Raw genomic sequence first — 55684 nt, 5'->3', positions numbered from 1 at the left:
AGCCTGTCAAAGCGGGGGCTGGATATTCTGGGCGCCCTTGTGCTGCTGCCGGTGGTTTTGCCGCTGATCCTGCTGCTGGGGATGATGGTCATGCGCGATGGCGGCGGGCCGTTTTACGGCCATACCCGCATCGGTCAGGGAGGGCGGGCGTTCAAATGCTGGAAGCTGCGCAGCATGGTGCCGGAATCGCATTTGCATCTGCGCAGCCATCTGGCCGACGATCCGCAGGCGCTGGCCGAATGGACGGCGCATTTCAAGCTGCGCGAAGACCCGCGCATCACGCCTCTGGGCCAGATGTTGCGCCGCACCAGTCTGGATGAGCTGCCACAGATCTGGAACGTGCTGCGCGGCGACATGAGCTTTGTCGGGCCGCGCCCGGTGACGCGCTCGGAGCTGCGGATGTATGGCGGCGCCCTGGAGCATTACCTTGCGATGCGTCCCGGCATCACCGGCTTGTGGCAGGTCAGCGGGCGCAACCGGCTGAACTATGACCAGCGCGTCCTGCTGGATGTGGAATATGCCCGGACCTGCGGGCTGGCGCAGGATGCGCGCATTCTGCTGCGCACCTTGCCGGTGCTGCTGTCGCGGACCGGGCGTTAGCGGCCATGAGAACGGCGCCATGGCTGAACCCGGTTTTCATCGTGCTGTGCTGGGCCGGGGTGGTGCTGGCGGCCTGGCAAACCCCGGCGGCCAGCTATTATGACCTGATGCGCAGCGGCAAATATGTCGATGGCACCACGGTGCTGACCGCGCTGCTGCTATATGGGTTCTTCGGCCTTGGCAGTTTTCTGGCGAGCGCCTCGGCGGGGCGGCGGGCGGCCGGGGCCGAGGTGCAGGCGGGGCGGCTGGCCTTCCTGATCTGGCGCCCGGTGCGGCAGTTTGTCGGGCTGGCATGGCTGGGCTGTCTGGCGGCCTATCTGCTGGCTTTCGCGCCGACGCTGAAGGCCGAAACCCTGCTGCGCCTGCTGCGCGGCGACACCTTTCTGGAGAAGATGGGCAACAGCATTGCGGGCCTGACCACGGCCACGCAATTCGGGGTGTTTGTCGCGGTCTGGTGCGCCCTGGTGCTGTTTTCGGGGCTGGAGCTGTCGCGGCGCGGGCGGCGACGGGTCTGGCTCATGCTGGCCAGCGTGGCGCTGCTGTCGGTCTATCGCGGGGTGTTGTGGCACGAGCGTCTGGCCTTCATCGAGATCGCGGTGCCGGTGGCGGTGATCTGGTCGGCCTATCGGCTGCGCCATCCGCTCGTGCTGGCGCTGGCGCCGCTGGTCGCGGTTCTGGCGGCCATTCTGCTGTTCGGGCTGTTTGAATATTTCCGGACCTGGTCCCATTACCGCGAGGGGCAGGGCCATCTGCTGCTGTTCGCGACGCAGCGCTTGCTGAGCTATTACTATTCCTCGGTCAATAATTTCGGCATGGCCTTGCAGCATATCGAGCCGCTGTGGCAGCCGCTTTGGACGCTGGATTTCCTGTATAAATTCCCGGTGCCGGGCAACCCGCTGGCATCGGTGCGGGGCGAGGCTTACACGCTGTTGTTCCAGACCGCGCTGGAGCTGCACAGCCACCCGGAGTTCAACCTGTATAGCGGGCCGGGGCTGGCCTATCTGGATTTCGGCATCGCGGGCGGGGCGGGGGTGATGGCGGGGTTCGGCTTTCTCAGCGGGCGGCTGTTCAACGCGTTCCGGCGGCGGGCGCTGCATGGGATGCTGGCCTATCCGGTGTGGATGGTGGGGATGATCGACCTCGGGCGCATTCTCTATTGGCCGTCCAGCCGGGCCTTTCCGGTCTGGTTGTGCATTCTGGTGATGCTGGTTCTGTATCGCCGATTTCAGGCGGGGCCGCGCAACAGCGCCAGCAGGGTTTCGGCGCTGGTGGCCCAGCGATAGCGCGCGGCCTGTTCGTGGCCCTTGGCGGTCAGCGTGGCGCGCAAGCCGGGGTCGGTGGCGATGCGGGTCATCGCCTCGGTCCAGCCGGGGCGGTCGGTCGGGTCGATGAAAAGGGCCGCCTCGCCGCAGATTTTGGGCACCGCCCCGCCGGTGGTGGCCAGCACCGGGCAGCCGCAGGCCATGGCCTCGACCGGGGGCAGGCCGAAACCCTCGGTCAGCGAGGGGAAGACCAGCGCGAGGGCGCCTTCGTAGAGCGCGCGCAGCTCGCCATCGCTGACCCGGCCGATCAGCCTTGTGCCGGGCGGGGCGCGCAACCCGGCGTCAGAGAACACCCGCACATCCATGCCGCCCGCCACGATCAGTTCGGGCGCGCTTTGCGGGCGGGCGGCGGCGGCCTCCAGCAGAAGGGCGAGGTTCTTGTGCGGGGCCAGATTGCCGATGGCCAGCAGATAGCCCCCGGCGCGCAGGCCATGACGGGGCAGGGTCTGCGGGTCGGCCTCGATCTGCCGGATATGGTCGGCGCCATTGGGCACCACCCGCACGGCGCCTTTGGGGGCGATGCCCAGATCCTCCAGCCGCCGCTGCGCGAAACCCGAGACCGTCAGCACATGCCGCACCCGCCGCGTCAGCCGTGGCAACAGCAGGCGATAGAGCCAGCGGAAGGCGCGGGAATAGCTGTGCGGCGCATCCCAGACCTGCGCGTCATGGATCATCACCGCCTGATCGCAGTGCAGCAGCGGCCCGGTGGAGCAAAGCGACAGCAGCGTCTGGCCCCGCGCGGCACGGGGCAGCGCCAGTTGCTCCCACAGATGGCCGCGCAAGGGGCCGCCGCAGGGGCGCAGCACCAGCTTGGCCCGCGCGGCAGGGGGCAGGCTGTCCAGCCAGCCCGGATGCAGCGACCCGCGCGCGGGATGCAGCAGGATCAGCCGCGCCACATCGGGGCGGGCCGCCATGGCCTTCAGCAATTCGATCGCCACCCGGTCCACCCCGCTGGCAGGCCGGGTGAGGAAGCGGGCATTGACGGCCAAAGTGAGAGGCTTATCCGGCATCATGCGTCACCTCGGCATACAGCGCCTGCATCTCGCGGTGCAGCCGGTCGCTGTGGAAGCGCGCCTGATAGCGCGCCAGCGCGGCAGGGCGCAGGGCGGCCAGCGCGGGCTTGGTGCAGCGGGCGAGCGCCTCGGTCAGGGCGGGCAGGGTCAGATCGGTGGCGAAACCGCTGATCCCCTCCTCGATCAGGGTGGGCATATCCGAGCGAGTGCTGACCAGAACCGGGGTGCCATTGCGCAGGGCCTCCATCAGCACCAGCGGCATGCCTTCCCACCGCGAGGGCAGAAGAACCAGATCCGCGGCGCGGTAAAAGCTGTCGATCCGGTCGGCACCGATCCAGCCCAGACGGGTGACGCCCTCGGGCAGGGGCGCAGCCGCGCCGGGGCTGGCCTGCACCACCGCCTCGCCGATCACATGCAGATGCAGCGCCGGGTTCTGCCGCCGCGCGGCGACAAAGGCGGGCAACAGCAGGTCAAAGCCCTTTTGCGGGTCCAGCCGCCCGACGAACAGCAGATGCACCGCATCGGCAGGGCCGGGCAGCGGGGCAGGGGGTAAAGGTAGCGCCGGTCGCACGGCATTCTCGATCACCAGATGGTGCGCGCGATAGCCATGCTGGCGCGCAAAGGCCTGCTCGCCCGACGAGACATTCACCACCCGATGCGCCAGCCCGCAGAGCCGCCCCTCGATCCGGCGCAGCAGGGGGGCATGGCGGCTTTCGCGCGCGCCGCCCCAGCCATGGGCGCAATACAGAAACCGGCTGCGCGGCAGCAAGGGGCGCAGCAAGGCGAGCGCCAGCAGGGAAAAGCTGGAATGGCAGAACACGATGTCGGGCCGCTGCCGCAGCCCGCAGCGCAGGGCGTGAAAGCCAAAGCGCAGCAGCCCCGCGACCGAGCGGCGCGGGCGGCGGAAGGTGTCGCGCGCCACGGCTGCGGCCAGCATGGTTTGATCCTCGGCGGGCAACAGCACGCGATGCTCGCCCGCGCCCTGCGCCAGCAAATTGATATAGGTGCCAACCCCGCCGCGCGCGGTTTCGCAGATATGCAGGATTTTCAGGGGCTTGGGTGGCACTTCGAAAGCCCCTCCCATCGGCCAAGGGCGGTGTTCAGCGCCAGATTGGCCTCACCCGCCTGCCCGCGCGCCAGATTGAACGCGGCGCGCAGCAGCGGGCGCAGCAGGTATTTCGCCTGCACCGCGCGGCCAAAGCCATGCTGGCGCAGCACATGCCCCATGCCGCGCCCATAGGCCCGGCATTTGCGCGCGGTGGCGGCATCGGGGCGGTGCAGCACATCGGGATGCTGGCCTGTCAGGGCCGGGTCGTAATACTGCCGGAACCCGGCGGCGAGGGCGCGCAGGGTCAGATCCTGCCCCTCGCACGCGCCGTAACGGGCGCCCACGCCCAATGCGGGATCATAGCCGCCGGTCGCCTCCAGCACGGTGCGGCGCATCAGCACCATCCATTCGATCTGCGTCTGCCAGATATTCCCGCGCCCGACCCATCCGGCCTCGGCGGTGAAATTGCCATTGCTGTTCTGCCCCGCCGCATCGGCGCAGCGCCCCGAGACCAGATCGGCGCCGGTCTGCTGCATCACCGCCAGCATTCGCGCGATCAGGCCCGGCGGATAGGTGCAATCGTCATCGGGAAAGATCACCAGATCGGCCGCCACCGCCTGCCATCCCAGATTGCGCGCCGCAGAGGAGCCGAGGGGCTGCCCGACGTCCAGATGGCGGATGTTCAGGCGGCCCGCAAAGCGGGCGAGAAGGGGGGCGAGGATCGGCGCCGGGTTCTGATCGACCACGACCACCTCCGCCGGGCCGATGTTCTGATGCAGGAGCGATTCCAGCATCGCGGCCAGCGGTTCCGTGCGGCCCAGGGTCGGGATGACATAGGCGATGCGGGGGGCTGCGGTCATGGCTCGCGCTCCAGCGTGATCTTGCTGTTGCGCGCGCCCAGCAAGACCTGCTGCCACAGCATGTCAAAGCCACATTTCACCAAAGTGCGCGCCTTGGGTTGCTGCGGCAGGGCGCCAAAGACCGAAAGCGAGGCCAGCGCCAGCGGCAGGCGCCCGCGCACGGTGCGGCCATCCAGCCGCAGCCCCTCATAGGTCGCCATCCGGTGCCGGGGCACGCCATAGCGGGCCAGCGCGTCCAGAATATGCGCCTCATAGCCATGCACATCGGCAAAGCCGTTGGCCCGGGCCTTGCCGCCCACGGGCCGGGTGTGCAGCGCGGGAAAGGCGTCGATCACCGCAAAATCGCGCGGGCCTTCCGCCACCGCATTGCACCAGATCAGGTCGATGCCGCTTTCCAGACCACTGTGATAGAGCGGCGCGATGGTCGCCACCACATCCTGGCGGAAGATCGGGCAGCACATCTCGATGAAATTCACGAAGCGCAGGCGGAATTGCGGCTGGCGCAGGGTGGCGGCATAGGAGAAATGGCTGCCCCAGGCGAAGGCGGGCTGCGCGATCTTCAGCCGATGTTCGGCGGCAAGGGCAAAGCATCCGGCGATCTGGTCGGCGCTGATCCGCAGGTCTTCATCCATGAAACAGACGTAATCATAGCGCGCCAGCCGCGCCGCATGGTCGCGCAGGATGCCGGAATAGCCCGCCACCTTGGGGCCGGGGCGATGCTCGACCGTGACGCCGGGGGTATCGTGCAGATGGGGCAGGGGGGCAAAACTGCTGAGCAGCACATCATACCGGCCCTGCGCGGCACCGGCGATCCATTGCGGGTGCAGGCTGTCAGGCCCGATGCGGCTGACAATCAGATAACGGGGCTGGGTCTCGGGCTGATCCATCTTTTGCCGTCTGGCCTGCGGGTTGCCACGGCAATGCCAAGCGGGCCGGGGTTTTGCAAGCGCTTTGGCCGGGCGCATGGGCTGGGCCTGCTTGACAGGCTGCGCGCCGCCCGCCAGTGACCGCTCTATGAGCCCGCGCCCGCAGCCCCGCGATCTGTTCCTGTGCCACACCGCCTATGAGGTCGGCGGGGCCAAGGTGGTGACCGACCGCAATCTGGCCTTCTGGCAGCAGGCGGCGGCGCGGCGCGGGCGGGCGGTCACGGTGATCGTGCCGGAGCCGCCCAAGGGGGCGGGCTGGCGCGCGCGCGCCAGCCATCTGCTGTTCCGCCTGTCGCCGTCCGAGCTGGCCTCGGTGATCCGCCACGCCCGCGCGGGGGGCGATGTCTGGATCGACCATGGCGAGCTGGGCGCGGTGGCGGCCTTGCTGCGGCTGTTGCGGGTGCCGGGGCGCATGCATCTCTTTCACCACAATGACGAGGCGCGCTATGCGCGGGATGAACTGGCAGCCATGGGCCTGCGCGGCTGGCGCTTGCGGGCCAAAGCGGCGTTGGTCGCGATGCGGCAGGGACTGGGGCTGAGGGCGGCGCAGCGCCATGTCTTCATCTCGCCCGATGAGTGTGCGCGCCATCCGCAGCGCCGCGCCCTGGTGTTGCCGCCCAGCTGGCCGCCCCTTGTGCCCTCGACCGCGGCGCCAGAAGATTTCGTGCTGCTGGTGGGAAGCCATTTCTTTGCCAATCTGCATGGTTTTGGCTGGTATCTGGATCAGGTGGCCCCGGTGATCCCGGCGCCCACGATCCTTGCCGGGCGCGGGATGGAGCGCGCCTTCGCCAGCGCCGGGCCGGTCACGGTGCTGGGCTATGTGCCCGATCTGGCGGCGCTTTATGCGCGGGCGCGGCTGGTGGCAGTGCCGATCTTCAAGGGCGCGGGCACCAAGGTGAAGCTGGCCGAGGCGCTGCATCATGGCTGTCAGGTGATCGCCACGCCCGAGGCCTGCGCAGGCATCGCGGGGCTGGAGGCGCTGGTGGCAAGCGGTCAGGTGATCTGCGCGCGCGGGCCAGAGTTTGCGGCGGCCATCCGGGCCGAGCTGGCCGCCCATCCGCAGGGCCGCCGCTTTGCGCCCGATGGCTTTTGCCACGACCGTTTCCTGCCCGCCTTTCTGGCCTTTTGCGAGCAGCGCTAAGGTTTAGCCGATGCGGCTGAGAAACAGGCCCTGACAGAAACCGCTGAAGCCCTGATGGCTGTGCAGCCGCACCTCCAGCGCCTCGGCGGGGGTCTCCAGCGTGAACTCGATCACGGCCAGCCGCCCCTCGGTCAATCGGGTGATTTTCCGGCTGGCGATGGCGGGCAGGCCGGTGGCGCAGACATCCAGCAGCAGGGGCTTGCGCCGCGCGCCGGGGGCGAAGGCAAAGCTGGCGGCATAGTGCCCGGCGGGCAGGTCGAGATAGGGGCCGTAAACCATTATGCCACGATCCCGCCGCCGCAGGCCAAAGCCCTGCGCCTCGTGGTTCTGGCCTGCATAATGCAGCCGCCCGGCGCCGGGGTCGGAGATCAGGATGTCGGTGCCGAAGAACCGCTCTGTTTCGCCCGCCATCGGCGCAGGGCGCGGCAGATCGGGGATCACTTGCGCAAAGCGCCCGGTTTGCAGGGTGGCGCGATTGTGCAGCTTGTCGCGGAACACCCGCGCGATCACCTTGCGCGGCACCGGCAGCGCCATGGCCTGCGCCAGCAGCGCATCGGCGGCGGGGTGCTGCGCCTCGGGCAGGGGCTGGCCGTGGCTGTCACAGCTGAGCGCGGTGGTGGTCTGGTAATCGACGCACAGCCGCAGCCCGCCCTGCGCCAGCATCAGCGCCGCCTGTGGCCAGTTGCGCCATTCATTCACCGTCAGGGTGATGTGCAACCGTTCCTCCGGCACCTCCTCACGCGTGAGGTCATGGCCCGGATAGGGCGGCAGGTCGGGCGCCAGCCCTACCCCCAGCACCGAGGCCAGCGTGGGCGCCACGTCGATCAGCGAGACCAGCCGGTGCTGCATATTCGCCTCCAGACAGGCGCGGCGGGTGGGGTCCAGCCCGGCGGGCGGTTTGATCAGGAACAGGGGCCGCGTGACGGTGGCAGAGAGTTTCGTCAGCCGCGAGGATCGGCTGGTGCGGTCGCTGCCATCCACCCCGAAGGCCTCGCCATGATCGCCCAGGCTCAGGATCAGCGTGTCATCATAGCGCCCGGTCTGGCGCAGGGCGTCAAACACCATGCGATGCGCCTCGGTCACGGTATGGGCGGCGCGGCAGCGGCGGTCGGTGATGTGATCGGGGATCGGCCCGGCGCTGGCGTTCTGGAAGGGCAGGTGCAGGCCGTAAGTATACAGCACGATGAACAGCGGCCCCTCGGCCGTCAGGATACGGTCGCGCAGCCGCGCGGCCATCAGATAGTCATCGCAGCCCAGCTCATGCACGAAGGGCAGGCCGGTGCTGTGTGGCGTGGCGAGATCGTCGATGGCAGTGCCGAAAAACCCCTCCAGATTGCCCCATTTCAGGGTGGAGGCTGAATAAAACAGCGTGGTCATGCCGCGCGCTTTGGCCAGATCGAACAGCAGGGGCAGGCGGTGCAGGGTCTGCGCGCTGTCTTGCGGGGCGCAGCCGGTGAACAGGCAGGGCAAGGCGATGTCGGTGCAGGAACTGGGGGTGAGCGCATTGGTCGGGCGCAGCCACGCGGCAGCGTCACCACTGGCGGCGCGGATCGCCTCGGCCAGCGGCAGGCCGCCATGGCAGGTGACATCCTCGCCGGTGGATTCGTTCAGCACCAGCAGGATATGGCGCGCGGCACTGGGCGTGCCGGGCAGGGCGTGGCAGGCGGCGCTGCGGTCTGCGGCCTCCAGCCGCCCTTCGGGCAGGCTGTCATCCTGTGTCAGAAAGGCGCGCTCCGCCGGGCGCACTGGCAGCCCCGCCGCCACCCGCGCAGCCCAGATCCGCAAGCCAAGCGCCCCCAAGGGCAAGGCCAGCGCCAGCGCCAGCAGGGCACCCGGTTGGCTGAGCCGCAGCGGGCCTGCACATAGCGCCATCGCCGCCATCGCGCCGCCACTCAGCCGGGCAAGGCCCGCCAGTGGCACGAAAGTACGGATGGCGTTCACCAGATTGGGCATGGCATCGGAATCACCTGCCTTGACCGGCGCATGGCGCGCCACGCGAAACAGCGACAGGTTGAGGTATTTCCACGCCACCAGATCCAGCGTTTCATAGATCGCCCATAGCAACCCGCAAACCAGCGCCAGCAGCAGCGCCGCCATGGCGGGCAGCGCGGCCAAAGCCGCCGCCACCGCCAGCCACAACACCGCTAGCCGCAGCCAGAGCCCCGCCAGATGCAGCAGGCTTTCGCGCTGCGCCCCCGGCTCGGGGCCGTATGCGCGCCGCCATTCCCACCGCGCCAACAGGCACAGCGCGACTGTGGCGATCAGTGGCGCAATCAGGGCGTGAAACATGTTGGGCGTGGCCTCTTTATTCGGCATATCGGGCCGCTTGATCCTTAAAATATCCGGGGGGTCTTGACCAGAACCGGCCTGTTTGCCGCAGGGCCGCTTGATTGCCCCCGGCGATCATGCGACACGGCGACCTGTGTCGGCACGCCGCTTCGGGATGGCCGCTTTGGACATTGAGGCACGGCGATGCTGCATCTTTGGCACGAGGCCTATGGCATTCTGGCCCCCCGCGAACGGCGGCAGGCCTGGGCGATTCTGGCGCTGATGGTCGCCAGTTCCTTCCTTGAGGTGGTGGGCATCGTTTCGGTCGTGCCGTTTCTGTCGGTGCTTGAAAACCCCGGCTGGATCGACAGCAACGCGGTGCTTTCGGCGGCCTATCGGCTGGGCGGTTTTACCGACGCGCAGGATTTCATGGTGATGCTGGGGGTCCTGGCCTTCGTGCTGCTGGTGACGGCGGCGGGGGTCCGGGGGCTGACGGTGTTTTGCCTCAGCCGCTATATCCAGGCCTGCAGGCTGGAGATCAGCTGCCGCTTGCTGGAAGGCTATCTGCATCAGGCCTATGGGTTTTTCCTCGGGCGGCACAGTGGCGAGATGTCGAACCTTGTTCTCAGCGAGGTCGACATGTTCGTGGACAGCGCCCTGATGCCGATGGCGCAGACCATCAGCTACAGCCTTGTGCTGGCGGCGCTTGTGTCGCTGTTGATCTATGTCGATCCGCTGACGGCGATCAGCGCGGCGGCGGTGATCGGCGGGGCCTATGTGCTGATCTATCGCGTGATCCGCGAGCGGCTGACCCGCAGCGGGCAGGAACGGCTGGAGGCCAACCGCGCGCGCTTTGAGGCGGCGAGCGAGGGGTTCGCGGGCATCAAGTCGATCAAGATCATGGGGCTGGAGGGGCGCACCCTCACGCGGTTCCGGGTGCCCTCGGTGGTGGCGGCGCGAAGCATCGTGCTGAACAACACGTTGGGCCAGATGCCGCGCATGGTGATCGAGGCGACAGCCTTTGGTGGCATCATCGTGCTGGCCATGGGGCTGGCGCTGCGGCGCGAGGGCGACAGCGCGGCGGTGCTGCCGGTGCTGGGGCTTTACGCCTTTGCCGCCTATCGCATGCTGCCTGCGGTGCAAAGCATTTACCAGAACCTCAGCAACCTGCGCTTTGTCGCGCCGGTGGTGGAGCGGTTGGCCGAGGAGCTGGCCGAATGCCAGGCCCGCCCGCCTGTCACCGGGGCGGCGCAGATGCGCTTGACGCGGGATTTGCAGCTTGAGGGGCTGGGCTTTGATTATGGGGCCACATCAGCCCAACCCACCGCGCGCGGTGCCGGGATTGCAGAGATCAGCCTGACCCTGCCTGTCGGCCACAGCCTTGGCATCATCGGCACCACCGGCGCGGGCAAGACCACGCTGGTCGATGTGATGCTGGGCTTGCTGGAGCATCAGACCGGCGAGATGCGGGTGGATGGCACGCCGGTCACCGCCTCCAATCGCCGCGCCTGGCAGGACCGGCTGGGCTATGTGCCGCAAGACATTTACCTAACCGCCAGCAGCATTGCCGAAAACATCGCCTTCGGCCTGCCCGAGGCCGAGATCGACCGCGCGCGGGTGGCCGAGGTGGCGCGCATGGCGCGGATTGCCGATTTCATCGAAACCGAATTGCCCGAGGGCTATGCCACCCAGGTGGGCGAGCGCGGGGTGATGCTGTCGGGCGGGCAGCGCCAGCGCATCGGTATTGCCCGGGCGCTGTATCGTGACCCCGATGTGATCGTGTTCGACGAGGCGACCAGCGCGCTGGACACCGAGACCGAGACCGCCGTGATGGAGGCGTTGGCTGCGCTGGCCGGGCGCAAGACCCTGATCATCGTGGCGCATCGCCTGACCACCATCGCGCGCTGCGATCAGGTGATCCGGCTGGAGCAGGGCCGCATCGTGGCCCGGCTGCGCGGCGCGGATCTGGTCTCGTGATGCCCGTCCCCCCGATTGCCCGCCTGCGGAGAGCGCTATGACCATCTGGCTGCATGTCACCTCCTCTTACACCTGGACGCGGCCGGCGGTCGGGGTGATCCGGGTGGAGCAGGAGCTGTTCGCCGCGCTGGCGCGGCACCGGCTGGGGCAGCCGGATGCGGCGGAGCTGCGCTATTGCATCTTCATGGGGGGCGAGCTGTTCGAGGTGCCCGCCTCGGCCATGACGATCACGCCGCAAGACCCCGCAACGGCCCGGCGGCCCGGCCTTCTGCTGGCGCTGCCATGGGCGGCATGGCTGGCGGTGCGGGGGCTTTGGCTGCGTCTGGCGACGGTCAGCCCGCTGGCGGCGCGCGCCTTCCAGAAGGCCAAGGCGCTGCGCAACCGCTGGTCCGAGCGCCGCGCGGGTCACCAGCCCTGGCCGCGCGCAGCGATCCAGCCCGGCGATGCCTTCCTCTCGGTCGGGCATGATTGGGCGCTGGATTTTACCACTCTGTTCACCAAGGTGACCGAAGGCCATGGCGCAAGGCTGATCAGTTTTTGCCACGATCTGATCCCGGTGCGCTTTCCCGAATATTGTCTGGGCGCCGATCAGGACAAGATGGTGACCTATTTCGACACGCTTTTCGCGCGCTCGGCGCTGGTTCTGTGCAACTCGGCCTGCACCGAGCGCGACGTGGTGCAGCACCATGCCAGCCGGGGCCTGCCTGCGCCGCAAACGCTGGTCGTGCCGCTGGGCTGCGATGTGCCGCAATCGGACGTGCTGCCCGCGCCGGATGTGGCGCCGGAGGAGGAGTTCATCCTCTATGTCTCCACCATCGAGCGGCGCAAGAACCATCAGGTTCTGTATGACGTCTATGCCGAGCTGTCCTCTCATCCTGATTTCGCGCGCCTGCCGACGGTGTGTTTCGTGGGGATGCAGGGCTGGCGGGTGGAAAACCTGATGGAGGACATCGCGCTGAACCGGAAGGTGTCGCACAAGTTCAAGATCCTGCCCCATGTCACCGATGCGCAGCTGGGCCAGCTGTATCGGCGCGCGCTGTTCTGCGTCTACCCGTCCTATTACGAGGGCTGGGGCCTACCGGTGGCCGAGGCGCTGGCCCTGGGCAAGGTGGTGATCGCCTCGGATGCCGGGTCTTTGCCCGAGGCCAGCGGCGGCCATGCGTTGCATCTGGGGCCCTATGACACAAGGGCCTGGCGCGATGCGATCCTGCGCATGTCGACCGATGCCGACTGGCGCGAGGGGTGGGAGCGCCGGGTTCGGGCCGGGTTCCGGCCGCTGACCTGGGATGGCGCCGCCGCCCTGCTGTGGCCCGCCATGGCGCCTTCCGTCAAGAATAGTTGACCAAAACTATCAACCGCCTTATGAGGCCCGATCCCTGCGGCCTTGCATCGGCGACCGGCACCATGTTCCACAGTTTCGACGCGCTCACTGCCTTTGGACACCGGCCCGCCTTGCTGGCGGAGGGCCGGGTGGTCTCTTATGCCGATCTGGCCCGCCGCGCGCGCGATTTCGCGGCGCGGATGCCCGCCGGGCGCGGGCTGGTCGCCATCGAGATGGTGCCCGACCCCGATACGATCGCCGCCTATCTGGGCGCGCTTCAGGCCGGTCATGCGGTCATGCCGCTGGCGGCGGGCGAGGCGCGGAGCGGCGACGGGCTGGTGGCACGGTTTCGCCCGGTCGCCTGCTGGCGCCAGCAGGACGGCGCCTGCGCGCTGACCCATACCGCAGGTGGCGCACCGATCCATCCCGATCTTGCGCTGCTTCTGATGACCTCGGGCAGCACGGGGCAGGGCCGGGGGGTGCGGTTGTCGCACAGCGCCGTGGCCGCCAATGCCGCCGCAATTGCCGACTATCTGGAGATCCAGCCGACCGAGCGCGCGGCGCTGGTGCTGCCCTTGCACTATTCCTACGGGCTTTCGGTGCTGCATTCGCATCTGTTGCGCGGGGCAAGCCTGTGGCTTGGGGCGCCCTCGCTGCTGGCGCCGGGCTTCCTGCCCGGGCTGGAGGCGGCGGAGGCCACCAGCCTTGCCGGGGTTCCCCATCACTTTCGCCTGTTGCGGGCGGCGCTGGCGCAGCACCCGCTGCCGCCGCGGCTGACCACGCTGACCGTCGCGGGCGGGGCGATGCCCCCCGCCGAGGTCTCTGCCTGGGCGCGCGAGATGCAGAACCGCGAGCGCGCGGGCCGTCCGGGCCGGTTTGTGGTGATGTATGGCCAGACCGAGGCCACCGCCCGCATCGCCTATCTGCCGCCCGCGCGGGCGGCAGAGGCGCCCGAGGCCATCGGGCAGGCGATTCCGGGCGGGCAGCTGGCGCTGCGCTGCGCGGCGGGCCAGCGCATTCAGCGGCCCGGCGAGGAAGGCGAGCTGGTCTATCGCGGCCCCAATGTGATGATGGGCTATGCGCAAGAGGCCGCAGACCTGTTGCGCGGCCCCGAGCTGGAGGAGCTGGCCACCGGCGATATGGCGGTGCAGGGCAGCGACGGGCTGTTCCGCATCACCGGACGCCGGTCGCGCATGTCGAAGATCGCGGGGCTGCGGATCGGCCATGATGCGTTGGAACAGGCGCTGGCGGCAGCGGGTATCGCGGCGGCCATCTGGGGCGATGATGCGCAGATCTGGGTCGCCACGGAAGGTCCGGGCGCGACCCCGGATGAGGCCCCGGATGAGGCCCCGGATGAGGCATTGCGCGCCAGGGTGGCCGATCTGGCCGGGATCGGCGCGCAGCATGTGGAGCTGCTGGCCTGCGCCCCGCTGCCGCGCCACCCGAATGGCAAGATCGACTATCCGGCGCTGAAGGCGCGGGCGGCGCAGCCCGCCGGGCGCGACATTCTGGCGGCCTTTGCCCGCAGCTTTGCCCCGGCGCCCGTCGGGCGGGGCGACAGCTTTCGCAGTCTGGTCGGCGATTCGCTGCAACATGTGGAACTGTCGCTGGTGCTGGATCAGCAATTGGGCGGGCTGCCGACCGGATGGGAAAACCAGACCATCGCCGCGCTGGAGGCCGCGACTCCCGCCCGCAGCAGCGCCGTGCCGATGCCCCTTCTGGCGCGGGCGCTGGCTATCCTGGCGGTGGTGGTGGCGCATCAGACGCTCTGGCCGGTTTATGGTGGCGCGGCGGCCATGGTGATCTTGCTGGGCATGAGCGTGGCGGAACATCGGTCGCGCTTTCTGGCGGCGGGCGATGCGGCGGCCTTTCTGGCGCCGCTGCGGCGGGTCTTGCTGCCCTATTTCATCGTTCTGGCCGGTTACGCGCTGGTCTGGCAGCAGATCCCCTGGGCCTCGGTCATCCTGATCGGCAATTTTGCCGTCACCACGCCGGAAACCCGCCTGATGCTGCCCTATCTCTACTGGTTCGTGGAGGCCTATGTGCAGATCTGCCTGCTGCTGGTTCTGCTGTTCCAGCCAACCGCGCTGCGCCGCTGGCTCTCGGTCTCGTTGTTCGGGGTGGGGCTGGGCCTGCTGGGGCTGGCGGCGGCGCTGCGGCTGGTGCCGGAATTTTGGCCGCTGCCTGCCGGGCGATCGCAATTCACCCTGCCCTGGGTGCTGTATCTGTTCGCGCTTGGCTGGTGCATCGCGGCAGCGCGCAGCCTGCCGCAGCGCCTGCTGGTGCTGGGTCTGGCCGGGCTGGTGCTGCCGATGGCGGCGTGGCTGGGCGGCAACTGGTATGGGGCCTGGGCCAAATATCTCAGCCTGCTGGGGCTGACCGGGCTTTTGCTGTTCGTGCAGACGGTGCCGATGCCGCGGCTTTGGGTGCGGGGGGTCATTCACCTCGCGCAGGCGGCCTTTCCGGTCTATCTGCTGCACCGGCTGGTGCCCGAGGTGCTGATGCAGCCACTGGTGCCGCTAATCCCGGCCTGGCAGTTTCATGCGTTGGCGATTGTTGGCGGAATCGGGGCCGGAGTGCTGGGCGGCTATGCTCTCGGCCTGCTGCCGCGTGCGGGGCAGGCGCTGCGCGCGCAGGGGAGGGCGGCGGCCCCCCGGCGGGCATGGCAGCTTGCCCTGAGCGGCCGGGGCCAGTAGGGCGCTGACCGCCCCCCCCCGCGCGTCAGGAGGGGCGGCCAGAGCGGCGTGACGCCTCAGAACTTGCGTGAGAGGGTCAGGGTCATCTCGCGGCCCTCGCCCTTGATGCAGCCCACCGAGGAATCGCAAGTGGCGGCATAATCCTTGTCGAACAGGTTGGTCACGCCGAAGGCCAGCGAATTGGCCTCCCAGTCATAGCTGACTGTCATGTCCGCCAGCAGATAGGAATCGACCGAGCGGGTATTGGCGGTATCGCCCCAGGCCTGCCCGACATAGCGCAGGCCCGCGCCCAGATTGAGCCCCTTGGCCTGACCCGCAAAGGCATATTGCGCCCAGACCGAGGCTTGCTGGCGCGGCACCAGCGGCGTGCGGTTGCCCGCGTCGCCATCGTTCGATTTGGTGATCTTGGCATCCAGCACAGTATAGCCCGCAATCACCGAAAGCTGATCGGTGATCTGGCCGCGCGCCTCCAGCTCCAGCCCGCGATGGCGCACCTCGCCCGTCTGCACCGAGAAACCGGCATGCGCGGGATCGGAGGTCAGGACGTTCGATTTGGTGATGTCGAACAGTGCTGCGGCAAATTGCAGGCCGCTGCCTTCGGGGCTGTAGCGCAGCCCGGCTTCAAGCTGCTGGCCCTCGGTGGGGGCGAACTGGTCGCCGCCAAAGGTGGTGCCGATATTGGTGGTGAAACTTTCGGCATAGCTGGCATAGGGCACCAGACCATTGCCCAGATCCCATGTCGCGCCGATCATGCCGGTGGTGGCATCATCCTTCTGGCGGCTGCTGGCACCCGAGAGGTGATCGCGCACCCGGTTCTCCACCGCAGACCGCCGCAGGCCCGCCGTCACCGTCACGCCATTGGACAGGCGCAGGTGGTTTTGCACATAAAGGCCCTGCTCCTCCACCGTGGTGGCCTGATCCTGATAGGGCGCGGGCGTCGTCACATCGAAATCCCAATCGGCGCCGACAATCGGCACCTGATAGCTGTTCACCCAGCCCATCGTGCCATCCACCTTCTTGCGCGACAGATCGACGCCGAAGGTCAGGATATTCTCGGCCCCGCCGAAATCGGACGTGTATTCCAGCTGCGTGTCCAGCGCCGTGGTGGTGCCGGTTTCCTCCACCGCGAAGGCCGCGAAGTTCATGCTGTCGGCCGAGGGCGTGTAATCGGGCAGGATCATGCCGTTGAAATACAGGTGCCGGTAATCGGTGGTCTGGCGCGCATGGCGGAAGTTCTGCCGCAGGGTCAGCGCCTCGCTGAAGCTGTGTTCGGCCTGCCAGCCGATGCTGGTCTGTTCGGTGGCAAAGCGGTTCCACGGGTGCTGGCTATTGGCAAAGTTGTCGGGCAGCGCACCCAGGCCAAGCGCGTAATCCTCGCCCGCGACGGGCTGGAAGCTGTTGGCGGTCAGGTTGTCCTTTTGCCAATGCGCGAGGAAGGTCACCGTCGTGCGGTCAGTCGGGGCCCAGGTCAGGCCAAGCGCCAGCAGGTCGCGGTCATCCTGCGAGCCTTGCATCTCATTGGCCCCCTCGCGCGTCAGGCCGGTCAACCGCCAGGCCAGCGTGCCATCGGCATTGGCGCCGCCGGTATCCAGCGCCAGCTCGGCGGTGTTGTGGCTGCCGTAAGACAGGCGCGCCTCGGATTCAGGGGTAAAGCTCGGGCGTTTGGTGACGATATTCACCAGCCCCGCCGCGTCATTGGAGCCATACAGCACCGAGGCCGGGCCTTTCAGCACATCAATGCGCTGCACCATATAGGGGTCGATCTTGAAGCCGGTGAAGCTCATGGATTTGTTCACCAGCCCGTCGCGGAAAATGCCGCTGGTGCCCAGGTCAAAGCCCCGGATCACGAATTGGTCATAGCGGTCATCCACCCCCCAGGGCGAGGCGACGACACCCGGCACATAGGCCAGCGCATCCTCGATCTGCACCGGGTCGCGGTCGGCCAGCTCGGCCTCGGTGACGGTGGTGGTGGCCTGCGGCACCTCGGTCACCGGCACGCCCGCCTTGACGCCGGTGGCGCTGGTCTCGGCCAGATAGCCGGTGCCGCCCGCAATCGGGCTGGCCGCGCCGCCATCCAGCACGACGGTATCCAGCACGGTCTCGCCCTCTTGCGCCAGAAGGGCCGAGGGCACCAGCGCCGAGCCGCCAAGGGCAAGGGCCAGCATCGGGCGGCGGCACAGAGTCAGGAAGGCGGGGCGCAGGGGCGGCGAAGAAAGGCGCATGACAGGTCCATGGCAGAGCTGCGGCGCGGCGAGACGGAGGGGCCGGGGGCGCAGCTTGAAAATCCGTGGGACGCGCGCGATGGCACGCCCCGGTTCCTGCCGGGGTGGCACGGGAGAGCGCGTGCTGCCTGGGTGGCGCGGTTGTGCGAAGCGGCGGGGCGGGAGTCAAGCCGTGACGCCGCCTTATGGCCCGGATTCAGGGCTGTTTTGGCAGACTGTTGGCGCCTGTGGCCGGATCACCATCCGCCGCTGCAACCAGAAGGGGAAGCAGCCGGTCCAGCGCCCAGCTGATCGACAGCGGCGATTGAAAGCTCATGGCGCCCATCATCTCGGGGCTGGCCCAGATCGCGCGGCCCTCGCGCGCGACCCGCAGGGTGCGCCAGCTTGGCAGCGCCTCGATTCCGGGGCGTTTGGGCGCCTCGACCAGCCAGAGCAGCACATCGAGATCAAACAGATCCAGCCGCTCGGGGCTGACCGAGAACAGGCCGCCCTCATTCACCATCGTGTCAAACACAGGCGGCGTGGCGATGCCGATCTGCGCCAGCAGGCGGTTCACCCCGTCATGGCTGCGATAGCCGATGGCCTGGCCGTCGTTGAAATAGGCCGCCGTGCCCGACAGGCCGCGCAGCCCCGGATGCGCCGCCACCGCCGCGTCGATCTTGGCGGAAACCCCGGTGATGACCGCCTCGGCCTGCGCCGCGCGCCCGGTGGCTTGGGCGATCAGGCGCAGCTCGGCCTCCCAAGGCGCACCCCAGGCCGGATAGCCCTCGGGCGGGCCGACCACCGGGGCGATTTCCGACAGCAGCGCATAGGTTTGCGCATCCATCGGGGCAAAGCTGGCCACGATCAGATCCGGCTCCATCGACCAGACCCATTCCACGTCGATCTCGAAGCCCTTCTGCACCTCGGGCGTGGCGGCCACGGCCTGCCGGGCGGCCTCGGCCCAGGGGCCGGTGGCATAGGGGTGATCGCCAAACCAGTCATGCACGCCGACCGGCGCAAGGCCGAGGGCATAGAGGAAATCCTGCTCGTGATAGCCGACCGAGACGATGCGGGTGACCTGCGCCGGGTCCAGCGTGGTTTCGCCAAAGCCATGGCGCAGGGTGACCGGCTCGGCCAGCGCGGCGGGCGCAAGGCACAAAAGCAGCGGCAGGATCAGGCGAAACAGCATGGGCGCACCATGAATTGGGGGCGCTTGGCTGCCGCTGGGGGCGGTCTGGCTGGGCTGTTGCGGGCTATCCGGCGGGGGCGGCGGGGTCAAGCCGTCTTGACCGCGCCGCCCCGTCCCGGCAAGGAGGGGAAAAGGCAAGCCCGACGCCAGCCGCAATTCCCGAACCGAGTTTGCGCCTTGCCCGCTTCGCCCTTTCCCGTCGTGACAGGTCTTGCGCCCCGGCTGGCGCTGCTGTGGCTGCTGGTGGCCGGCGCGGGCTTTGCCGCGCTGGCGCTTGGCGCGCAGGATTATCCGGCGGGGGCGGTTTGGCAGGCACTGCGCGGCGGCCAAGACCCGACGCTGGCGATTCTGCGCGAGATGCGCGTGCCGCGGGCCGGGGCGGCGGTGCTGGTGGGGGCGGCGCTGGCGGTGGCCGGGCTGATGATGCAGGCGCTGACCCGCAATCCGCTGGCCGATCCGGGGCTGACAGGGGTGAATGCCGGGGCCGCGCTGGCAGTGGTGGCGGGGCTTTACTGCGCCGGGCCGCTGGCCCCGGCTGGGCTGGCGGGCCTTGCTCTGCTGGGCGCGGCCGGGGCGGCGGTGCTGGTGCGCGGGCTGGCCGGGGCGGGCGACACCACGCTGCGCCTGCCCTTGGCGGGGGCGGCCTTTTCCAGCCTGTGCATGGCGATCGTGGCGCTGGTCGTGCTGCTGAACCCCGAGGCGCGCGGGGTGTATCGCTTCTGGATGGTCGGTTCGCTGTCGATGGCCGATGTGGCGATGCTGGCGTGGATGGCGCCTTTGGCGGGGTTCGGGCTGGGGCTGGCGCTGCTGGTGGCGCGGCAGATCGAGGCGCTTGGCCTTGGCGCCGAGCTGGCCGGGGCGCTTGGCGTGCATCCGGCGCGGGCGGCGGCGGGGGCGCTGCTGGCGATCACCTGTCTGGCCGGGGCCTCGGTCGCGCTGGCGGGGCCGGTGGGCTTCGTCGGGCTCATCGCGCCGCATCTGGCGCGGTGGGTGCTGCCCAAGGCGGCGGGGCTGGCGGCACAGGTGCTGGCGGCGGCGCCGCTGGGGGCCTTGGTCACGCTGCTGGCCGATCTGGCGGGCCGCCGCCTGCCGCGCCCGGCCGAGCTGCCTTTGGGCATCGTGCTGGCACTGATCGGCGCGCCGGTCTTCATGGCGCTGGTGCGGCGGATGCTGCGGGCGGGCGCGGCATGAGGCGGGGGCTGGCGCTGATCGGGGCGCTGCTCGCGCTGGTGCTGCTGGCGCTGGCCGCCGGGCGCACATGGATGGCGCCGGGCGAGCTGGCGCAGGCCTTGCTGGCGGGGCCAGAGGGGGCGGGCCGGATGGTGTGGTCTCTGCGCCTGCCGCGCGTGGCGGTGGGGCTGGTGGTGGGCTTTGCCTTTGGCCTGTCGGGGGCGGTGGTGCAATCGCTGCTGCGCAACCCCTTGGCCTCGCCCGATGTGATCGGCGTCACGCAGGGCGCGGCCTTTGGCGCGGTGGCGGCGCTGGTGGCGGGGCTGCCCCCCCTGCCCGGCGCCTGGGCCGGAGGGCTGGCGGTGCTGCTGGCGCTTGGCTGGCTGGCCGCCCATCCGCGCGAGGGCCTCGCCCCGCGCGCGGTGGTGTTGCAGGGGCTGGGCCTTGCGCTGATGGCCGCCGCCGGGACCGAGGCGCTGATCCTGCGCGCGGGCGATGGCACGGCGGCCATGGCGATGCTGTGGCTGAGCGGCACGCTGAATGGTGCGGGCTGGGGCCAGGTGGCGCATGCGCTGTGGCTGTTGCCGCTGGCGCTGCCGCTGGTGCTGGCGGGTCGTGCGCTGGACCGGCTGGAGATGGGCGATGACATGGCGCGCGCGCTTGGCCTGCGGGTGGGGGCGCTGCGCGCTGGCCTTGGCCTTGGGGCGGCGCTGCTGGCGGCGGGGGCGGTGGCGCTGTGCGGCCCGATGAGCTTTGTGGCGCTGGCCGCCGGGCCGGTGGCGCGCTGGTGGCAAGGCGGGCGGCCTGCGCCGGGGACGGCGGGGCTGATCGGGGCGGGCTTTGTCACGCTGGCCGACCTGCTGGCGCGCAGCCTCGCCCCCGCCGCATTGCTGCCGACCGGGCTTTACACCGCGCTGATCGGGGCGCCGGTGCTGATTTGGGTGGTGCGCCGGGCGGCGCGCCGCGAGGGAGGCGGGCATGCCGTTCACGATTGAAACCCTGACGCTGGCGCTTGGCGGCAAGCCAGTGCTGCGCGGCATCAGCGCCAGCTTGCCCGCGCGAGGCATCACCGGGATCATCGGCCCGAATGGCTGCGGCAAATCCACCCTGCTGCGCTGTCTGGCCGGGGTCTTGCGCCCCGAGACGGGACGGGTGCTGCATCAGGGGCAGGCGGTGGCGGGGCTGGCGCCCAAGGCGCGCGCGCGCCGCATCGCGCTGTTGCCGCAAAGCGCGCTGGCCCCGCCAGGCCTCAGCGTGGCGCAGCTGGTGGCGCGGGGCCGCACGCCCTGGCTGCGCCCGTTTCAGCCCATGGCGCGGGCCGATCGTGCCGCAGTCGCGCAGGCCTTGGCCGATGTGGGCCTGTCGGATCTGGCGGATCACCCGCTGGAGGCGCTGTCGGGCGGGCAGCGCCAGCGCGCCTGGATCGCGCTGGTTCTGGCGCAGGATTGCGGCACGGTGCTGCTGGACGAGCCGCTGAACTTCCTCGATCTGCCGCATCAGGCCGAGCTGGTCGCCCTGCTGCGCCGCCTGTCGCAAAGCCGCGCGGTGGTGATGATCCTGCATGATCTGACCATCGCGGCGCGGATCTGCGATCACGTTCTGGCGCTGCGGGCGGGGCAGCTGGTGGCGGCTGGCCCGCCCGAGGCGGTGCTGGCCGAGGCCCCCTTGCAGGCCACCTTCGGCATCGGCTTTACCCGCCAAAGCCTGCCCGATGGCGGCCCGGTGATCCTGCCGAAAGGGTTATAGCGCAGGGCCTTGATCCAGCCCGAACACCCAATGCAGCGCCCGGTTCACGGCCACCGGCAGGACCGACATATGGGTTTCACCCGCATAGGTCTCATATCGCGCGGTCACGCCCGGCAGGGCGTCCAGCGCGGCGGCCATATCCTGCGCGGCGGCGATGGTGCGGGTGGTGGCCTTGTCGGCCAGCCGCTTGGCGGCATCCTCGGCACCAATCTGAAACGGCGCGAGCTGGTCACCCTCCCACTCCCCCGCCGACAGCAGCACCCGCGCCGGGGCCTTGGGCACGAACCCGGCCTGATGCGCCAGCAAAAAGCTGTCCTCCCAGGTGATTGCCGGGCTGGCCGCCACCCAGTGCTGAAAGGCATCGGCCCGGGTGAACAACAGCCACAGCGCGAACAACCCGCCGAAGGAATGGCCAAACAGCCCGGCGCGCGACCAGTCCAGCGCCACGCGGGGCGCGAGAGCCGCGCGCAGATCCTCCAGCAAAAAGCGCGCCATCTCGGCCCCGCCGCCGGTTTTCACAGGCGGCGTATCGGGCCAGAATGGCGGATAGGTGGCGCCCGGCGGCGGCCCCAGATCCCAGCTGCGGCGGAAGGGGTCATAGGCGTCATCAGTGGGATAGCCCACCGCGATCAGCACGCCCCAGCCCAGATTGGTGCCCGAGGGGTAAAAGGCCTGCGCCCGCATCGCATCCACCGCCGTGGCAATCACCGCATTGCCATCCAGCAGGGTCAGCGAGGGCCAGCCCCCGGACGGAGCCTCGCCCGGCGGCACCCAGAGAAACACCCGCCGCACCGCGCCCGTCACCCGGTCGGCCAGATCAAACCAGAGCGTGCCGTTTTGCAGGCCAAGACCTTGGGCCAATGGGGAATCTGTCACCGCAAGATCCTTGTGCAGCAGGGAGGAGGCGCGGCAGGGCCGCCCTGCTGCCATAGGGTATTTCGGCGGGAATAGGAACGGCTATGGGCAGCGGTCTGCGGCAGCGCAGATGACGCCCAGATCCCCCAGAAGGGCCGCAAGATCGCCATTCGCGTCCCAGACATCGGGGCCGCAAAGATAGGGTTTGTGATCCGAGAGATAGCTGGCCATCGGACCGCGCCACTGCGGAGAGGTGCCGATCATCTGCTCGGCCGTATAGGCGAGATATTCGACATAGGCCTCATAGGCGGTGATCTGCGCAGGGTCTTTCAGGGCGCAGTAATCGGCGCGGGCCAGTTCGGGTTTCTGCACCGTCAGGCTGAGAAACTCGCGATAGATTTCGCGGGCGGTCTGGTCGCGCTGGATGCGGTCGGCCTGCGCCACCTGATAGGGGATCACCACCAGCGCGGTCAGGGCGGCGAAGGCCGTGGCGATGGCGCCAAGCGCTTCAAGGGGTTGGGCGTTCCGGATCAGCCAGTTGCGCAAGCGTCACACCTTGGGTTGTTCATGGGTGGCACAGTGGATCCCGCCCCCCACCTCGCCCAGCGGGTCGATGTTCAGCAGGATGATTTCGCGGTCGGGGTAAAGGCGGGCCAGCGTGTCTGCGGCCTCGGCATCGGCCTCTGCATCGCCAAAGCCTGCTGCGATCACTGCGCCGTTGCAGACATAGTAATTCACATAGGAGGAGACAAAATCGGGGCTGTCGACCCGGATGTCCTGCGGCTCGGGCAGTTGCACGAGCTTTAGCCGCTGGCCTCGGGCATCGGTGGCGGCGGCCAGCCTCTCGCGGGTTTCAAAGGCGGCGACCGACCATGGATCGTCCGGGTCCACCGCCGCACCGATCTGGATCAGCACCTCGCCCGGCCTGACAAAGCGCGCCAGCGCGTCGATATGGTAATCGGTGATGTCGGCGCCCTTGATGCCGGGAGCCCAGATCACCGTTTCGGCGCCCATCGTCTCCAGCAGCATGGCGGTGATCTCGGCCTTGGAGCCGCGATTGCGATTGGGATTGATGAAGCTGCTTTCATGCGCGATCAGCGTGCCCTTGCCATCGGTCTCCACCCCGCCGGCCTCGCCCACCAGCCCCCGGTCAAACACCGGCAGGCCCAGTCGTTCGGCCACCCGCGCGGCGATCTGGCCATCCTGCGCATGGGTCTGCTTGCCGCCCCAGCCATTCAAGTTGAATTGGGTCACCGCAAGGCCGCCCTTGCCATCGACCACGAAAGACGGGCCGCTGTCGCGGCACCACAGATCATCTGTCGGAATGTCCCACAGCGCGACCTCGGCCGAGACGCGGCGTCTGATCGCCTTGTGATGTGCGCGCGCGGCCATCAGCACGACGGGTTCAAACGCGGCAATCGTGTTGGCGATCGTGGCGATGGTGCCTTGCAGATCATGCAGGAAATCGGGGTCGTCATGAATGGTCGTGTTCACCGGCCATTGCAGGAAGCTGCGCTCGTGCGGTTCGGTTTCAATCGGGGCATAAAAGCCTGCGGCCCGGGCCGAGCCTTGCACCCGCTGCGCCCGTGCCGGGCCCGGCGCCAGCAGGCCAAGGCCCGCGACAGCGGCAGAGCCACGGACCAGGGAACGACGGGTCATCATGGCGGGCTCCTGACACACTGACACAGGTGGAACGGATACTGGCGGAACGGCTGCCCTGGGGGACCGCCCGCGGTGACGGGCCGCCTCGCATTGGCAGATGCGTCATCTTGACCGGATGGCGGCCCGGTTTCAAGAAAAAGACGCGGCGCCCGGATCGGGGCCGGGGCGCCGCGTCTGTGGCGCGGGCGGCAGATCAGCGCCGCCTGGTTTTCCTAGACGGTGAAGGCTGCGCGGAAGGCCTCCAGCGCGGCTTCTGCCGTGCCTTGGGCAAAGGCCTCCATCCCCACCGGACCGGCATAGCCCATGGCCTTCAGCGCCAGCGCGATGGCACGGTAATTGATCTCGCCGCTGCCCGGCTCGCAGCGGCCCGGATTGTCGGCCACCTGCACCTCGCCGATCCAGGGCAGGCAGGCCTCGCACCAGCGGATCAGGTCGCCCTCGCCGATCTGGGTGTGGTAGAGGTCCAGATTGATGCGCAGTTGCGGGCGGTTGACCGCCGAGACCAGCGACAGCACGGCAGCGGTGGAGCCGAAGGGGCAGCCGGGGTGATCAATCGGGTTCAGGTTCTCCAGCGTGAAGACCACGCCCATCTCCTCGGCCAGATCGCAGATGCGGTGCAGCGTGTCGCGGGCGCGCTGCTCGGCGCCGGGGGCATGCGAGCCGATGCGCGGGATCGGGATGCCCTGATCGCCGAGGCCGGTGCCATGCAGGTTCAGCCGCTGCACACCCAGACGCTTGCCCACCGCAGCCGTCTCGCGCGCGGAAGCCAGCAGCCGCTCGGCGCCCTCGGCATCGGCCAGACGGCCCTCCAGATAGCCATTCATGATGGTGAAGCTGGCGCCCGTGCGCTCCAGCGCGGCAAGGTCATGGGCGGGCCAGTTCCACAGGCCGACGCCAAAGCCCATCTCCTTCAGGCGCGCGGCGCGCCAGTCGATCGGTTTGTCGCGCCACAGCATTTCGGCGCAGGCCGCAAGCGGGAAAGTCATCGGCAGATCCTTCAGGCAGAAACAGGGAAATAGGGGGTGGCCCGGCCGGGGGACCGGGCCACCCGGGGCCGGAACCGTGGAGGGGGTTCCGGCGGGGAGAGGTTTGATCAGACCGTGCCGCCCAATGTGCTTTCCAGCCGGGCCAGCTCTTGCCCGCCCGCCATCAGGTCTTGCAACTGTTCCGAGGTGATCTCGCCCCGGGCGGCGGTGCCCAGCGTCTTGCCCCGGTTCAGCACGGTGAAGCGATCCCCCACCGCCATGGCATGCCGCACATTATGGCTGATGAAGACGACGCCCACGCCCTGCGCGCGCACCTTGTCGATGGTGGCCAGCACATTCGCCGTCTGCCGCACCCCAAGCGCAGAGGTCGGCTCGTCCAGGATCAGCACCTTGGCGCCGAAATGCACAGCGCGCGCAATCGCCACCGTCTGCCGCTCGCCGCCCGACAGGGTGCCCACGGCCTGATCGGGGCCGCGCAGGTTGATGCCCATCTTGCGCATCTCTGCCATGGTCACCGCGTTCATCTGCGCAAGGTCGATGCGGCGGGTTGGCCCCCAGCCCCGGGTCGGCTCGCGCCCCATGAAGAAGTTGCGGCTGACCGCCATGAGCGGGATCATCGCCAGATCCTGAAACACCGTGGCGATGCCCGCCTCCATCGCCGCGCGGGGCGAGGCGAAGCTCATGGGGCGCCCCTCGAAGGTGATGGTGCCCTTGGTCGGGCGATGCACGCCGGACATGGTCTTGATGAAGGTCGATTTGCCCGCGCCATTATCGCCCAGAAGGCAATGGCATTCGCCCGGGCGCACATCGAAACTGACACCGTTCAGCGCGATCACATTGCCGAAGTGCTTTTCGATACTGTCCAGCCTGATGATGGGGTCCGACATCTCAGCGCTCTCCCGTCACACGTTTGCGGATGGCATTGTTGAAGATCACGGCCAGCAACAGCATGCCGCCCAGAAACACCTGGAACCAATCCTGATCGAAGCCGTTATAGGTTAGGCCGATGACCACCATCCCGAAGATGACCGAGCCGAAGAAGGCCCCGATGGCCGACCCATACCCGCCGGTCAGCAGGCAGCCCCCGATGACGGCGGCGATGATCGCCTCGAATTCCTTCTGAAAGCCACGGCGCGCATCGGTCGATCCGGCATCCATCACCTGCATGATGGCCAGCAGGGCGGCACAGGCGGCGGTCAGCATGAACAGCGCGATTTTCACCTTGCGCACTGGCACCCCGGAATTGGAGGCCGCCGTCGCATCGCCCCCGGCGGCAAAAATCCAGTTGCCCGCCGGGGTGCGCAGCAAGACCCAAGTGGCGGCCAGAGCCAGCCCGATGAACCACAGGATTTCCACCGGAATGCCCGGCACCTTGGGCGCGCCATTGGGGAAGCTGTCGATCAGCCCCGCCTGTGCCAGCCCGGCAAACAGCCCGCCAAAGGCATCGCCGGAAAACAGCGGCGTCAGCAGGTCTTCCGCCACCGCCTCGCGGATGCCGCGCAGCTGGGTCGAGCCGCCGGTCAGCCATTTCAGGCCGACCAGCGAGAGGCCGCGCAGCATGAACAGCCCCGCCAGCGTGACGATGAAGGAGGGCAGGCCCGTGCGCAGCACGATCAGGCCATTGGCCGCCCCGATCAGCGCCGCGAAGACCAGCGTCAGCGGAATGGACAGGATCAGCGGCAGCCCCAGATTGACGACACAGGCGCCAAAGATCATGCCGGCAAAGGCCACCATGGAGCCGATCGACAGGTCAAACTCGCCGCCGATCATCAAAAGAGAGGCCGCGATGGCCAGAATGCCAAGCTGCGCAGCCGGGCTGAGAAAGTTCAGCACACCAGAGAGCGAGAACATCGCCTCGCTCGCCGTGGCCAGAAAGAAGCCGGTGACAAGCACCAACCCGGCAATGGCCCCCAGTTCGGGCCGTTTCATCAGGCGGGCCACCAGCGGCTCGGCGCGGATGCGTTCATCGACAGGCGCGCTGTCGGGGGTGTTGGTCATGTCTTTCCTCCTGCTCCTGCCCGGCAACTGGGGCGACGGCTGGCGCCGCCCCGGCCGGTTGCGCTGTGATCAGCGGATGCCCTGCGCCGAAAGCTCGACCACCTGACCGGCCTTGTCGGCGGTGATCAGGTTCGGGCCGGAGGGCACATTGCCGCCCGGCATCAGGCCGTAATCGGCGTAAAGCGACAGGAAGGCGACCGGCAGATAGCCTTGCAGGAATTGCTGCTGGTCGATGGCAAAGGCGGCCTCGCCCGCCTTGACCGATTCAAGGAAGCTGGCCGAGAGATCGAAGGTGGCCACATGGATCGCATCCGATTTGCCGATGGCCTTGACCGCCGCCACCGCCGGTTCGCCCGCGGTGCCCGCGCCAAGCGCCATCACCGTGTCGATGGCCGGATCGGCCTCCAGCGCCGCGCGCACCTTGGCCTCGATCTCGGTCGGATCATTGGAGGTGGGCAGCACGCTGGTTTCGCCGCCAAACCCGGCGGCAAAGCCCTTGCAGCGCAGATCCAGCGCCACATTGCCGACCTCCTGGTTCACGCAGATGCCCTTCTTGCCGCCCATCGCCGCCAGCTTCTCGCCTGCCGCGCGCCCGGCCGATTCCTCATCCTGGCCGACATGCAGCAAGGCCCCCAGCGATTTGGAGACATCCGAACCCGAATTCATCGAGATGACCGGAATCCCCGCCGCCACCGCGCGCTGGATCGACGGCCCAAGCGCATCGGCATCGGGGATCGACACCACGATCCCGTCGGGCGACTGGTTCGCCGCCGCGTCGATCATCTGCGACATCGCCACCATGTCGAAAGTCTCGGGCGAGCGGAACTCCACCGTCGCGCCCATATCCTTGGCGGCCTTTTCCACGCCGTTCTTCACCACCGACCAGAAGGGGTCATTGGCCTGGCCATGGGCCACCACGATGATTTCGGCAGCCCAAACCGGCGCCGCCATGGTCAGTGCGGTTGCGGTCAACAGACCGGAGATCAGTTTCTTCATGTCTTCCTCCCTGGAAGGTTGTGGATGGGCGGCCACTCCCCTGCCGCCCCTTGTCCGGCTGTGCCGGAACGGATGCCCGGGGTTACCCCCCGAGAATGTCAGCCAGCGCGACAGGGGCGCCGGTTTGCGCGGATCTGGTGGCCGCCTCGGCCATGGCGAGCGCGGCGACGCCATCGGCCAGCGTGACCGGAAGCGCGCTGCCGCCATTCACCGCCGCCACAAAGGCCGCCCATTCCGCCGCATAGGCGGGCATGTAGCGTTCGAGGAAGAAATAGGTGGGCTTGGCCCCCGTCACCCCCGAAGTGGTCGATTTCACCACGGTGTTTTCCAGCATGTTCTGCGCCTGCAACAGGCCCTCCGAGCCCAACAGCTCGACCCGCTGGTCATAGCCATAGACCGCGCGGCGGCTGTTCTTGATGACGGCGATCCGGCCATCGGCATAGGTCAGGGTGACCACCGCCGTATCCACATCGCCCGCCGCGCCGATCGCCGGATCGACGATGCTCGTGCCCACGGCCGAAACCGTCACCGGGGCCGCCCCCATGATGAAATTCGCCATGTCGAAATCATGGATCATCATGTCGCGGAACAGCCCGCCCGAGACCTTGATATAGGCCACTGGCGGCGGCGCCGGATCAAAGGAGGTGATCGACAGCAGCTCGGCCTTGCCGATCTCGCCCCGGTCGGCCGCGGCCTTCAGCGCGGCAAAATTCGGATCGAAGCGGCGGTTGAACCCGATCATCACCGGCTTGCCCGTGGCGGCCGTCTGGCAGGCCAGCGCGCGCGCCAGGCTGAGATCGACCGGCTTTTCGCACAGCACCGCCTTGCCCGCCGCCGTCGCGCGTTCGATCAGGTCGGAATGCGTGTCGGTGGAGGTGGCGATCAGCACGGCATCAATCGCCGCATCATTCAGGATAGCATCCGTGCTGCGGGCCTCGGCGCCACATTGCGCCGCAAGGGCTGCCGCCGCTTCGGCATTGATATCCGAGACCGCGACAAGTGCTGATCCCGGATTGCCCGAAATCGCCGTGGCATGCACGCCAGCAATCCGCCCCGCACCCAGCAGGCCAACCTTCAACATCCGTATTCCTCCCGTAGATTCGGTCCGGCTTTCCGTTCCGTGGAATATTCATTCCATAAGACTGCACGCGCGTGCAACACATTTTTGCACGCGCGTGCATTTATGCGCCCCGCGCGGATGAACCGCTTGCCACCAGCCCTTGCGTCGCTATGGTCGCAGACCGGAGGACCCTGAGGCATGACCGAGCAGGCAGTGGAAACCGTGACCGCCGATGACGTGGCCGCCCGCGCCGGGGTGTCGCGCTGGACGGTGGCGCGCGCTTTCAAGAAAGATGGCGTGATCTCGGAAAAGGCCCGCACCAAGGTGATGGCCGCAGCGGCAGAGCTGGGCTATGTGCCGGATCTGCTGGCAGCCTCGCTGGCGTCGGACCGCTCGAACCTTGTGGCACTGCTGGTCGATGATTTCGACAATCCGCACAAGCTGGTGATGCTGGAGCGGTTGACGCGCATCCTGCGGGCTGCGGGCTATGGCACGCTGCTGGTCAATATGCTGGGTGAGAAGGACGCGCCGGAAGCGCTGCTGACCGCCAGCCAGCGCCGGGTGGATGCAGCGGTGGTGATCGGCACCCAGTTCGACGATGGCATTCGTCGCACCGCGCTCGGGGCGCGGCGGGTGAAGCAGCTGATCGTCTTTGCGCGGGCCGGCACGGCGCCCGGCACCATTTCCATCGCCTGCGATGACGTGGCCGCCATGACCGAGATCGCACGCTATCTGATGGCCAAGGGCTTCCGTCGCCCGCTTTTTCTGGCCGGGCCGAACACCGAATCCACGCGGCTGATGCGCAAGGACACCTTCCTCAAGGTCTGGGAGGAGGAGGCGCGGGGCGCGCGGCCCGTGGTCATCCATGTGCCGGATTACAGCATGCCGCTTGGCTGCGAGGCGGTGGTTGCGCATCTGTCGGCCCTGCCCGCAGAAGGCCGCCCCGATGTGATCGTGTGCGAGAATGACGTGTTGGCTTTGGGCGCGATTGACGCGCTGCGGCACCGTCTGGGCCTGTCAGTGCCCGCCGATGTGGCGGTGACGGGCTTTGACGATGTGCCGCTGGCGGCCTCGCCCGCCTATGATCTGACGACCTATCGCCAGCCGGTGACCGAGATGGCCCGCGCACTGGTGCGCGTGCTGAATGATGGTGGCAGCACCTCGGCTGATGTGTTCCTGACCGGGCGGTTCATGGAGCGGGGCTCGGCATAGGGGGCGCGCCCGCTCTCAGATGCTTTCGGGCGTGTAGATGTCAAAGCTGATCAGGCGCTTGCCGGGCGATGTGCCGCTGTGCAGATCGCCCAGCATCTGCGCGAAGGCCTCGGTGGCAAGGCGGGCCAGCGGATGCGCCACCACCAGCGACATCACCCCGTCAATCAGCCCAAGCCTTGTGTGTTCCGTCAGATCATTGCCCACGGTGATCAACCCCTTGCCGCGCCCGGTTTCGCGCAGGGCCTCCAGCACGCCCGGCATCCCCCCGCCCGAGACGTAAAGCCCGCTCAGCTCGGGTTCCCGGGCCAGAAGCTGATGCGCCACATCCCGCGCGATGGCGGCGCTTTCAAAGGTTTGCAGCGGCTCCAGCAAGGTGAAATCCGGCGCATGTTCGCGGCAGTAGGAGCGAAAGCCGATCTCGTTCCATTCCTGACAGCGATAGCGGTGATTGCCCACCAGGATGGCCACCTTGCCGGGTTTGCGGGTCAGGCCGGTGATCGCCCAGCCCGCCGTGCGCCCGGCCTTCCAGTTGTCCAGCCCGATATAGCCCACGCCGCAGCCCGCCGTCAGCTCCGAGATCAGGGCATAGGCGGGCACGCCCTCGGCGGCCAGGGTCTCCAGCGCATGCGAGACCCGGGCATGTTCGGCTGACACCAGCGCCAGCGCACGCACCTGCCGCCCGAGGCGCAGCGCATGGTCAGCGACGGCTTCGGGGCTCAGATCCTCCATGAACTCGATCACCACCTCCACCTCGGGCGGGGTGGCCTTGCGCAGGGCCTCGGCGATCAGGCGGTAAAAGCTGCGCTGCGATTGCTGAAGCAGAAAACCCAGCCGCAGCGTGGGCTTTTGCCCCAGCCGCTCGCGCAGGGCGGGCAGGGCATAAAAGCCAAGCGCCTCGGCGCTGGCCAGCACCTTTTCCGCCGTCGCGCCGCGCACCTTGGCGCGCCCGTTCAGGATGCGGTCGATGGTCGAGACCGAGACACCTGCGGCCTCTGCCAGGTCTTGAATCGTGCTGCGATGCGCCATCGGCGGCTCCGTTTGAAAGAATCCCTCATTTCTGCGCCGCAGAAAATGAAGGGAAAGAGGTGAAATATGCCTGATGAATGAATAATGCGCAGATATTTGTCAATGGTATGAATATTCCAAATGGCGGCACGAGTCGGCATCGCGTTCTACGGGAGGGGATATGGACGACCTGCAATTCGGCACGCGGGACAAGCGCGGCAACTGGGCACCCGCAAAGCCTCTGGAGATCGCGCCCTTCTGGCTTGGCAAATGGTCGGCGCTCGGGCGGTGGCTGATTGCCTATCTCTGGCCGCATAATGCGATCTTCATGGCCATCACGCTGGCCTATATGTATTTCGTGCTGCCCCCGGTCGAGGTGATGAAGACCTTCGGCTGGGAATGGGTGCTGAGAATCCACGCGGTCAATGCGGGCGGGGTGTTCCTGCTCTATGGCTCGGTCGAGTTTTTCTATTATGTGCGCCGCAAGCAGGGGACTCGGTTCAAGTATAATGCCAAGTTCCCGTCGGAAAATCCGTCTGACGTGTTCTGGTTCAAAAGCCAGAATATCGACAATTTCCTGCGCACCTTCTTCATCTCGATCCCGCTCTGGACGGCGGTGGAGTGTTTCACGCTCTGGTGTTTTGCCAATGGCATCGGCAACTGGGTCGATCCGGCCGAGCATCCCTATTGGATTGCCGCGCTGATCCTGCTGGCGCCTGCGCTGCATGAGGTGCATTTCTTCTGCATCCATTGGGCGATCCATCAGCCGCCACTGTATAAGTGGATCCATTCGATCCACCACAATTCGATCAACCCGTCGCCCTGGTCCTCCATGTCGATGCACCCGGTCGAGGCCTTTGCCTTCTTTGCCGAGATGCTGTGGCACCTGCTGATCCCGTCGGCGCCGATTGCGGCCCTGTTTCAGCTGACCTCCACGGCCTATGGCGCCATCGTGGGTCATATCGGCTTTGACAAGCTGGAAGTGACCGAGGGGCAGGCGGTCGATAGCCACGCCTATACCCATTACCTGCACCACAAATACTTCGAGGTGAACTACGGCGGCGACGGGTTGATCCCGCTCGATAAGTGGTTCGGCACCTGGCACGACGGCACCAAGGCCGCCGATGAACAGATGAAGGAACGGTTCCGCCGCAAGAAAGACCGCATGGCGGCCAAGACCCCGGCCGAATGACCGGGGGTGAAGGCGGCGGAGGAATGCCGGGCAGCCCTGTGGCGGCCTGACACAGAAAAGTGCCGATAAACGGCCTTGTGAGGGAGGAGACTCATGATGAAACTGACCAAACTTCTGGCGGCAACAGCCATCTGCGCCCTGGGCGCGGGCATGGCCTATGCCGAGGGCGCCAAGATCTTCGTGATCGGTGGCAAGCCCGACGATCCCTTCTGGGGCATCGTGAAACGCGGCGCCGAAGACGCGGGCAAACTGGCTGAGGCCCAAGGGGGCTCGGTCACTTGGCTTGGCCCGCAGAATTATGACAATCTGGGCGTGGATGCCGCCGAGCTGATCCGGCAGGCCATCGACCAGGGTGCCACCGGCATTGTCGGCCCGAACTGGGTGCCGGAAGCGATGGACCCCGCCTTCAAGGCCGTGGTCGATGCGGGCATTCCGCTGGTGATCTATAATGCCGGCGGGATCGAGGCCGCCGACCGTCTGGGCGCGATGAACTATGTCGGCGCGGTGGATTACAAGGCCGGCGTGGCGGGGGGCGAATATCTGGGCAAGGCGGGCGGCAAGTCCGGCGTCTGCATCAACTCGCTGCCCGGCGCGGCCAATATCGAGGATTATTGCCGCGGCTTTGGCGATGGCATCACCGCGGCGGGCGGCAAGGTTGACGTGCTGCCCCTGCCCGCAACGGCACAGGGCAACGTGACGGCGGTGGCGCAGGCGATCAAGGCCTATCTGCTGGAACACCCCGAGATCGACTCGGTCTTCACCACCGCCAATCTGGATGCGGTGGGCGCGGTGCAGGGCATTGCGCAGGCGGGCATGGAAGGCAAGGTCAAGCTGTGTGGCGTGAACTTCGACGCGGCCATCCTGGATCAGATCGACAAGGGCACCCAGGCCTGCGCCATTGACCAGCAGGGCTATCAGCAGGGCTTCTATGCCGTGTCGATCCTGAACGGCTATGTGAATTACGGCCTGACGATCCCGACGCGCGAAATTCTGACCGGGCCGGGCATCGTGGATGCGGTCAATATCAAGGCCACCCTTGCTGGCGCAGAACAAGGCACCCGCTAAGCCTTTGATCCGGGTCGTCTGCCAGGCGGACGGCCCGACTTTGCCTGCCATCGCGGAGGGTGTGCATGACAAATCGAACAACCGCGGGCCAGCTGGCCCGCAGACCCGAGGCCGGGTCTTTCATGGGCCTGCTTGCGGTCTATGTCTTCTTTGCTGCGATGGGGGGCGCCAATTTCATCGGCGCGCCGGGGCTGTCGAGCTTTCTCAACATGACCTCCGAGGTCGGCATCATCGCGCTGGCCATCGGCCTGCTGATGATCGCGGGGCAGCTTGACCTGTCGGTCGGCTCGACCGTTCCGGCCTCGTCGCTGACCGTATCGCTGCTGGCGGTGGATTTCGGGGTGCCGGATGTGCTGGCCATTCTGGGCGGGCTTGGCGTCGGCCTTGCCATCGGCTTTGTGAATGGCGTGCTGGTCAGCCGCACGCGCATTCCGTCGCTGATCATCACCATCGGCACGATGTTTGGCACCATGGGCCTCACGCTGGGCGTGACGGTGCTGATCCATGGCTCCACCGGGGTGTTTCTGGTGCCGGAGGATGCCACCAAGGCCGTGTTCGGCCAATTGGTCGGCAATATGTTTCAGGTCTCGATCCTGTGGTGGGGGCTGTTTGTCGGCGCAACCTGGTGGCTGCTGCATGCCTCGCCGCTGGGCAACTGGATCTTCGCCCTGGGCGGCGACAAGGACAGTGCGCGCAATGCGGGCATTCCGACCGTGTGGCTGACCATCGGGCTTTACATGTTCTCGGGCTTTACGGCGGCTTTCGTGGGCGTGCTTCAGGTGATGACCTTCAACGCGGCGCAGGTCGCGGCGGGGCAGACCTTCATCTTCAACTCCATCATGTGCGTGGTGATCGGCGGCGTATTGCTGACCGGCGGCGCTGGATCGGTGGCGGGCATCGTGATCGGCACGCTGACCTTCTGCATCGTCAATCAGGGCATCTTCTTCTCGGGCCTCGATCCCAATTACGGCAGCATCATCATCGGCGCCCTGCTGCTGATCGCGGTGATGACCAATGACAAATTCCGGGCCATGGCGCTTGCGCTGGCGGCCGGTCGCAAGAGGTGAGGGCGCGATGAACCTTTCAAACCTGACCCGCAGGCCGGAATTCGGCTCGGTCCTCAGCCTGATCGCGGTGATTGCCTTTTATGTGCTATGCGGCGGTGTGAACCTTGGGCAGCTGGCGGGCGCCGCAAGCTGGGTGAACCTGGCGGCCAATCTGGGCATCGTGGCACTGCCCGTGGGGCTGCTGATGATTGCCGGAGAGATCGACATCTCGATCGGCGCGATGATCCCGGCGGGGTCGATGACGGTGGCAATCCTGTCGGGGCATTTCGGCCTGCCGATCACGGTGGGGATTGCGGGCGCCTTGGCGCTCGGGCTGATTGTCGGCCTCGTCAACGGGCTGATTGCCACGCGCACCTCGGTGCCCACGCTGATCATCACGCTGGGCACGCTGATGGTGGTGCAGGGCCTCATCCTGTCTGCCGCGATGTTCCTGACCGGCAATGCGAGCGTATCGCTTGCCCCGCCAGACTGGGCAAAAGCGGCGCTTGGGCAGATGATGGCGGGCAAATACCAGATCATCATCCTGTGGTGGGCCGGGTTCGCGGCGGCGTTCTTCTGGCTGCTGCATGTCTCGCCGGTGGGCAACTGGATCCTGGCTATGGGTGGCGACCAGACCTCGGCCCGCAATGCCGGTATCCCCACGGTGCGGCTGAAGATTGCGCTGTTCATGCTTTCGGCTACGGCGGCGGCTTTCGTGGGGGTCTGCGGTGCGATCCAGTTCAACTCGGCGCAGGTGTCGGGCGGGATGGGCTACATCTTCAACGCCATCTGCGCCATCGTGGTGGGCGGCGTGTTGCTGACCGGCGGTTATGGCTCGGTTCTGGGGATCGTGCTGGGCACCATCACCTTCGCCATCGTCTCGCAGGGCATCTACTTCACCCAGATCGAACGCAACTGGGCCAACCTGATCATCGGCATCACCCTGCTGGGGGCCGTGGCGATGAATGAAACCTTCCGCAAGATGGCGCTTGGCGCCGCCAGCAAGAAAAAGAGGGCCAAGGCATGACCGCGCCAATTCTGGAACTGAAGGGTGTCAACAAGAGCTTTGGCCCCATCGACGTGCTGTTCGACATCAATCTGAAGATCAAGGCGGGCGAGGTTCTGTGCCTGCTGGGCGATAATGGCGCCGGCAAATCGACGCTGATCCGCCTGCTGTCGGGGGTGCATCAGCCCTCCTCGGGGCAGATCCTGATGGATGGTGCGGCGGTCAGCTTTCCCAGCCCGCGCGCGGCCTCGGAACAGGGGATCGCGACGGTTCACCAGTTCGGCGGCACCTTCCCGCTGATGTCGATCGGCCGGTCGTTCTTTGTGGGGGTCGAGCCCACCAAAGGCTGGGGCCCGTTCAAGCGCTATGACCGCAAGACCGCAAACGAGATCGCGGTGAAAGCGGTGCAGGATTTCGGCATCACCCGGATCGACGATGGCGACCGGCTGGTGGGCGGTCTGTCGGGCGGCGAGCGGCAAAGCCTTGCGATTGCCCGCGCCGTCCATTTCGGCGCCCGCGTGCTGATCCTGGACGAGCCGACGGCGGCGCTTGGCGTGAAACAGGCGACCCATGTGCTGCGCATCGTGAACGAGGCCAAGCGGCGCGGGCTGGCGGTGGTGTTCATCACCCATCAGGTCATGCATGCCATGGCCGTGGGCGATCACTTCGCCGTGCTGATCCGGGGCGCCGTGGCGGCGGATTTCGGCAAGGGCGAAAAGACCCGCGAAGAGATCACCGATCTGATGGCCGGTGGCGCCAGCATGGCCAATCTGGAGGCCGAGATCGAAGCGCAGGCGCAATGATCTCTGGCCCGCTCCGGCGGGCCGACCCACCCCCGGGGAGGCACACTCCAATCTCCTCCCCAATCCTTGCGGCTCTCCCTGTTGCGCAAGGTGCCAAGGCCCTGGCCGGTTTTGCTCCGGCCAGGGCGCCTCTCACAGGAAAGACATGAACATGACCATCCGCGTTGCCGTGATTGGTGCGGGCCTCATGGGGGCCGACCATGCCAGGATCGTGGCCGAAGACCTGCCGGGGGCGACCCTGGCCGCCATTTGCGACCGCGACACCACCCGCGCCGCCACGGTCGCGGCGCCTTATGGGGCCGAGGTCGCCTCGGACCCCGAGGCGGTGATCGCGCGCGCCGATATTGATGCGGTCATCGTGGCCTCGCCCGATGTCACCCATGCGCCGCTGTCGATGGCCTGTATCGCGGCGGGCAAGAAGGTGATGTGCGAAAAGCCGCTGTCACAATCGCCCGCCGAATGTCTGGCGGTGATGCGGGCCGAGGCCGCCGCCGGGCGCCATGTCATGCTGGGCTTCATGCGCCGCTTCGATCAGGCCTATGTCGAGATGAAGGCGGCGCTGGATCAGGGCCGGCTGGGCCGCGCGCTGATGATGCATAATTTTCACCGCAATGTGGAAACTCCGGCGGCTGATTTCACCGGCGCCATGGCGATCACCAATTCGGCGCCGCATGAGTTTGATGTGGTCCGGCATGTGCTGGGCTGTGACTATACCGCCATTTCGGCCTTCCAGCCCCGGCGCAGCGATGCGCGTGTGGCGCCGGTGATGATGGTGGTGGAAACCGATCAGCACCAGCTGGTGAATATCGAGATCAACAACAACGCCGCCTATGGCTATGACGTGCGCGCCGAACTGGTGGGCGAGGCGGGCTCCATCGCCATGACCCATGTGGCCTATACCCGCAGCGATGCCGCCCTTGGCAGCCATGCGGCCTATGAGGCCGATTGGCGGGGCCGCTACCGCGAGGCCTATATCCGCCAGAACCGTGCCTTCCTGTGCTTTGTGACCACGGGCGTCTTTCCGGCCCAGGCCTCCTCGGCTTGGGATGGCTATGCGGCGGCCATCGTGGCCGAGGCGGGCGCAAAGGCCTTGGCCACCGGCCAGCGCCAGCCAGTTCAGATGATCGCCAAACCGGAGCTTTACGCATGAAACTTGGGTTTGTGTCCGACTCGCTGGGCAATCTGCCTTTCCTGACCCTGCTGGATCATGCCGCCCGGCTGGGCGTGCAGGGGGTCGAGGTCAATACCTGCGGCTGGTCCACCGCGCCGCATTGCGACCTACAGGGCCTGCTGGCCTCGCCCGAGGCGCGCGCCCGCTTTGCCGCTGCCTTTGCCGCGCGCGGGCTGGAGATCATCGCGCTGAATGCCAATGGCAATCCGCTGCACCCGACCGACCCGGCGCAGGGTCAGGGCCTGCGCGACACGATCCGGCTGGCCGGGCTGATGGGGGTCAAGACCGTCTGCACAATGTCGGGCCTGCCTGCGGGCAGCCCGACGGACACGATGCCGAACTGGGTCGTCTCCAGCTGGCCACCCGAGACGCAGGCCATCCTGCGTTATCAATGGGAGGAAAGGCTGATCCCCTTCTGGACCGAGATCGTGGCGCTGGCCCGCGAGAACGGGGTGGAGAAGATCGCGCTGGAGCTGCATGGCAATCAGGCCGTCTACAACGTGCCGTCGCTTCTGAAACTGCGCGCGGCGGTGGGGCCGGTGGTGGGGGCGAACCTCGACCCCTCGCACCTGTTCTGGATGGGTGCCGACCCGCTGATCGCCGCCGAGGCGCTTGGCGCCGCGCTCTATCACGTTCACGCCAAGGATACCTTCCTCAATGCCCCGAAACAGGCCACCACGGGTCTGCTGGAAACCGGCAGCCTGATGGATATTCCGGCGCGCTCCTGGTCTTACATCACCCTCGGTTTCGGCCATGGCGAGGAATGGTGGCGGCAGTTCTGCTACCGGCTCAAGATGGCCGGTTATGACGGCTGGCTGTCGATCGAGCATGAGGACGTGCTGCTGAACGGTCTCGAAGGCCTCGAAAAATCCGTGGCGCTGCTGAAAGGCGTGATGCCACAAGCCCCCGCCGATTACCAACCCCAAGCCATCTGAGGACCACATGCCCTGGATCGACACCGGCCCCGCCACGCTGGACCCCGAAGAGGCGCGCCGCTTTGACCATGACGGCCGCACCTTCGCCATCTATCGCAATCACGAAGACCGCTATTTCGCCACTGACGGGCTTTGCACCCATGAGGATGTGCATCTCTGTGACGGGCTGGTGATCGAGAACACGGTGGAATGTCCGAAACATTCCTCGATCTTCAATCTGGAAACCGGCGAGGTGGAGACGCCCCCCGCCTGCAACAACCTGCGCACCTATCCCTGCAAGGTCGATGCGGGCCGCGTGATGATCGAGCTTTAACCTCGCGCCACCCGCCCTTTGGCCCCCATTCAAGAGACCCACATGAGCATGTATCACAACCGACCCCACGTCCAGGACATCCGCGCCATGAAGGCGCGCGGGCAGAAAATCTCGATGCTTTATGTCCAGACCCATGACGAGGCCGCAGCCGCAGCGGCGGCTGGCATTCATATGCTCTCCATCGAGGGGCGCTTTTTCGATGCCGCCATGCGCGAGGCGGCGGGCGATTGCTTTGTGCAGGTGGGCCTGCCCTATGGCGGCTGGGGCAGCTTCAACGGTCGCCCCCTTGCCACCGCCGAGGATTACCTGCGCGCGGCCTTTCACTATGCCTCGCTGGGCGGAGACGCCTATTACTGCGCCGCCTCCTATGACATCCAGAAGGTGCTGTGCGACAACCATATCCCGGTGGTCGGCCATATCGGCCTGATCCCCTCCTATATCAGCTGGACCGGCTGGCGCGCCGTGGGCAAGACGGCGGATGAGGCGCAAAAACTGTGGCGCCATGCCCGCAAGCTGGAGGAAATCGGGGTTTTCGCCGCCGAGCTGGAGGTGGTGCCCGACCGGGTCGCGGCCTATCTGTCGCAGAATTCCTCGGTGGTCATGCTGGGCATGGGCGCGGGCAAACATGCCGATGCGCAATATCTGTTCACCGAGGATGTCTGCGGCTATGGCCTGAACCACAAGCCGCGCCATGGCAAGGTTTACGCCGAACTGGCGCCGCAGATGAAGGCCCTGCAAGAGGCGCGGATCGCGGCCTTTGCCGCCTTCAAGGCCGATGTGGATCAGGGCGGCTATCCGGCGGCGGAACATAGCGTGCCGATCAAGGATGCCGAATTCGACGCCTTCCTTGCAGCCCTCGGGGGCTGAGCCCGGCCGGCGGCGTCAGGCGCGCCCGTCGAGCGCCGCCATGCCACGATAGCCGATGCCGGGCTCGGTCTGGATCAGCCGGGGATGGCCCGGGTCGGCCTCGATCTTTTGCCGAAGCTGCCCGATGAAGACGCGCAGATAGGGCACATCCTCGGCATGGGCGGGGCCCCAGATCCGGGTCAGAAGCTGGCGATGGGTCAGCACGCGGCCGGGGGCCTCGGCAAAGGCGCGCAGCAGCTCGAATTCCTTGGGCGTCAGGTGGATCACCTCGGCCCCGCGCCGCACCCGATGGGCCGCCAGGTCGATCTCCAGCGGGCCAAAGCCGATGCGGGTCAGCGGCGCCTCGTCGCGGCGCGGGCGCAGGCAGACCCGGATCCGCGCCAGCAGCTCGCCGATGGCAAAGGGCTTGGCCACGAAATCATCGGCGCCCAGATCAAGCGCCAGAATTTTCTCCATCTCCTGATCGCGGGCCGACAGCACGATGATCGGCACATCCGAGCGCGCGCGCAGGGCTTCGATCACCGTCTTGCCATCGGCATCGGGCAGGCCGATGTCGAGGATCACCAGATCCGGCTGCCCGCGCGCAAGGCTGGCACGGGCTTCGGCGGCGCTGCCTGCCGTTTCGGTTTCATAGCCGGTGGCGGTCAGGGCATGCACCAGAAAGCGCTGGATCTGCGCCTCGTCATCCACGATCAGGATGCGCGGGCCGCCGCTCATGGCCGCTCCCCCGCAGGCAGCGACAGGCAGAAGGCGCCCTCGGCCCAGTGCAACTGCCCGTCATGCACCCGCGCAATCCCCTTGGCGACGGCAAGGCCCAGCCCGCGCTGTTCGGGCATCGGCCACATCGGGGCGGCCTTCAGCCAGTCCCGCACCTGCGCGGAAGGGCCGGGCCCGGCATCGCCGATGGTGAGGGTGAGAGTCTGCCCGCTTTGGCGGCTGGTCATGCGGACGGGCGGCAAGCCATGTTTCATCGCATTCTCGATCAGGTTGAACACCGCCTGTTCCAGCAAACCGGCCTCGGCCCGCACCATCGGCAGATCGGCAAGGTTGGTCAGGCAGGGCACTGCCGGATGGGCGCGGCGCGCCCGGGTCAGCGCCGCGCTGGCAATATCGTTCAGGTCGACCCAATCCCGCCGCAAGACGATCTCGCGCGACAGGCGGGTCATCTGCAACAGGTTGGTGACATGGCTGTTCAGCCGGTCGGCCTCCTCGGCGATGGCGGCCAGCAGATCGGTCCGCGCGGCGGGTGGCAAGCCGTCATGCAGCTCGTTCAGGGTGGTGGCGGCGCCCAGGATGGTGGCAAGCGGCGTGCGCAGATCATGGCTGAGCGAGGTGAGCAGCGCCGCGCGCGTGGCCTCGCGTTCGGCCTCCTGCCGGGCCAGGGCCTCCTGCGTGCTGGCCTCCAGCCGCCGCAGCGCCAGCGCCACCTGCTCGGCCAGAGTTGCTATCGCAATGGCGCGTTGCGCGGTGTCGTGGCCCATCAGCCGGGCATGGCCAAAGGCCAGCGCCGCCCCGCCTTGCGGCACGATCAGATAATCCTGCGACGCGCCGGGCCAGCCCTCGGCCGCTGCCGGTTGCGCCCGCCCCGAGCGAAGGCAGCGCTCGGCGCCCTGGGCATCGGCAGCCGAAAGCTCGGTCAGCGGCGGATGGGCCGCCAGCACATGCGGCAGATGCGGCAGATCGACCAGCACGGCCTGACCCTGCGCCAGATCGGCCAGGGCGCGCACCGCCCGCGCCAGCAGATCGGCGCGGCTGTCGGCCTCGGCCAGTTGGGCCGCCGCCCCGGCCAGCACGGCCAGCGTTTCCGCCTGGGCGCGGGCCGCCTCGGCCCTGTCGCGCAGCCGCCCCGCCAGCGAGCCGACCAGCCCCGCCACCGCCAGAAAGACCGCCAGTGTCACAATATCATGCGGTTGCGCCACATGCAGGGTGAAGACCGGCTCGGTGAACAGGAAATTCATCACCAGAAAGGCCGCCGCCGCCGTGGCCAGCCCGGTCCAGAAGCCCGAGCGCGCGGCCGAGACCAGCACGGCGATCAGAAAGATCAGCGGCGGCGTGGTGTCGGGCAGCAGGGCCTGAAGCCACCAGACCACCAGCGCCGCCAGCCCCACCAGCACCCCGGCGATCAGCCCCCCGGACAGGGTTGGCCCGCGCAACAGGACCGGCGGCGCCAATGGCCGTGTCTTGTGCCCTTCCGCTGCCATTCCCGCGCCGTCCCCCTGCTTTGGTCTCCTGCCGCTTTCTGGCCTTCCTGCGCTGCCGGACCCGGCGCTGTCCATCATCTTTATGCCTTCCTTATGCGGGGATGGCGATTCCCTGTCGCATCCTTACGGGGGATCGGGGCACCTCCAGTCCTGCCATCGCCAGGATGGTGCCACTGATGAGACTGCCATGTCAGATGCCGGCGTGACGCCCGAAACCCTCCCCAGGATGCAGGACCATGCGCCCCCCGGCCCGGGGCTGCTGCCACTGTCGCTTGCGGCGATCGGGGTGGTATATGGCGATATCGGAACCTCGCCGCTTTATGCCTTCCGCGAAGCGATGCACGCGGCGGGGGCCTCGCATGGCGGGGTGCAGGCGCAGGATGTGCTGGGCGTGCTGTCGCTGATCACCTGGTCGCTGATGCTGATCGTGACGGTGAAATATATCCTGATCCTGACCCGCGCCGACAATCAGGGCGAGGGCGGCACGTTGTCGCTGCTGGCGCTGGCCGAGCGCGGCCTGGGCAAGCGGCGCGGCGTGGTGCTGGCCATGGGGCTGATCGGGGCGGCGCTGTTCTTCGGGGATGCCGCGATCACGCCCGCCATTTCGGTTCTCTCGGCGGTCGAGGGGCTAAGCCTCGTGACCACCACCTTCACCCCTTTCATCCTGCCCATTTCCATCGGGATCATCACCGGCCTGTTTCTGGTGCAATTCCGCGGCACGGCAGCGGTGGCGCGGTTCTTTGGCCCGATCACCCTGCTGTGGTTTCTGGTCATGGCGGCGGGGGGAGTGGCCCATATCGCCGATGCGCCCGAGGTTCTGGCCGCGCTGAACCCGCTGCATGCCCTGTGGTTTCTGACCGGCAACGGGCTTTTGGGGCTGATCGTGCTGGGGGCGGTATTTCTGGCGGTGACCGGCGCCGAGGCGCTTTATGCCGATATGGGGCATTTCGGGCGCAAGCCGATCCAGCTGGCCTGGATTTTCGTCGCCTTTCCGGCGCTGCTGCTGAATTACTTCGGGCAGGGCGCACTGGTGATGAAAGACGCCTCGGCGATGGAGAACCCCTTCTTCCGCCTGTTCCCCGAAACGCTGCTGCTGCCGGTGGTGATCCTGGCCACCGCCGCCACCATCATCGCCAGTCAGGCGGTGATCTCGGGGGCCTATTCGCTGACCCGGCAGGCGATCCAGCTGCGGCTGTTGCCGCGCATGCGCATCCGCCACACCTCGGACGCGCAGGAAGGCCAGATCTACATGCCCGCCGTGAACAGCTTTCTGCTGCTGGCGGTGATTGCGCTGGTGATGGCCTTTGGCAATTCCTCGGCGCTGGCCGCTGCCTATGGCATCGCGGTGACCGGCACGATGGTGGTCACCGCGACGCTGGCCATGATCGTGGCGCACAAGACCTGGGGCCTGCCTGCGCCCGCAGCCGTGGCCTTGTTGCTGCCCTTCTTCGCGCTGGATGTGACGTTTTTCGGGGCCAATCTGCTGAAACTGGCCGATGGCGGCTGGCTGCCGCTGGCGATTGCGGCGGTGGTGATCCTGTTGATGGTCAGCTGGATCAAGGGCAGCGGCCTTGTGGTCAGCAAGGAGGCGCAGGGCGAGATCCGGCTGGAGACCCTGCTGCCGCAGCTGGAGTCGAAATCCCTGTCCTCGGTGCCCGGCACGGCGGTCTATCTGACCTCCGACCCGGAGTTTGCCCCCGCAGCCCTGCTGCACAGCCTGAAGCATTTCAAGGTCTTGCATGAACAGAATGTGGTGCTGACCATTCGCACCGCCGATGTGCCGCGTGTCAGCGCCGAGAACCGGGTGGAGATGCGCGACATCGCGCCGCGCTTCCGGCAGGTGATCCTGACCTGGGGTTACGCCGAAGAGCCGGATGTGCCGCAGGGCCTTGTGCTGTGCCGCAAGCTGGGCTGGAAGTTCGACATCATGGCGACCTCGTTCATCCTGTCGCGCCGCTCGCTGCGCCTGTCGTCGCGGCGCGAGATTCCCACCTTCATGGCGCGGCTGTTCATGGTGATGGCCCGCAACTCGACCCCCGCCTCCGACTATTTCCGCATCCCTGCCGGGCGGGTGGTGGAGCTGGGAACGCAGCTGAACGTCTGACCGCCGGGGCAGCCCCCTGCCGCAAGGCGCAGCGGGGCTGCATCGTCTGGCGGGCGGGCGCGCGACGGGCCTGCCGCAAGGCGATTTCCCGCCGGGTCAGACGGCGCCATGTCGGGCGGATGCGTCGCCGTGTCGGATTGCGGCTTGACGCAAGGCGCGCGGGCCTGCATGGCTTGAGGAAGATGGTTCCCGGCCAAGCACAGCGCGGACGGGTGAAAAGGGAATACGGTGTGGTGTAGGCAAAAGCCGCCAAATCCGTGACTGCCCCCGCAACTGTAAGCGGCGAGCGACCCCCACTGCCACTGCGCCCGGCCCTTGCGGCTGGCGCGGGAAGGCGGGGCAAGCCGAGACCCGCGAGTCAGGAGACCTGCCATCGCCCCCGATAACCGACCCGGGCGGGGTGCCCCGGATGGAGCATGCGATGGACAGTTTGAAACGGCGGCCCCAGGCCGTGTTGCCCTTTGCCAAGCCGCAGCCGGTGGCTGCGGTGGCGCCCGTGACGCCTGCTACCACCGTGCTGCCTGCGCCGCCCACGGTTCTGGCGCTGGAGGGCGTGAGCTGGGGGCCGAAGGGGCAGGGCGATATTCTCTCTGACCTCGATTTCGCTGTGCCCGAGGGGCAGATCATGGCGATTTGCGGCGCCAATGGTGCGGGCAAATCCTCGCTCTTGCGGCTGATCTATCGCCATCAGGCGCCGCGACAGGGCCGGGTGCGGCTGATGGGGCGCGACATCTGGCAGATGGGCGCGATGGAAACCGCCCGCTGCCTTGCCGCCGTCTTGCAGGAACAGCCCACCGATTTCGCGCTGACCGCCCGGCAGATCGTCACGCTGGGGCGCCTGCCGCATCGCAAGGGCTGGGGCTGGGCAACGCCCTCCGGCAGCGATGCCGCGATCGTGGCGGCGGCCATCGCGCGGATGGATCTTTGCACCATGGCCGACCGTCCCTTCGCCACGCTTTCGGGCGGCGAGCGGCAGCGGGTGATGGTAGCGCGCGCGCTGGCGCAACAGCCCAAGATCATCGTGCTGGACGAGCCGACCAACCACCTGGACATCCGGCATCAGCTGGAACTGCTGGCGCTGCTCAAGGGCCTTGGCCTGACCGTCCTCGCCACGCTGCATGATCTGACCCTTGCCGCCGAATTTGCCGACCGGGTGCTGATCCTGCGCGAGGGCCGCATTCTGGCCGATGGCCCGCCCGAGACCGCGCTGACCGAGGCCCATCTGGCCCAGGCCTTCAACGTGCGCACCCGGATCGACCGATCCGGCGATGCACCGCGCTTTTCCTTCCATCTGTGATCCCTGCCTGAAAGGCCCCCTGATGCTTCGCCTCTCGCTTGCTGCTGTTTTGCTGTCTGCCTCTGCCGCGCTGGCCCAACCCGTCACCGTCAAAAGCTGTGACCGCGAGGTCACCTTCGATGCCCCGCCCGCCCGCGCGATCTCCAATGATGTGAACCTGACCGAGATGATGCTGGTTCTGGGGCTGCGCGACCGGATGGTGGGCTATACCGGCATTTCCGGCTGGAAAACGCTGGATGCCGAAATGCGCGAGGGCGTGGCAGAGCTGCCCGAGCTTTCGGCCAAATACCCCACCAAGGAGGTGCTGGCCGGGGCCGAGGCCGATTTCTTCTTTGCGGGCTGGAATTACGGCATGAAGGTCGGCGGCGAGGTGACGCCGGAAACCCTCGCCCCCTTCGGGATCAAGACCTATGAGCTGACCGAAAGCTGCATCTTCGTTGGCCCCAAGCCGAAGTCGAGCATGGAGGACATGTATATCGACATTCTGAACCTTGGTCGCATCTTCGGGGTCGAGGCCAAGGCCGAGGCGCTGGTGGCGGGCTGGAAGGCCCGGCTGGCCGAGGTGACAGCGCGGGTGGATCGCAGCGCGCCGCTGCGCGTGTTCGTCTATGACAGCGGCGAGGAGGCGGTGTTCACCGCTGGCGCCTATGCCATGCCGACCGCGATGATCGAGGCGGCGGGCGGGGTCAACATCATGTCCGATCTGGAGAAAAGCTGGGCCGAAATCGGCTGGGAGCCGGTGATCGAGCGGAACCCGCAAGTGGTGGTGATCGTGAATTACGGCGATGTCACTGCCGAACAAAAGATCGCCTTCATGAAGCAGAACCCCGCCTTCGCCCAGATCGACGCGGTGAAGAATGACCGTTTCGTGGTGCTGGAATATGTCGAGGCCACGCCGGGGCCGCGCAATATCAAGGCGGTGGAAAAGCTGGTTTCCGGCTTCTGGGGGCAGTGAGGCATGGCCCGCCCGCCCTTTGCTGTCCGGCGCTTGGGGGCCGGTCTGGGCCTCGCGCTGGTGGCGGCGGCGGTGCTGGTGCTGTCTGTCGTGCTGGCCGTGTCGGTGGGGGCGGTGGCGATCCCGCCGGCAACGGTCTGGCGCATCGCGCTGGATCAGGTGGCGCCCGGTCTGGCGGCTCACGGTCTGGTCACGCCGGATTGGAGCGCGGGGCGGGCGAATATCGTCTGGGAAATCCGCTTTCCCCGCGTGATGCTGGCGGGGCTAGTGGGGGGGGGCCTCGGGATTGTGGGGGCGGCCCTGCAATCGGTGACCCGCAACCCGCTGGCCGATCCGCATCTGCTGGGCATTTCCTCGGGGGGGGCGTTCGGTGCCATTGCGGCGCTGCTGCATACCGGCATGTTTCTGGGCCTGCTGACGGTGCCGCTGATGGCCTTTGGCGGGGCTTTGCTGGCGACGCTGCTGGTGCTGGGGGTGGCCCGGCTGGCCGGGGCCAGCAGTGCCGACCGGCTGGTGCTGGCGGGGGTGGCGGTCAGCTTTGTCATCATGGCCTGCGCCAATATCCTGATCTTTCTGGGCGATCCGCGCGCCACCCATACGGTTGTGTTCTGGATGCTGGGCGGGCTGGGGCTGGCGCAATGGGGGCATCTGGTCTGGCCCTTAGCGGTGCTTGTGCCCTGCGGGCTGTGGCTTTGGTCGCAGGCCGGGCGGCTGAACGCGATGAGCCTTGGCGATGAAACGGCCGCCAGCCTCGGCATCGAGGTCGGGCGGTTCCGGCTGACGGTGTTTGTCGTGGCCGCGCTGATCACCGGGGTTCTGGTGGCGTTTTCCGGGCTGATCGGCTTTGTCGGGCTGATGATGCCGCATCTGGTGCGCCTTGTTCTGGGCGGCGATGCGGCCCGCGTCCTGCCGGGCTCGGCGCTGGCGGGGGCGGTGTTCCTGATCTGGGCCGATGCGCTGGCGCGGGTGGCCGTCGCGCCCGAGGATATGCCGATCGGCGTGGTGACCGGGCTCGTGGGCGGGCTGTTCTTCATCTGGATGATGGCCCGTCGCCGTCCGGTGTGACGGCGCCGGCGGGACGGGTTCCGGTGTCAACGGCAGGCCCGGCTTGCAAGATGGCAATCTTTGCCATATCCTGACACGGAAGGAGACCGCCATGGGCAGCATGAATATCTCTTTGCCGGACCCGATGAAATCCTGGGTCGAGGATCAGGCGAAAACCGGCCGTTACGCCAATACCAGCGATTATGTCCGCGATCTGATCCGGCGCGACCGCGCGCGGCAAGAGGCGGTGGCCGAGATTCAGGCGGCTGTCGATGCGGGCCTCGCCAGCGGCCCCGCCGTGGCGCTGGACCGCGAAGCCTTCAAGGCGCGGCTGCGGGCGCAGCATGGCGGCGCATAACAACGGCTGGGCGCTGCGCCCGGCTGCCGAGGCGGATCTGGCAGAGATCTGGCAGCAGGGCGCGACCCGCTGGGGCATGGCGCAGGCCGACCGCTATGCCGACGGGCTGTTTGCGCTGTTCGACCTTTTGGCGCGCTTTCCCGAGATGGCGCCAGAGCGCCGCGAGATCACGCCGCCGGTGCGCGTGCATGCCAGCGGGGCGCATCTGGTGATCTATCGGCGCGGAACAGATCATGAGGTCGAGATCATCCGCATCCTGCACGCCCATCAAAACCTGATGGCCCTGCTTCAGGACGGCTGAGGCGCCGGAACCGCAAGGTTTGCAGTTGGAATCCCGGCGGGTGAAGGGTAGGTCCAATCCATGCAGGACGAAATTGACCCGACGCTCGCCGATCGCATCGTAACGGCTCTGGCCTCCGAGATCGAGGATGGCCGATTGCAGCCCGAGGCCCGGCTGTTGCAAAACGAGATCGCCGCGCGCTTTTCGGCCAGCCATGTGCCGGTGCGCGAGGCCTTCCGGCGGCTGGAGGCCATGGGGCTGGCGCAATCGCTGCCGCGCCGCGGGGTGCGCGTTGCGGGCGTGACGGCGGCGCAGCATTTCGAGGCGCTGGAGATGCGCGCGGCGCTGGAAGCGCTGGCGCTGCAACATGCCCAGCCGCATTATCCGCCGGGCCATCTGGCAAAGCTGCTGGAGGCCGACCGCGCGTGCAGCGCCGCCCTTGAGGATGCCGCCTGGGATGCCGCCAATCGCGACTTTCATCACCTGCTGATCGAACCCTGCCCGCTGCCCGGCCTGATGGCCGAGATCGCGCGACTGCAAGCGATGCTGCGCCGGGGCGCGATGCATCTGGGCGGGCGCCAGCGCCTGCCTCTGCCGCGCGATGACCGCGACCACAAGGCCATTCTGGCCGCGCTGCGCGATGGATCGGCCGAGCGCGCCGCCAGCCATCTGGCGCAGCATATCCGCAAGGGGCACCTGGCTCGCATACTATAGATAATGCGAGCGCCATCTGAAAAATGATGGACAAAAGATAGATAGCTTGTCAATTCCTTGCCCCATCATAGGATGTGGGGCGAAGCATCATGCCAAAAGATCTGATCACCAGCGATGTTCGCACCGACTGGACGCGCGCCGAGGCAGAAAATATCTATAATCTGCCTTTCATGGATTTGCTGTTTCAGGCGCAAACCGTGCATCGCGCGCATTTCGACCCCAATCAGGTGCAAATGAGCCGCCTTTTGTCGGTGAAAACCGGCGGTTGCCCCGAGGATTGCAGCTATTGCAGCCAATCGGCGCGCAACGGGGCGCAGCTCTCTGCCTCCAAGCTGATGGAGGTGGAGCGCGTGCTGTCCGAGGCGCGCAAGGCCAAGGCCGCCGGCGCCACGCGCTATTGCATGGGCGCGGCCTGGCGCAGCCCGAAAGACCGCGACATGCCCGCCATCGAGGCCATGGTGCGCGGCGTGCGCGAGCTGGGCATGGAAACCTGCATGACGCTGGGCATGCTGGATGAACATCAGGTGCTGCGCCTGAAGGGCGCGGGGCTGGATTACTACAACCACAATATCGACACCTCCGAATCCTTCTACCCCGAGGTCATCACCACCCGGACCTTTGCCGACCGCATCGACACCCTCGCCCGGGTGCGCGAGGCCGGGATCAAGGTCTGCTCGGGCGGGATTCTGGGCATGGGCGAAACCTCGGGCGACCGGATCGACATGTTGCTGGCGCTGGCCACGCTGCCGGAACATCCCGAAAGCGTGCCGATCAACATGCTGATCCCCATCGCTGAAACCCCGCTGGCCAAGGCCGCCCCGGTGGACCCGATTGATTTCGTGCGCGTGGTGGCGCTTGGCCGCATTCTGATGCCGCGCAGCCATATGCGCCTGTCGGCGGGCCGCACCGAGATGAGCGACGAGATGCAGGCGCTGTGCTTCTTTGCCGGGGCCAATTCGCTGTTCATGGGCGATACGCTGCTGACCGCCGCCAATCCGGGCGAGGATCGCGACATGCAGCTGTTCCAGAAACTTGGGCTGCGCCCCGAGGTGCCGCGCTGCGACGGCGCCTCGCCCGAGGCATGAGCCTGCTGGCGGCACAGCGCGGGCTGTTGCAGGCGCTGGATCAGCGCGGGCGCCGCCGTGCGCTGCATCCGGTGGCGGGCCTCGATTTCGCCTCGAATGACTATCTGGGGCTGGCGGGCTCTGATCTGCTGCGCGATCTGACCCGCGCGGCGCTGGAGCGGGGCCACCCGCCGGGGGCAGGGGCGGCGCGGTTGCTGCGCGGCAATCATGACGCCTTCACCGCGCTGGAACAGGCTGCCGCCGCGCATTTCGGCAGTGGGGCGGCGCTGTATTTCGCTGCGGGCTATAGCGCCAATCTGGCGATTTTCAGTGTCTTGCCCGCCGCGCGCGATCTGGTGCTGCATGATGCGCTGATCCATGCGAGCGCGCGCGACGGCTTGCGCCTTGGCGCCGCCGAGGCCCGCGCCTTTGCCCATAATGATGTGCAATCGGCCCGCGACACGCTGCGAAACTGGCGGGCTCAGGGTGGCAAAGGGCAGGTCTGGCTGGCGGTGGAAAGCCTTTACTCCATGGATGGCGATTTCGCGCCGCTGGCCGATCTGGCCGCGCTGGCCGCCGAGGAACAGGCCTTCCTCATCGTGGACGAGGCCCATGCGACCGGCCTTTGGGGGCCGGAGGGCCGGGGCCTTGCCGCGCCCTTTGCCGATCTGGAAAACGTGATCACGCTGCACACCTGCGGCAAGGCGCTTGGCGTGCAGGGTGCGCTGGTCTGCGCGGCGCCGGTGCTGGTCGCGCTGCTGGTGAACCGCGCGCGCAGTTTCATCTATTCCACCGCGCCCTCGCCCCTGCTGGCCGAGGTGCTGCGCGGCGTGCTGGCCCATCTGGAGGCCGACCCGAGCCGCCGCCTTGCCCTGTTGGCGCGGGTGGCGCAGGCGGGTGATCTGGCGCGGGGCATCGGTCTTGTGCCCTCGGGCAGCCAGATCCAACCCGTGATCCTGCCGGGCGATGCCGCCTGCCTTGCCGCCGCCGCCACCCTGCAAGCGCAGGGCTTTGACATCCGCGCCATCCGCGCGCCGACCGTGCCCAAAGGCGCCGAGCGGCTGCGCCTGTCACTGACACTCAACCCGCCCGCATCGGCGCTGCCCGCCGCCCTTGCCGCGCTTGAACAGGTGCTTGCATGACCCCCAGCTTCACCGCGCCCCCCGCCTTTATCGTCACCGGCACCGATACCGGCATCGGCAAGACGCTGTTTTCCGCCGGGCTGGCTGCGCGCCTTGGCGCAACCTATTGGAAACCCGTGCAATCCGGGCTGGAGGAGGAGACCGACAGCCAGACCGTCGCGCGTCTGACCGGCGCCTTTTGCCACCCCGAGGCCTATCGCCTGCGGCTGCCCGCCTCGCCCCATATCGCCGCCGCCGCCGAAGGGGTGGAGATCGACGACACCACCCTGACGCCGCCCGCCACCCGCCCCTTGGTGATCGAGGGGGCGGGCGGGCTGATGGTGCCGCTGACCGATCAGGTGACCTTTCTGGAGGTGTTCGCGCGCTGGCAATTGCCGGTGATCCTTTGCGCACGCACGGCGCTTGGCACCATCAACCACAGCCTGCTGTCGCTGGCGGCACTGCGCCGGGCCGGGGTGCCGCTGCATGGCGTGGCCTTCATCGGCGCGGCCGAGCCGCATGTGGAAAGCACGATCTGCCGCATGGGCGCCGCCCGGCCTCTGGGCCGTCTGCCTAGGCTGGAGACCGTCACACCCGAAAGCCTGCGCGCGGGTTTTGACGCGGGCTTTGCGCCCGATGCCTTCGGGCCGGGGGGCGCGGCATGAGCTCCTCGCCGATCTGGCACCCCTTCACCCAGCACGCGCTGTTCCCCGAGATGCGCGCCATCACCAGCGCCAGCGGTGCCTGGCTGACCGATGCGGCGGGGGCGCGGGTGTTTGATGCGGTCTCCTCGTGGTGGGTGGTCACCCATGGGCATTGCCACCCCCATATCGTGCAGGCGATCCGCGATCAGGCCGGGCGGCTGGATCAGGTGATCTTTGCGGGCCATACCCATGAACCGGCGGAAAACTTTGCCCGCCTTTTGCTGGCGCATATGCCGCCCGCCCTGACGCGGCTGTTCTTTTCCGACAGTGGCTCGACGGCGGTGGAGGTGGCGATCAAGATGGCGCTTGGCCATTTCCGCCACCGGAATGAAGGCCGGGGCGCGGCGCGGCACCGCATCGTGGTGATGGAAAACGGTTATCATGGCGATACGGTCGGCACCATGTCGGCGGGCGAGCGCGGCGCCTTTACCCAGCCCTATGACCCGCTGCTTTACGCGGTGGACCGCATTCCCTTTCCGGCGCCGGGCCGCGAACAAACGACGCTGGACGCGCTGGAGCAACTGGCCCGCGCGCCGGAAACGGCGGCGCTGCTGATCGAGCCGCTGGCGCTTGGCGCCGGGGGGATGCTGTTCTATCCGCCCGCCATTCTGGCCGAAATGGCCGCGATCTGCGCCCGCCATGGCGTGCTGCTGATCGCGGATGAGGTGATGACCGGCTGGGGCCGCACCGGGCGCTTTCTGGCCTGTGATCATGCAGGCGTGGTGCCGGATATTCTGTGCCTCTCCAAGGGGATCACCGGCGGCCATCTGCCGCTGGCGGTGACGCTGTGCCGCGAGGAGATCTTCGCCGCGCATTGGTCGACCGACCGGCGCAAGACCTTTTTCCACTCCTCCAGCTATACTGCCAATCCGATTGCCTGCGCGGCAGGTGTCGCCAATCTGGAGATCTGGGCGCAAGAGCCTGTGCAGGCCCGGATTGATGCAGTGGCAGCGGCGCAGGCCAAGGGGCTGGCCCGGCTGGCGGCGCATCCCAAGGTCAGCGGCGCCCGGCAGCTTGGCACGCTTCTGGCGGCCGAGATCGGCGGGCCGGGCAGCTATATGGCCGAAACCGGCCCGGCGCTGCTGCGGTTTTTCACCGAACGCAACCTGCTGATCCGGCCCTTGGGCAATACGGTCTATCTACTGCCACCCTATTGCAGCACAGAGGCCGACCTGACCGCCTGCCACGAGGCCCTGCTGGAGGCCGCCGATGTCTTTGGCTGAGCGCGGGGTGGAGATGGCGGGCTTTGGCCATTACCTGCCCGCGCGCCGGGTGCTGAATGCCGAGATCGAGGCCGATCTGGGCCTGCCCGCAGGCTGGATCGAGACGCGCACTGGCATTCGCAGCCGCCATTACGCCGCGCCCGATCAGGCGTTAAGCGATCTGGCGGTGCCGGCGGGGCAGATGGCCTTGCAGGGGCAAGACGCCGCGCAGGTGGGCATGCTGCTGCTGGCGACCTCGACCCCCGATCACCTGCTGCCCCCCACGGCGCCCTTGGTGGCGCATCGGCTGGGGCTGACCTGCGGCGCGGTTGATCTGGCCGGGGCCTGCGCCGGGTTCTTGCAGGCGCTGGTGCTGGGGGCGGGGCATGTGCGGATGACCGGGCAGGCGGTGCTGGTCATCGCGGCCAATCTGCTGTCGCGGCGGATCGAGCCGACCGAGACCGCCAGCCGCGTGCTGTTTGCCGATGCCGCAGGCTCGGTATTGCTGCGCCCGGCCCGCGATCCTGAACTGGGGCCACGCGCTGTGGTGCTGCGATCGGATGGCGCGGGCTATGACATGATCCGCATCGAGCGGGGCGGCTCGCGGCTGCCTTTCACGGGGTCGGGGGCGGGCTCGGGCGGCTTGACCATGCGGATGCCCGATGGCCGCGCCGTCTTTGCCCGCGCGGTGGAAGGCATGGTGCAATCGGCGCAAGAGGCGCTGCGCGCGGCTGGTCTTGACGCATCGCAGATCGCCACATGGCTGCCGCATCAGGCCAATCAGCGCATCTTGGACAAGGTGGCGGCGCGGCTTGGCCTTGAAGGTGCCGATTGTCCGGGCACCCTTGCGCAGCATGGCAATTCCTCCGCCGCCACCATGCCACTGGCGCTGTCCTGCCGGGTGGCGGGACAGGGGCGGCTGCGCGAAGGGCCCATGCTGCTTTCGGCCTTCGGGGCGGGCACGCTTTGGGGCTCGGTCATCTGGCAGGGCTGACCCTCGCCTTTGGGCGGGGTTGCGGCCCCGGCCTCAATTCCCTAAAACGCCCGCACCGGTCGCAGCCTACCCGGTTATCAAAACAAGGACTGACCATGAAAACACTTGTCATCTGCTCTGGCGGATTGGATTCCGTATCGCTGGCCCATATCGCCGCCAGCAGCCGCGATCTGACCCGGCTCGTTTCCTTCGATTATGGCCAGCGCCACCGCAAGGAGCTGGATTTTGCCGCCGCCGCCGCCGCAAGGCTGGGCGTGCCGCATCACCTGATCGATCTGCGCGCCATTGGCGCCGCGCTGACCGGATCGGCACTCACCGACAATATCGACGTGCCGGACGGGCATTACGCCGAAGAAACCATGCGCATCACCGTGGTGCCCAATCGCAATGCCATCATGCTGACCGTGGCCTATGGCATCGCGGCGGCGCAGGGCGATCAGGCGGTGGCGACGGCGGTGCATGGCGGTGATCACTTCATCTATCCCGATTGCCGCCCGTCTTTCACCCAGGCCTTCGACACCATGCAGCGCGCGGCGCTGGACGGATACGCCGATGTGCGGCTGTGGACGCCCTTCGTGCATCGCAGCAAGGCCGATATCGTGCGCGAGGGCGCGGCCCATGGCACGCCCTTTACTGAGACATGGTCGTGCTACAAGGGCGGCGCGCAGCATTGCGGGCGCTGCGGCACCTGTGTGGAGCGGCGCGAGGCCTTTGATCTGGCGGGCCTGCCCGATCCGACCCCCTATGCCGACCCCGATTTCTGGCGCGAGGCCGTGGCCAACCGGGCGGAGGCGTGATGTTTCGCATCTGCAAGGAATTTCACTTCTCCGCTTCGCATCAACTGACCCATCTGCCCGCCGATCACCAATGCGCGCGGCTGCATGGGCATAACTATGTGGTCATGGTCGAGCTGGCGGCGCCCGCACTCAATGCCGATGGTTTCGTGCGCGATTATCACGAGCTGGCGGCGCTGAAACACTATATCGACAGCCAGTTCGATCACCGGCACCTGAACGATGTCTTCCCCGGCCCCTCCACCGCCGAGGCGATGGCGCGGCATTTCTACGACTGGTGCGCGGCGCGCTGGCCCGAGACCGCCGCCGTGCGGGTGTCGGAGACGCCAAAGACCTGGGCCGAGTATCGGCCATGAGCCGCCTGCGCATCGCCGAGATTTTCGGCCCCACCGTGCAGGGCGAGGGCGCCTTGATCGGCCAGCCCACGGTCTTTGTGCGCGCGGGCGGCTGCGATTACCGCTGCGTCTGGTGCGACAGCCTGCATGCGGTGGACAGCCGGTTCCGCCATGACTGGGCTGCCATGACGCCCGAGGCGGTGATGGACCGCATCCGCGACCTCAGCGGCGGGCGGCCCCTTGCCGTCTCGATCTCGGGCGGCAATCCGGCGATCCAGGATTTCGCGCCGCTGATCGCGCTTGGCCGGGCCGAGGGCTATGGCTTTGTCTGCGAAACCCAAGGCAGCCTCGCGCAAGACTGGTTCGCGGCGCTGGATATGCTGGTGCTGAGCCCCAAGCCCCCCTCCAGCGGCGAGGTGACCGACTGGGCGCGGTTTGACGCCTGCCTGACGGCGGCAGGGGCGGCGCCTGTGGTGATGAAGATCGTGATCTTCGATACAGAGGATTACGCTTTTGCCCGCGCTGCCCATGCCCGCCATCCCGGCCTGCCGATCTATCTGCAACCCGGCAACCCGGAGGTCGACCCCGAGGCCCCGGTCTGCCTGCCCACCGCCGCCGCGCGCCTGCGCTGGCTGATCGAGACCGTCGCCGCCGATGGCTGGTTTGCCCCCCGCGTGCTGCCGCAGCTGCATGTCTGGGTCTGGGGCAATCAGCGCGGGGTTTGAACTTTGGAGCGTCCCATGACCGACACGATCTATAGCAATCTCAAGCAGTTGGGCGGCGCGACCGTGCTGCCCGCCAGCCCCGAAGCCGCCGAGCTGGAGCGCGTGCGCAACCCGCAAGCCGACACGGCCTATTGCGTGC

The 55684-nt window shown here is 67.6% G+C and carries 52 protein-coding genes, 1 pseudogene and 1 riboswitch (1 of these 54 cut by a window edge); of the genes and pseudogenes, 35 read left to right on the top strand and 18 right to left on the bottom strand.

Features of this window, described 5'->3' with window-relative positions:
* Both JNN06_RS13375 and JNN06_RS13370 read left to right on the top strand, forming a co-directional pair.
* Nucleotides 1-600: the 3' portion of a sugar transferase gene (locus JNN06_RS13375; protein WP_291240091.1), read on the top strand. 105 nt of this gene lie to the left of the window's left edge; only the last 600 of its 705 coding nucleotides appear in the window; its start codon lies beyond the left edge, outside the window; its stop codon occupies nucleotides 598-600.
* A gap of 5 nt (nucleotides 601-605) precedes the next feature.
* Nucleotides 606-1883, top strand: coding sequence for an O-antigen polymerase (locus JNN06_RS13370; protein ID WP_291240090.1), 1278 nt, complete (start codon nucleotides 606-608; stop codon nucleotides 1881-1883).
* On the opposite strand, the gene JNN06_RS13365 is transcribed toward JNN06_RS13370, so the two are convergent.
* From JNN06_RS13365 to JNN06_RS13350, 4 genes are read right to left on the bottom strand one after another with little or no spacing between them, the layout of a single operon-like run.
* A complete protein-coding gene (locus tag JNN06_RS13365; RefSeq protein WP_291240089.1) occupies nucleotides 1826-2932 on the bottom strand; it encodes a glycosyltransferase family 1 protein in 1107 nt (368 codons plus the stop codon). The two genes, JNN06_RS13370 and JNN06_RS13365, sit on opposite strands and share 58 nt — an antisense overlap.
* On the bottom strand, nucleotides 2922-4001 hold the full coding sequence (locus JNN06_RS13360; protein ID WP_291240088.1) for a glycosyltransferase family 4 protein: 1080 nt from the start codon (nucleotides 3999-4001) through the stop codon (nucleotides 2922-2924). The genes JNN06_RS13365 and JNN06_RS13360 overlap by 11 nt, the downstream gene beginning before the upstream one ends.
* Nucleotides 3983-4843, bottom strand: coding sequence for a glycosyltransferase family A protein (locus JNN06_RS13355; protein ID WP_291240087.1), 861 nt, complete (start codon nucleotides 4841-4843; stop codon nucleotides 3983-3985). The genes JNN06_RS13360 and JNN06_RS13355 overlap by 19 nt, the downstream gene beginning before the upstream one ends.
* Nucleotides 4840-5730, bottom strand: coding sequence for a hypothetical protein (locus tag JNN06_RS13350; RefSeq protein ID WP_291240086.1), 891 nt, complete (start codon nucleotides 5728-5730; stop codon nucleotides 4840-4842). Before JNN06_RS13350 ends, JNN06_RS13355 begins: the two co-directional genes overlap by 4 nt.
* A gap of 127 nt (nucleotides 5731-5857) precedes the next feature.
* Between JNN06_RS13350 and JNN06_RS13345 the strand changes: the two genes are divergently transcribed.
* On the top strand, nucleotides 5858-6910 hold the full coding sequence (locus JNN06_RS13345; protein WP_291240085.1) for a glycosyltransferase: 1053 nt from the start codon (nucleotides 5858-5860) through the stop codon (nucleotides 6908-6910).
* A 3-nt stretch (nucleotides 6911-6913) separates the two neighbouring features.
* On the opposite strand, the gene JNN06_RS13340 is transcribed toward JNN06_RS13345, so the two are convergent.
* Nucleotides 6914-9226: a sulfatase-like hydrolase/transferase gene (locus JNN06_RS13340; protein ID WP_291240084.1), complete on the bottom strand. Its 2313-nt coding sequence runs from the start codon at nucleotides 9224-9226 to the stop codon at nucleotides 6914-6916.
* Between the two features lie 156 nt (nucleotides 9227-9382).
* On the opposite strand from JNN06_RS13340, the gene JNN06_RS13335 reads away from it, so the two are divergent.
* From JNN06_RS13335 to JNN06_RS13325, 3 genes are read left to right on the top strand one after another with little or no spacing between them, the layout of a single operon-like run.
* Entirely contained in the window at nucleotides 9383-11155 is a 1773-nt protein-coding gene (locus JNN06_RS13335; protein ID WP_291240083.1) for an ABC transporter ATP-binding protein, read from the top strand.
* Nucleotides 11156-11192: 37 nt separating this feature from the next.
* A complete protein-coding gene (locus JNN06_RS13330) occupies nucleotides 11193-12497 on the top strand; it encodes a glycosyltransferase family 1 protein (RefSeq protein WP_291240082.1) in 1305 nt (434 codons plus the stop codon).
* Nucleotides 12498-12517: 20 nt separating this feature from the next.
* Nucleotides 12518-15172, top strand: a complete 2655-nt coding sequence (locus JNN06_RS13325) for an AMP-binding protein (protein ID WP_291240081.1) — start codon at nucleotides 12518-12520, stop codon at nucleotides 15170-15172.
* Nucleotides 15173-15228: 56 nt separating this feature from the next.
* Here the strand turns inward: JNN06_RS13325 and JNN06_RS13320 are convergent, their stop codons facing one another.
* Nucleotides 15229-17394 (bottom strand): TonB-dependent siderophore receptor, encoded by a 2166-nt coding sequence (locus JNN06_RS13320; protein ID WP_291240080.1) that lies wholly within the window; start codon nucleotides 17392-17394, stop codon nucleotides 15229-15231.
* Between the two features lie 196 nt (nucleotides 17395-17590).
* Nucleotides 17591-18565 carry an ABC transporter substrate-binding protein gene (locus JNN06_RS13315; protein WP_291240079.1) on the bottom strand — a complete coding sequence of 325 codons (975 nt, stop codon included), beginning with the start codon at nucleotides 18563-18565 and terminating at the stop codon, nucleotides 17591-17593.
* Between the two features lie 201 nt (nucleotides 18566-18766).
* Here JNN06_RS13315 and JNN06_RS13310 point away from each other — a divergent pair, with 201 nt between their 5' ends.
* From JNN06_RS13310 to JNN06_RS13300, 3 genes are read left to right on the top strand one after another with little or no spacing between them, the layout of a single operon-like run.
* The gene (locus tag JNN06_RS13310; RefSeq protein WP_291240078.1) at nucleotides 18767-19756 is read left to right on the top strand and encodes an iron ABC transporter permease; all 990 of its coding nucleotides are present in this window, start codon (nucleotides 18767-18769) and stop codon (nucleotides 19754-19756) included.
* Nucleotides 19753-20730: an iron ABC transporter permease gene (locus JNN06_RS13305; RefSeq protein ID WP_291240077.1), complete on the top strand. Its 978-nt coding sequence runs from the start codon at nucleotides 19753-19755 to the stop codon at nucleotides 20728-20730. The genes JNN06_RS13310 and JNN06_RS13305 overlap by 4 nt, the downstream gene beginning before the upstream one ends.
* Nucleotides 20714-21481: an ABC transporter ATP-binding protein gene (locus JNN06_RS13300; RefSeq protein ID WP_291240076.1), complete on the top strand. Its 768-nt coding sequence runs from the start codon at nucleotides 20714-20716 to the stop codon at nucleotides 21479-21481. Before JNN06_RS13305 ends, JNN06_RS13300 begins: the two co-directional genes overlap by 17 nt.
* On the opposite strand, the gene JNN06_RS13295 is transcribed toward JNN06_RS13300, so the two are convergent.
* The 8 genes from JNN06_RS13295 to iolG all read right to left on the bottom strand — a co-directional run bounded on the left by JNN06_RS13295 (nucleotide 21476) and on the right by iolG (nucleotide 29059).
* Nucleotides 21476-22357 (bottom strand): alpha/beta hydrolase-fold protein, encoded by an 882-nt coding sequence (locus JNN06_RS13295; RefSeq protein WP_291240075.1) that lies wholly within the window; start codon nucleotides 22355-22357, stop codon nucleotides 21476-21478. The genes JNN06_RS13300 and JNN06_RS13295 overlap by 6 nt on opposite strands.
* An 81-nt stretch (nucleotides 22358-22438) precedes the next feature.
* Nucleotides 22439-22882, bottom strand: a complete 444-nt coding sequence (locus JNN06_RS13290; protein WP_291240074.1) for a hypothetical protein — start codon at nucleotides 22880-22882, stop codon at nucleotides 22439-22441.
* Between the two features lie 3 nt (nucleotides 22883-22885).
* A complete protein-coding gene (locus tag JNN06_RS13285) occupies nucleotides 22886-23995 on the bottom strand; it encodes an agmatine/peptidylarginine deiminase (protein ID WP_291240073.1) in 1110 nt (369 codons plus the stop codon).
* Between the two features lie 215 nt (nucleotides 23996-24210).
* A complete protein-coding gene (locus tag JNN06_RS13280; RefSeq protein ID WP_291240072.1) occupies nucleotides 24211-24984 on the bottom strand; it encodes a TIM barrel protein in 774 nt (257 codons plus the stop codon).
* A gap of 107 nt (nucleotides 24985-25091) precedes the next feature.
* Nucleotides 25092-25871, bottom strand: a complete 780-nt coding sequence (locus JNN06_RS13275; RefSeq protein WP_291240071.1) for an ATP-binding cassette domain-containing protein — start codon at nucleotides 25869-25871, stop codon at nucleotides 25092-25094.
* 1 nt (nucleotide 25872) lies between these two features.
* Entirely contained in the window at nucleotides 25873-26982 is a 1110-nt protein-coding gene (locus JNN06_RS13270; RefSeq protein ID WP_291240070.1) for an ABC transporter permease, read from the bottom strand.
* A 69-nt stretch (nucleotides 26983-27051) separates the two neighbouring features.
* On the bottom strand, nucleotides 27052-27978 hold the full coding sequence (locus JNN06_RS13265; protein ID WP_291240069.1) for a sugar ABC transporter substrate-binding protein: 927 nt from the start codon (nucleotides 27976-27978) through the stop codon (nucleotides 27052-27054).
* 82 nt (nucleotides 27979-28060) lie between these two features.
* Nucleotides 28061-29059, bottom strand: coding sequence for an inositol 2-dehydrogenase (gene iolG / locus JNN06_RS13260; protein WP_291240068.1), 999 nt, complete (start codon nucleotides 29057-29059; stop codon nucleotides 28061-28063).
* A 177-nt stretch (nucleotides 29060-29236) separates the two neighbouring features.
* On the opposite strand from iolG, the gene JNN06_RS13255 reads away from it, so the two are divergent.
* Nucleotides 29237-30250, top strand: a complete 1014-nt coding sequence (locus JNN06_RS13255; RefSeq protein ID WP_291240067.1) for a LacI family DNA-binding transcriptional regulator — start codon at nucleotides 29237-29239, stop codon at nucleotides 30248-30250.
* Nucleotides 30251-30265: 15 nt separating this feature from the next.
* Here JNN06_RS13255 and JNN06_RS13250 read toward each other — a convergent pair whose 3' ends face one another.
* Nucleotides 30266-31276, bottom strand: coding sequence for a LacI family DNA-binding transcriptional regulator (locus JNN06_RS13250; protein ID WP_291240066.1), 1011 nt, complete (start codon nucleotides 31274-31276; stop codon nucleotides 30266-30268).
* Between the two features lie 160 nt (nucleotides 31277-31436).
* Between JNN06_RS13250 and JNN06_RS13245 the strand changes: the two genes are divergently transcribed.
* The 9 genes from JNN06_RS13245 (at nucleotide 31437) to JNN06_RS13205 (ending at nucleotide 39653) form a co-directional block, all read left to right on the top strand.
* Entirely contained in the window at nucleotides 31437-32447 is a 1011-nt protein-coding gene (locus JNN06_RS13245) for a sterol desaturase family protein (RefSeq protein ID WP_291240065.1), read from the top strand.
* 96 nt (nucleotides 32448-32543) lie between these two features.
* Nucleotides 32544-33512 carry a sugar ABC transporter substrate-binding protein gene (locus tag JNN06_RS13240; protein WP_291240064.1) on the top strand — a complete coding sequence of 323 codons (969 nt, stop codon included), beginning with the start codon at nucleotides 32544-32546 and terminating at the stop codon, nucleotides 33510-33512.
* 65 nt (nucleotides 33513-33577) lie between these two features.
* Nucleotides 33578-34579: an ABC transporter permease gene (locus JNN06_RS13235; RefSeq protein WP_291240063.1), complete on the top strand. Its 1002-nt coding sequence runs from the start codon at nucleotides 33578-33580 to the stop codon at nucleotides 34577-34579.
* A 7-nt stretch (nucleotides 34580-34586) separates the two neighbouring features.
* A complete protein-coding gene (locus JNN06_RS13230; protein WP_291240062.1) occupies nucleotides 34587-35585 on the top strand; it encodes an ABC transporter permease in 999 nt (332 codons plus the stop codon).
* Complete coding sequence (locus tag JNN06_RS13225) at nucleotides 35582-36367, top strand: ATP-binding cassette domain-containing protein (protein WP_291240061.1); 786 nt, start codon at nucleotides 35582-35584, stop codon at nucleotides 36365-36367. The genes JNN06_RS13230 and JNN06_RS13225 overlap by 4 nt, the downstream gene beginning before the upstream one ends.
* A gap of 145 nt (nucleotides 36368-36512) precedes the next feature.
* Nucleotides 36513-37517, top strand: a complete 1005-nt coding sequence (locus tag JNN06_RS13220) for a Gfo/Idh/MocA family oxidoreductase (RefSeq protein WP_291240060.1) — start codon at nucleotides 36513-36515, stop codon at nucleotides 37515-37517.
* Nucleotides 37514-38473 (top strand): sugar phosphate isomerase/epimerase, encoded by a 960-nt coding sequence (locus tag JNN06_RS13215; protein ID WP_291240059.1) that lies wholly within the window; start codon nucleotides 37514-37516, stop codon nucleotides 38471-38473. Before JNN06_RS13220 ends, JNN06_RS13215 begins: the two co-directional genes overlap by 4 nt.
* 7 nt (nucleotides 38474-38480) lie before the next feature.
* Entirely contained in the window at nucleotides 38481-38786 is a 306-nt protein-coding gene (locus JNN06_RS13210; RefSeq protein ID WP_291240058.1) for a MocE family 2Fe-2S type ferredoxin, read from the top strand.
* Between the two features lie 42 nt (nucleotides 38787-38828).
* Entirely contained in the window at nucleotides 38829-39653 is an 825-nt protein-coding gene (locus JNN06_RS13205; protein ID WP_291240057.1) for a 3-methyl-2-oxobutanoate hydroxymethyltransferase, read from the top strand.
* A gap of 15 nt (nucleotides 39654-39668) precedes the next feature.
* Here the strand turns inward: JNN06_RS13205 and JNN06_RS13200 are convergent, their stop codons facing one another.
* Both JNN06_RS13200 and JNN06_RS13195 read right to left on the bottom strand, forming a co-directional pair.
* Nucleotides 39669-40370 carry a response regulator transcription factor gene (locus tag JNN06_RS13200; protein ID WP_291240056.1) on the bottom strand — a complete coding sequence of 234 codons (702 nt, stop codon included), beginning with the start codon at nucleotides 40368-40370 and terminating at the stop codon, nucleotides 39669-39671.
* Nucleotides 40367-41854, bottom strand: a complete 1488-nt coding sequence (locus JNN06_RS13195; protein WP_291240055.1) for a DUF4118 domain-containing protein — start codon at nucleotides 41852-41854, stop codon at nucleotides 40367-40369. The genes JNN06_RS13200 and JNN06_RS13195 overlap by 4 nt, the downstream gene beginning before the upstream one ends.
* 187 nt (nucleotides 41855-42041) lie before the next feature.
* On the opposite strand from JNN06_RS13195, the gene JNN06_RS13190 reads away from it, so the two are divergent.
* The 16 genes and pseudogenes from JNN06_RS13190 to JNN06_RS13115 all read left to right on the top strand — a co-directional run.
* Nucleotides 42042-43958, top strand: a complete 1917-nt coding sequence (locus JNN06_RS13190; protein WP_291240054.1) for a potassium transporter Kup — start codon at nucleotides 42042-42044, stop codon at nucleotides 43956-43958.
* A 166-nt stretch (nucleotides 43959-44124) separates the two neighbouring features.
* A riboswitch (cobalamin riboswitch) is annotated at nucleotides 44125-44348 on the top strand.
* Between the two features lie 31 nt (nucleotides 44349-44379).
* Nucleotides 44380-45255 carry an ABC transporter ATP-binding protein gene (locus tag JNN06_RS13185; RefSeq protein WP_291240053.1) on the top strand — a complete coding sequence of 292 codons (876 nt, stop codon included), beginning with the start codon at nucleotides 44380-44382 and terminating at the stop codon, nucleotides 45253-45255.
* Nucleotides 45256-45277: 22 nt separating this feature from the next.
* On the top strand, nucleotides 45278-46210 hold the full coding sequence (locus tag JNN06_RS13180) for an ABC transporter substrate-binding protein (RefSeq protein WP_291240052.1): 933 nt from the start codon (nucleotides 45278-45280) through the stop codon (nucleotides 46208-46210).
* A 3-nt stretch (nucleotides 46211-46213) separates the two neighbouring features.
* Nucleotides 46214-47275 carry an iron ABC transporter permease gene (locus JNN06_RS13175; RefSeq protein WP_291240051.1) on the top strand — a complete coding sequence of 354 codons (1062 nt, stop codon included), beginning with the start codon at nucleotides 46214-46216 and terminating at the stop codon, nucleotides 47273-47275.
* Between the two features lie 91 nt (nucleotides 47276-47366).
* Complete coding sequence (locus JNN06_RS13170; protein WP_291240050.1) at nucleotides 47367-47612, top strand: type II toxin-antitoxin system ParD family antitoxin; 246 nt, start codon at nucleotides 47367-47369, stop codon at nucleotides 47610-47612.
* Entirely contained in the window at nucleotides 47599-47913 is a 315-nt protein-coding gene (locus JNN06_RS13165) for a type II toxin-antitoxin system RelE/ParE family toxin (protein WP_291240049.1), read from the top strand. Before JNN06_RS13170 ends, JNN06_RS13165 begins: the two co-directional genes overlap by 14 nt.
* Nucleotides 47914-47973: 60 nt before the next feature.
* Nucleotides 47974-48606, top strand: coding sequence for a GntR family transcriptional regulator (locus JNN06_RS13160; RefSeq protein ID WP_291240048.1), 633 nt, complete (start codon nucleotides 47974-47976; stop codon nucleotides 48604-48606).
* 89 nt (nucleotides 48607-48695) lie between these two features.
* On the top strand, nucleotides 48696-49691 hold the full coding sequence (gene bioB, locus JNN06_RS13155; protein ID WP_291240047.1) for a biotin synthase BioB: 996 nt from the start codon (nucleotides 48696-48698) through the stop codon (nucleotides 49689-49691).
* Nucleotides 49688-50812 carry an aminotransferase class I/II-fold pyridoxal phosphate-dependent enzyme gene (locus JNN06_RS13150; RefSeq protein ID WP_291240046.1) on the top strand — a complete coding sequence of 375 codons (1125 nt, stop codon included), beginning with the start codon at nucleotides 49688-49690 and terminating at the stop codon, nucleotides 50810-50812. The genes bioB and JNN06_RS13150 overlap by 4 nt, the downstream gene beginning before the upstream one ends.
* Nucleotides 50809-51456, top strand: a complete 648-nt coding sequence (bioD, locus tag JNN06_RS13145) for a dethiobiotin synthase (RefSeq protein WP_291240045.1) — start codon at nucleotides 50809-50811, stop codon at nucleotides 51454-51456. The genes JNN06_RS13150 and bioD overlap by 4 nt, the downstream gene beginning before the upstream one ends.
* Nucleotides 51453-52718, top strand: coding sequence for an adenosylmethionine--8-amino-7-oxononanoate transaminase (locus JNN06_RS13140; RefSeq protein ID WP_291240044.1), 1266 nt, complete (start codon nucleotides 51453-51455; stop codon nucleotides 52716-52718). The genes bioD and JNN06_RS13140 overlap by 4 nt, the downstream gene beginning before the upstream one ends.
* Complete coding sequence (locus tag JNN06_RS13135; protein WP_291240043.1) at nucleotides 52705-53691, top strand: beta-ketoacyl-ACP synthase 3; 987 nt, start codon at nucleotides 52705-52707, stop codon at nucleotides 53689-53691. Before JNN06_RS13140 ends, JNN06_RS13135 begins: the two co-directional genes overlap by 14 nt.
* A 95-nt stretch (nucleotides 53692-53786) precedes the next feature.
* A complete protein-coding gene (gene queC / locus JNN06_RS13130; protein WP_291240042.1) occupies nucleotides 53787-54488 on the top strand; it encodes a 7-cyano-7-deazaguanine synthase QueC in 702 nt (233 codons plus the stop codon).
* Nucleotides 54488-54841 carry a 6-carboxytetrahydropterin synthase QueD gene (gene queD, locus JNN06_RS13125; protein WP_291240041.1) on the top strand — a complete coding sequence of 118 codons (354 nt, stop codon included), beginning with the start codon at nucleotides 54488-54490 and terminating at the stop codon, nucleotides 54839-54841. The genes queC and queD overlap by 1 nt, the downstream gene beginning before the upstream one ends.
* Complete coding sequence (gene queE, locus JNN06_RS13120) at nucleotides 54838-55545, top strand: 7-carboxy-7-deazaguanine synthase QueE (RefSeq protein WP_291240040.1); 708 nt, start codon at nucleotides 54838-54840, stop codon at nucleotides 55543-55545. Before queD ends, queE begins: the two co-directional genes overlap by 4 nt.
* Before the next feature lie 15 nt (nucleotides 55546-55560).
* Nucleotides 55561-55684, top strand: a pseudogene (locus JNN06_RS13115) (NADPH-dependent 7-cyano-7-deazaguanine reductase QueF); the annotation flags it as partial.

This window comes from Gemmobacter sp., assembly GCF_016792925.1.
GTDB lineage: Bacteria > Pseudomonadota > Alphaproteobacteria > Rhodobacterales > Rhodobacteraceae > Gemmobacter.
This window is presented reverse-complemented; position numbering and strand designations above follow the sequence as displayed.

What these genes read in the sequence shown, in the direction of transcription:
- JNN06_RS13370 (WP_291240090.1), top strand. Translation starts at nt 606, where the DNA reads ATGAGAACGGCGCCATGGCTGAACCCGGTTTTCATCGTGCTGTGCTGG.
- JNN06_RS13365 (WP_291240089.1), bottom strand. Translation starts at nt 2,932, where the DNA reads ATGCCGGATAAGCCTCTCACTTTGGCCGTCAATGCCCGCTTCCTCACC.
- JNN06_RS13355 (WP_291240087.1), bottom strand. Translation starts at nt 4,843, where the DNA reads ATGACCGCAGCCCCCCGCATCGCCTATGTCATCCCGACCCTGGGCCGC.
- JNN06_RS13350 (WP_291240086.1), bottom strand. Translation starts at nt 5,730, where the DNA reads ATGGATCAGCCCGAGACCCAGCCCCGTTATCTGATTGTCAGCCGCATC.
- JNN06_RS13345 (WP_291240085.1), top strand. Translation starts at nt 5,858, where the DNA reads ATGAGCCCGCGCCCGCAGCCCCGCGATCTGTTCCTGTGCCACACCGCC.
- JNN06_RS13340 (WP_291240084.1), bottom strand. Translation starts at nt 9,226, where the DNA reads ATGCCGAATAAAGAGGCCACGCCCAACATGTTTCACGCCCTGATTGCG.
- JNN06_RS13335 (WP_291240083.1), top strand. Translation starts at nt 9,383, where the DNA reads ATGCTGCATCTTTGGCACGAGGCCTATGGCATTCTGGCCCCCCGCGAA.
- JNN06_RS13330 (WP_291240082.1), top strand. Translation starts at nt 11,193, where the DNA reads ATGACCATCTGGCTGCATGTCACCTCCTCTTACACCTGGACGCGGCCG.
- JNN06_RS13325 (WP_291240081.1), top strand. Translation starts at nt 12,518, where the DNA reads ATGAGGCCCGATCCCTGCGGCCTTGCATCGGCGACCGGCACCATGTTC.
- JNN06_RS13320 (WP_291240080.1), bottom strand. Translation starts at nt 17,394, where the DNA reads ATGCGCCTTTCTTCGCCGCCCCTGCGCCCCGCCTTCCTGACTCTGTGC.
- JNN06_RS13315 (WP_291240079.1), bottom strand. Translation starts at nt 18,565, where the DNA reads ATGCTGTTTCGCCTGATCCTGCCGCTGCTTTTGTGCCTTGCGCCCGCC.
- JNN06_RS13305 (WP_291240077.1), top strand. Translation starts at nt 19,753, where the DNA reads ATGAGGCGGGGGCTGGCGCTGATCGGGGCGCTGCTCGCGCTGGTGCTG.
- JNN06_RS13300 (WP_291240076.1), top strand. Translation starts at nt 20,714, where the DNA reads ATGCCGTTCACGATTGAAACCCTGACGCTGGCGCTTGGCGGCAAGCCA.
- JNN06_RS13285 (WP_291240073.1), bottom strand. Translation starts at nt 23,995, where the DNA reads ATGACCCGTCGTTCCCTGGTCCGTGGCTCTGCCGCTGTCGCGGGCCTT.
- JNN06_RS13280 (WP_291240072.1), bottom strand. Translation starts at nt 24,984, where the DNA reads ATGACTTTCCCGCTTGCGGCCTGCGCCGAAATGCTGTGGCGCGACAAA.
- JNN06_RS13275 (WP_291240071.1), bottom strand. Translation starts at nt 25,871, where the DNA reads ATGTCGGACCCCATCATCAGGCTGGACAGTATCGAAAAGCACTTCGGC.
- JNN06_RS13270 (WP_291240070.1), bottom strand. Translation starts at nt 26,982, where the DNA reads ATGACCAACACCCCCGACAGCGCGCCTGTCGATGAACGCATCCGCGCC.
- JNN06_RS13265 (WP_291240069.1), bottom strand. Translation starts at nt 27,978, where the DNA reads ATGAAGAAACTGATCTCCGGTCTGTTGACCGCAACCGCACTGACCATG.
- iolG (WP_291240068.1), bottom strand. Translation starts at nt 29,059, where the DNA reads ATGTTGAAGGTTGGCCTGCTGGGTGCGGGGCGGATTGCTGGCGTGCAT.
- JNN06_RS13255 (WP_291240067.1), top strand. Translation starts at nt 29,237, where the DNA reads ATGACCGAGCAGGCAGTGGAAACCGTGACCGCCGATGACGTGGCCGCC.
- JNN06_RS13250 (WP_291240066.1), bottom strand. Translation starts at nt 31,276, where the DNA reads ATGGCGCATCGCAGCACGATTCAAGACCTGGCAGAGGCCGCAGGTGTC.
- JNN06_RS13245 (WP_291240065.1), top strand. Translation starts at nt 31,437, where the DNA reads ATGGACGACCTGCAATTCGGCACGCGGGACAAGCGCGGCAACTGGGCA.
- JNN06_RS13240 (WP_291240064.1), top strand. Translation starts at nt 32,544, where the DNA reads ATGAAACTGACCAAACTTCTGGCGGCAACAGCCATCTGCGCCCTGGGC.
- JNN06_RS13235 (WP_291240063.1), top strand. Translation starts at nt 33,578, where the DNA reads ATGACAAATCGAACAACCGCGGGCCAGCTGGCCCGCAGACCCGAGGCC.
- JNN06_RS13230 (WP_291240062.1), top strand. Translation starts at nt 34,587, where the DNA reads ATGAACCTTTCAAACCTGACCCGCAGGCCGGAATTCGGCTCGGTCCTC.
- JNN06_RS13225 (WP_291240061.1), top strand. Translation starts at nt 35,582, where the DNA reads ATGACCGCGCCAATTCTGGAACTGAAGGGTGTCAACAAGAGCTTTGGC.
- JNN06_RS13220 (WP_291240060.1), top strand. Translation starts at nt 36,513, where the DNA reads ATGAACATGACCATCCGCGTTGCCGTGATTGGTGCGGGCCTCATGGGG.
- JNN06_RS13215 (WP_291240059.1), top strand. Translation starts at nt 37,514, where the DNA reads ATGAAACTTGGGTTTGTGTCCGACTCGCTGGGCAATCTGCCTTTCCTG.
- JNN06_RS13210 (WP_291240058.1), top strand. Translation starts at nt 38,481, where the DNA reads ATGCCCTGGATCGACACCGGCCCCGCCACGCTGGACCCCGAAGAGGCG.
- JNN06_RS13205 (WP_291240057.1), top strand. Translation starts at nt 38,829, where the DNA reads ATGAGCATGTATCACAACCGACCCCACGTCCAGGACATCCGCGCCATG.
- JNN06_RS13200 (WP_291240056.1), bottom strand. Translation starts at nt 40,370, where the DNA reads ATGAGCGGCGGCCCGCGCATCCTGATCGTGGATGACGAGGCGCAGATC.
- JNN06_RS13195 (WP_291240055.1), bottom strand. Translation starts at nt 41,854, where the DNA reads ATGGCAGCGGAAGGGCACAAGACACGGCCATTGGCGCCGCCGGTCCTG.
- JNN06_RS13190 (WP_291240054.1), top strand. Translation starts at nt 42,042, where the DNA reads ATGTCAGATGCCGGCGTGACGCCCGAAACCCTCCCCAGGATGCAGGAC.
- JNN06_RS13185 (WP_291240053.1), top strand. Translation starts at nt 44,380, where the DNA reads ATGGACAGTTTGAAACGGCGGCCCCAGGCCGTGTTGCCCTTTGCCAAG.
- JNN06_RS13180 (WP_291240052.1), top strand. Translation starts at nt 45,278, where the DNA reads ATGCTTCGCCTCTCGCTTGCTGCTGTTTTGCTGTCTGCCTCTGCCGCG.
- JNN06_RS13175 (WP_291240051.1), top strand. Translation starts at nt 46,214, where the DNA reads ATGGCCCGCCCGCCCTTTGCTGTCCGGCGCTTGGGGGCCGGTCTGGGC.
- JNN06_RS13170 (WP_291240050.1), top strand. Translation starts at nt 47,367, where the DNA reads ATGGGCAGCATGAATATCTCTTTGCCGGACCCGATGAAATCCTGGGTC.
- JNN06_RS13165 (WP_291240049.1), top strand. Translation starts at nt 47,599, where the DNA reads ATGGCGGCGCATAACAACGGCTGGGCGCTGCGCCCGGCTGCCGAGGCG.
- JNN06_RS13160 (WP_291240048.1), top strand. Translation starts at nt 47,974, where the DNA reads ATGCAGGACGAAATTGACCCGACGCTCGCCGATCGCATCGTAACGGCT.
- bioB (WP_291240047.1), top strand. Translation starts at nt 48,696, where the DNA reads ATGCCAAAAGATCTGATCACCAGCGATGTTCGCACCGACTGGACGCGC.
- JNN06_RS13150 (WP_291240046.1), top strand. Translation starts at nt 49,688, where the DNA reads ATGAGCCTGCTGGCGGCACAGCGCGGGCTGTTGCAGGCGCTGGATCAG.
- bioD (WP_291240045.1), top strand. Translation starts at nt 50,809, where the DNA reads ATGACCCCCAGCTTCACCGCGCCCCCCGCCTTTATCGTCACCGGCACC.
- JNN06_RS13140 (WP_291240044.1), top strand. Translation starts at nt 51,453, where the DNA reads ATGAGCTCCTCGCCGATCTGGCACCCCTTCACCCAGCACGCGCTGTTC.
- JNN06_RS13135 (WP_291240043.1), top strand. Translation starts at nt 52,705, where the DNA reads ATGTCTTTGGCTGAGCGCGGGGTGGAGATGGCGGGCTTTGGCCATTAC.
- queC (WP_291240042.1), top strand. Translation starts at nt 53,787, where the DNA reads ATGAAAACACTTGTCATCTGCTCTGGCGGATTGGATTCCGTATCGCTG.
- queD (WP_291240041.1), top strand. Translation starts at nt 54,488, where the DNA reads ATGTTTCGCATCTGCAAGGAATTTCACTTCTCCGCTTCGCATCAACTG.
- queE (WP_291240040.1), top strand. Translation starts at nt 54,838, where the DNA reads ATGAGCCGCCTGCGCATCGCCGAGATTTTCGGCCCCACCGTGCAGGGC.